We start from the raw sequence: 41,424 nt of genomic DNA, 5'->3' as shown, positions 1-41,424 counted from the left end.
GGCGGCGCCTGTGCGGGCGTCGTGGGCTGAGGCGCGGGATACGGAGCGGGGTAGGACGCAGCCGGCGCCTCAGGTCGCGGTGCGGCCGATTCTCGCGCGTGCGTGTCCTTCACATCGCGCAGGCGCAGTCGAAACGGCGGATGCCATTGCGCATCGCTCTGCACTTCGAGCCATTGCGATTGCGGCTTTTTGAACGCGATCGCGACGCGCGTGAGATTCGTGACGATCAAGCCCTTGTCATTGCGCAAAGGCTGATCGATGTGAAAGCCGTTCGGCTCGGTGGCGTCCGTGCCGTGAATCACGACGACGGGCCCGCGGAAGATCTCGGCCGCCTTGACGAGGCTGCGCTTCAGTTCGAGGAAGCCGTCGCGCGGCTGGTTCGCGCGCGAGAAGCGCAGCCACGAGAAGCGCTCGCGCCGCTCGTAGCGCGAAAAGTCCGGATCGCCCTGCAGCAGGACAACGAGGGCGCGCATCTCGGTGCGTCGCGCCGATTCCGCCGCGTGTTCGAGCCAGAAAGTCGTCGCGACGGCGCGATCCTCGAACTCGCCGTTGCGCCCGCCCGCGGTCAGATAGTGATTGTTCGGACTCGGCGCGTTCAGGCCGATGAATGCGATGCCCTGCGCTTGCCAGCGCACGATTTCCCGGAACGTGCGAAAGCGTGCGACATCGCTTTCGCGCGAAAGCGTGAGCGGGCTTTGTCCGAGCGAATTGGGATCGGCGAAGAAGAGCTGACGCACGAAGTCGAGCCGCTCGACCGGATCGTATGCACCCGCATGCGCGAGCCCGCAATCGGCCCAGTCGTGCTGGCCGAGCAGCAGCACGAGCGGCGTGCGCGACGCGTCCAGCAGATCGTGTCGCGACTGATAGATGCTGTCGCGGCACTGCTCGCCGCCGTCCTTGAAATTGCCGTCGTACACGATGAACGCGATGCTGCCGTCGCGCCCGATCGCGTCGAGCATGCGGCGCACGGGCGCTTCGTCGGCGGGGCGGGAGATGGCATCGGAAATGACGGCGAAGCCGAGCGGCGCGTTGCCTTCGGCGTGCGCCTGCGCGATCGCGCCGCACAGAAGCGCGACGACGATCGTCAGGGCGCTCGTCAGACGTGCCGCGGCGGCACCTTGGACGCGCGGAGCGTCACGCTCAATGCGAGGCATCCGGCGGGCGTTTCGCCAGTTCATGCAGTTCGTAGAGCAGATCGAGCGCTTCGCGCGGACGCAGATCGTTCGGATCGAGCGCGCGCAGCTTTTCCATCAGCGGATGTTCCGGCGCTTGCGCTTTTTCATCGGCGGGCGGTGCGTCGTGTTCATCGGGCGAATACGGCCGGCTCGCGAACAGGTCGAATTGCGCGGCCGGCTGGCTGATCGATTGCTGCTCCAGATGTACGAGATGCTTGCGCGCCGCGCGGATCACCGCGCCGGGCACGCCGGCCAGTTGCGCGACCTGCAAACCGTAGCTCTGATTGGCCGGACCTTCGCTCACCGCGTGCAGGAACACGATGCCGTGATCGTGCTCGACCGCCGACAGATGCACGTTCGCCGCCTGCGCGAATTCCGCGGGCAACTGCGTCAGCTCGAAGTAGTGCGTCGCAAAGAGCGTGTAGCAGGCGTTGTGCGTGAGCAGATGCCGCGCGATAGCCCACGCGAGCGCGAGGCCGTCGAAGGTCGAGGTACCGCGCCCGATTTCGTCCATCAGGACGAGGCTCGATGCGCTCGCGTCATTGAGAATCGCCGCTGCCTCGGTCATCTCGACCATGAAGGTCGAGCGCCCGCCCGCGAGATCGTCGGCCGCGCCGATGCGCGTGAAGATGCGATCGAGCGCGCCGAAACGCGCGCGCCTGGCGGGCACATAACTGCCGACATGGGCCATCAGCGCGATCAACGCGGTCTGACGCATGAAGGTCGATTTACCGCCCATGTTCGGGCCGGTGATGAGCAGAAGCTTGCGGTCCTGGCTGAGACAACAGTCGTTGGCGATGAATTGCTCGACCTGCGCCTCGACGACCGGATGCCGTCCCTGTTCGACATCGATGCCCGCATCGGCCGTGAATTCCGGCGCGACCCAGTCGAGCGCGCGGGCGCGTTCGGCGAAGGCGCACAGCAGATCGAGTTCCGCGAGCGCGCTTGCAACGCGCTGGCAATCTGCTATGAACGGCAAGAGGTTCTGCAGCAGCGCGTCGTACAACGCGCGTTCGCGGGCGAGCGCGCGCTCCTGCGCGGAGAGCGCCTTGTCTTCGAACGTCTTCAGCTCTGGCGTGATGTAGCGCTCGGCGTTCTTGAGCGTCTGACGGCGGCGATAGTCGTCGGGCACCTTGTCGGTCTGCCCGCGCGTGACCTCGATATAGAACCCGTGCACCTTGTTGTACTCGACACGCAGGTTCGCGATGCCGGTGCGCGTGCGTTCGCGCGCTTCGAGATCGATCAGGAACTGATCGCAGTTCTCCGAAATATCGCGCAACTCGTCGAGATCGGGATCGTAGCCGCGCGCGATCACGCCGCCGTCGCGAATCAGCGCGGCGGGCTCGGCAGCGATGGCGTTCGTCAGCAGATCGAGACACTCGTGCGGCGGCTCCAGTGCGGCGTCGATGCGCTCCAACGCTAGCGCATGCGCGGCCACGGCCGCGACGCGCGCGCGCAGATCGGGCAACGCGGCGAAGGTATCGCGCAGGCTCGACAGATCGCGCGGGCGCGCCGACAGCAACGCGAGACGGCCCGTGATGCGCTCGATGTCCGATATTGCGCGCAGCGCGCCGCGCAACGTGTCGAGGCCGCCGCTCGTGGGCGCGTCGAGCAATGCGCCGATCGCCTGCTGACGGGTCTGAGCGATCGATGCATCGCGCGGCGGATGATGCAGCCAGTGGCGCAACAGGCGGCTGCCCATCGTCGTGCAGCAGGTATCGAGCAGCGAAAAAAGCGTGGGCGATTCGGTGCCGCGCAGCGTCTCGGTGAGTTCCAGATTGCGCCGCGTGGCGGGATCGAGCCCGATGTATTCGGATTCGTACTCGACCTTGAGGCTGCGCACGTGGCGCAACTGCTGGCCCTGCGTGGCGGCGGCGTAGAGCAGCAGTGCACCGGCCGCGCCGCACGCGCAGGTGAGCGTCTGCGCGCCGAAACCGTCGAGGCTCGCGACATCGAGTTGCTCGCGCAGGCGCTGCGTGCCCGAGCCGACGTCGAAGTGCCACACCGGAACGCGCGTGGTCGCCCCGGGATTCGTCACGCCGAGCGATGCCTGCATGTCCGTGATCGAATCGGCGACGAGCGTTTCCGCCGGACGAATGCGTTCGAGCGCCGCGCCGACCTGGTTCGGCGCGACTTCCGCGAGGCGCAATGCGCCGCTCGCGAGATTGAGCCATGCGAGGCCGACGCTCGTCACCACGCCGCGGCGGTTGTGCGCGGGACAGAGCGCCAGCAGATAAACGTCGCTTTTGTCGGAGAGCAGGGCCGCGTCAGTGAGCGTGCCCGGCGTGACCACGCGCATGACCTTGCGCTCGACCGGCCCCTTCGATGTCGCCGGATCGCCGATCTGCTCGCAGATCGCAACCGACTCGCCCAGCTTCACGAGCTTCGCGAGGTACTGCTCGCAAGCGTGATGCGGAACGCCCGCCATCCTGATTGGATTGCCGCCCGATGCGCCGCGCTGCGTGAGCGTGAGATCGAGCAGACGCGCGGCTTTCTCGGCGTCGTCGAAGAAAAGCTCGTAGAAATCGCCCATGCGATAGAAAACGAGCGTGCCGGGATGCTCCGCCTTGATGCGCAGATACTGCTGCATCATCGGCGTGTGGTTTTCTATTCCCTTAACGGGCGCGTCTTTCGGTTCGGTCAAATCGTTCAAATCCATGCTGCTCAAGCCTTTAGGCGATCTCGTCAAGCTGGGCGGAGGTCGTTTCTCGACAACAGCCGCCAGTAGAAAGTATGTCGGGCGTATTCGTGTGTCATAGCTTACAAGCTACGGCTCTGAGCCGTGAATACAGCCGAAGTCGTCAATACTTGGGGCGCGACAACCCGTGAAAATGCTTATCACCGCGACCACGCGGCCGATTGCCACATCGGCGCTCTGCCGGACGAACGGGATCTGACGCTGAATCAGGTGCTAGACGCGTACAGGCACGAGCTCGTGCATCGAACGCGTCCGGCAAAGGGGTCTAGTTTACGGTCTTTCGACAAGGCCGTGCGAAAACTCGCTCAGATCCGCCCATCGTAGCGGATCAACGACCTGTTGGACGAGGAGGTGGTCCAGGCGTTCGAGACGATCAACGGGAAGGCGGCGGCCAGAAGAGAGGCAGCGCCGGAATCGGCGTGCTGTTATCGGGTGAATGACCCATCAACATATCTCGATGGTGGTTCTGGCATTCACATTGACTGGGCCTGAGAAGATCGCACAAACGTTCCGCCGCGCGGGTGGGGGAGTGTGCCCGAAAGCCGATCGGTATCAGGCTTCGCGTTTCTTCGGCCGGGCGATCGCAACCGCACCGGTGACTTCTCCCGTGTCGGTCTTGACGAGCGAGAACGCGACCTCCGCGTAGATGCGGGTTCCATCCTTGTGCGTCGCGCCGGTCATGACCGCGTGCCCGTGGTGTTTCGTCGCGCCTGACTCCATCGCCTGATTGAAGCCACGCCAGTGCGCAGCGCGAAGATGAGGCGGAATGATCAGGTCGAGACTCTGTCCCAGCGCTTCGTCGGCCCGATAGCCAAACAACGCTTCCGCTGCCGTGTTCCAGCGGATGATTGCGCCTTCCCGATCCGAACAGATCAGCGCATCGGGGGCCTGCCCGACGATCAACGTATCCAGTGCCGCGGTGTCCGCCATGATCGCTTCCTCATATTAAGTTTGGTTAAGGTCTGATGGCCTCATCGTGCCGGGCGTTCAATGGTCCGGAAACCGGATCAGATCGAACGAGACGAAAACCAGGATCAGCGCCGGAATGATGAGCGGTTGCGACACCAGGCCTGAAACGATGGCACCCACGGCGGCCGCGAGACTGTACGTCAACCACGCGAGGCCCGGCAGGAGCACGTCCGCCAGCGAAGGCCGCTTCGCTGCATTTTTGCCGCTCAAGTAACGACCGACGAAGGTGTCGGAAAACTTCACCATGTTGTTGGTCACGACCAAGGTCTGCAACGACACAGCGCCGAACCGGCTGATCGTCTCCCCCTGCATGCCGAGCGCGAGTGCCAGAAGCGGGAGTTCGACGGACACCCGCAGCGCTGGATCACCGCGAACGATTCCGGCCACGACGAGCAACACAGCCATGATGCAGAGTTCGAGTGGCGGCCGCTTGAGGTGACGCCTGATCAGGCTCGCGATCATGCAGCCGATGAAAAACGCGCCGATGGCAAAAGCAAGGAGCGCAAACCGGGACCATGCTCCCTGTGCCAGACTCCAGCCCAGTTGCACGGTGTTGCCTGTCATGATGGCCGGATAGATCCCGCCTACGTCCTTGTACCCGATCACCTCCACGAAACCGCAAACGGTGGTGAGCGCAACGACGCGCCGTACATTGACGCGCAGCGGGAGTGCGGCCGGGGGGGCGACTGCGACGTCCATCAGGATTCTCCCCGCGCGGATGAACTGCGGCCGTCTGTCTCAAACTCGGCGCGTAAGGCGGCCCCGTGCTGGTCCAGCGACGGCGCGCCGGGCCGTACCGCCGGATCGGCGTAATTGCTGATCTTGATCGGGTTGCCCGGCATTTTTACACCGCCGGCTTCGATCACCATGTTGCGCGCTGCCGTCTGCGGTAGCGCCGCCGCCTCGGCAATGTCGAGCAGCGGTCCCACAGGCACGCCCGCCTCATGGATCACCTTCAGCCAGTGAGCCGCGTCCTGTCCGCGCAACGTCACTTCGAGCGCTTCCTTGAGGTCGGCGACATGCTCCATGCGATGGTGGTTGTCGGAGAAGCGCGCATCGGTTAAGAGTTCCGGCCGACCGATCGCGTTGCAGAGTTTCACAAAAAGCGAATCGTTGCCCGCGCAGATCACGAACTGCCTGTCGCGCGCTTCGAAGATGTCAAAAGGCGCCATATAAGGGTGGCGGTTGCCGATGCGCCCTGGCGCCTTCCCTGTTGCCGAGTAGGACATGAATCCATGCTCCAGGAACGCAAGCGTCGCATCGAACATGGCAACGTCGATATGCGCACCCTTGCCCGTCTTCTCGCGATCGTAAAGAGCGCTTGCAATGCCGCTGAACATGAAGATGCCGCCGCACAGATCGGAAAGCGATGTGCCGACGCGGGTCGGCGGGCCGCCCGGAAAACCGGTTGCATCGATGATGCCGCTCATGGCCTGGACGATCGTGTCGTAAGCGGGGAAGGTGGCCATCGGCCCGGTCTGGCCGAAGCCCGAAGAGGACGCATAGATGAGTCGCGGGTTGATGCGCGAAAGCTCGTCGTAGGAGAACCCGAGGTGCTGCATCGTGCCGGGGCGATAGTTCTCCGCCAGAACGTCGGCCCGACGCACCATGTTCAGGAAAATCTCACGGTCGGCTTCGGCCTTCAGATCGAGGACGATGCTTTCTTTGCCCCGGTTCACGAAGCTGAAATAGAGCGACTGGTCGCCCACGAAAGGGCCGAGGAGTCGAGTGTCGTCGCCATGACCAGGCTGCTCGACCTTGATCACCCGTGCGCCAAGATCGGTCAGGATGTTCGTGCCGAACGGGCCGTTGAGCACGTGCGTCAGATCGACGACGAGCACATCGGAAAACGGGCCGTCCGGCCGCGTGGTTGCTGCTGAAGCGTTCATTGTTTTTCTCATCGTGATTTGAGGTGACTGGCGGGCGGCCACAGAAACATTGGCCGCCCCGGCAACATGACCTCCCGGCGTTCTACTTCGTCGCCGCCAGCCCGCTTTTCGGATTGAGGTTCTTCAGGTGACCGCTCTCCGTGCCCGCATGCGGATCGATGACGCAGTTGATCAGCGCCGGCGTCTTGGCTTCGAGTGCGGCGGACAGCGCCGCGCTTAGTTCCTCCGGCCGCGTCACGTTGTAGCCCTTGCCACCGAAGGCTTCGATCAACTTGTCGTATCGTGCCGAGGCCATCAGGACCGTCGGACCCGGGTCAGCGCCGCCGCTGCGATTGACATCGTCGCCGCGGTAAATGCCGCCGTTGTTGAACACCACGATGACCACCGGCAGACGGTAGCGACAGATGGTTTCGATCTCCATGCCGCTGAAGCCGAACGCACTGTCACCTTCGATCGCCACGACCGGATGACCGCTGGTTACCGCAGCCCCGATGGCGTACCCCATGCCGATACCCATCACGCCCCACGTTCCCGCATCGAGTCGCCGGCGCGGCAACTTCATGTCGATGATGTTTCGCGCGATGTCGAGCGTATTCGCGCCTTCGTTGACGAGATAGACATCGGGATGCGACGCGAGCGTATCGCGCACCGCACGCAGTCCGCTCTGGAACGTCATCGGGTCCGGATTGGCGCGCAGGTTCGCCGCCATCTTTTCTTCGTTATGGTTACGGCGTTCGCCGATCGCCTCCGTCCACGCCTTCGGCGCGTGCACTGGCGTAGCGGACAATCCGGTCCTGAACGCTGCCATCGCCGAAGCGATATCACCCGCCACGGGCGCGGCAATCGCGCGGTTGCTGTCGAACTCGGTGGACTCGATGTCGATCTGGATCAGCTTTACGTCAGGCGACCATTGCGGTGACTTCCCATGCCCGAGCAACCAGTTCAGCCGTGCGCCGACCAGCATCACGACGTCGGCCTGGCCGAGCGCGAGGGAACGCGCGGCCGCTGCGGACTGCGCATGGTCGTCCGGCAGCAGGCCCTTGGCCATGGACATCGGCAGGAAGGGGATACCCGTCTCTTCAAGAAACGCCCGGATGGCGTCGTCAGCCTGGGCATAGGCCGCGCCCTTGCCAAGGATCACGAGCGGACGCTGTGCGCTTGCGAGGAGCGATAGCGCGCGGGCCACCGACCCCTGAGACGGGATACGGGCAGGCGCCGCGTCAAGGACCTTGATGAGGGCGGCTTGCGCAGACGTTGCGTCGGTGGTTGCAGCCAGGGCCGCCGCCGTGAGATCCAGATAGACGCCGCCGGGCCGTCCCGAAACCGCCGCACGGATTGCACGGGCGACACCTATGCCGATATCCTCGGGACGGTTGATTCTGAACGCCGCCTTGGCAAAAGGCTTGGCTGCGTTCATCTGGTCAAGCTCTTCGTAGTCGCCCTGCTGAAGATCGATGATCGCGCGGTCGCTGGACCCGCTGATCTGGATCATCGGAAAGCCGTTCGTCGTGGCGTTGGCAAGAGCCACGAGGCCGTTGAGGAAGCCCGGCGCCGACACGGTCAGGCACACGCCGGGCCATTGCTCCAGATACCCGGTGATGGCCGCAGCGTTCCCGGCGGATTGTTCGTGACGGAAGCCGAGGTAACGGATTCCCTCGGCCTGTGCAAGGCGCGCCAGGTCCGTGATCGGGATGCCGGCCACGCCATAGATGGTGTCGATGCCGTTAAGCTTCAGCGCCTGAACGACCAGATGGAAGCCATCCGTTAGCTCTGCTTGCGAAATAGTATCTGCCATATTGAATCCCCGTTTCGGTGAGTAAGTAGCCCGCTGCGAAAGAAAATCAGATCACCTTCTTTTCACGAAGGCTCGCGATCTGATCTTTCGAGTAACCGAGTCCCAGCAGAACTTCCTCGTTGTGCTCGCCCAGGAGAGGCGAAGCCGTAATCGTCGGCGTGAAGGCCGAAAACTTCGGCGGGCATCCCACGGTGTAATAGGTTCCACGTTCCTTGTGCTCGACAGCCACGATCGAGCCGTTAGCGCGCAGCGATTCGTCGTGCAACAACTCTTTGGTCGTCAGCACCGGTCCGCAGGGGATCTCATACTTGCGCATGATTTCGACGACCTCATGCTTATCCTTGTCGATCGTCCATGCCTCGACGGCAGCGTAGACATCGAACAGATGCGGGATGCGTGCATCGGGCGTCGCGAACTTCGGATCGGTGATCCATTCCGGCTTGCCGATCACGTTGCAGACATTCTCCCAACCCCAAGGCTGGAAAATCACATAGACGTAATCGTTAGGATCGGTCTTCCAGTTCTTGCACTTCAGCATCCAGCCCGGGACGCCCGAGCCCGACGCATTCTCGCCGCGTGGCACCGTATCCCCGAACGGCTTGTGCGGATATTGCGGATATTCGGTCAGCTCGCCGTTACGCTCCAGGCGCTGCTGGTCGCGCAACTTCATGCGGCACAGGTTCATAACCGCATCCTGCATCGACATGTAGACCTTCTGGCCTTCGCCGGTCTTCTCGCGATGGAGCAACGCAGCGAGCAGACCGATCAGAAGATGCATGCCGGTGTTGGAGTCGCCAAGCGCGGCGCCCGACATAAGTGGCGAGCCTTCAACGAGGCCTGTCGTCGAGGCTGCGCCCCCGGCCGACTGCGCAATATCCTCGTAGGTCTTCAGATCGCCATAGGGGGAGTTTTCGGGAAAGCCTTTGACGGTTCCGTAGATCAGCCGCGGATTGATCTTGTGTACGTGATCCCAGTCAAAGCCCATGCGCTCAAGCGCACCAGGCGCGAAGTTTTCGACGAGCATGTCGGACTGCTCCAGGAGCTTGGTCAGGATTTCCTTGCCTTCGGGCGTCTTGGTGTTCAACTCCAGCGAACGCTTGTTCGAGTTGAGCATCGTGAAATACAGGCCATCCTTACCCGGGATGTCGCGCAGTTGCTGGCGCGTCACGTCCCCCTTTCCTGGAAGTTCGATTTTCAACACATCGGCTCCGAACCAGGCCAGCATTTGAGTGCAGGACGGGCCCGCCTGTACGCCTGTGAAGTCGATGACCTTGATGCCGCTGAGCGGAAGTACCATTCTGATTTGCTCCTTTGTAGGAAAGGATTAAATCATTGCATCGATGTACTAATCGATGGGTGATGACGGTCAACAGTTCCGGATTGGAGACCGATGTTTGGTCAAAGGAGACGCGTTTTCCTGTTGAGCTTCGCGGTTTGGATGGCAAAGCGTTTGGTGATAATTTGTAGTGCTTAGTTTCGTTTGAAATGGCTAACGGAGCTTGGCGCTGCGTTCGATGATGGAAGTCGCAGCGTTTACATCATCGCTGGCTGTACAGGCCGGATCACTCGCTCTAGAGCTTTAGAGGACATATGCCAATCTCGCTCCGGTTCCGTGTTGGAATCGTTTCGACGGGTGGATGACTTCGTTGGCGCATGCGAGGAGCCTTACAAGCGTTCTTCGCTGCAAGTGACGAAGAAGCGCACGCTAACGCTATTTTGGCTAACCTCCGTGTCGCGGCGGAGGGTGCTCGCCTTCTCGGTGCGGTTTCGACGGAGCCGATACGGATCTCGACCGGCTGTCGGCGATTCATGCCTGCGGTGGAGTTGTGTTGCAGCAGACTTGCCGTCGCCCGTGAAGTCTTCGTTACTTTCGATTGATGCGGTCGACGCTCTGACCACGACAAGGCATACATTAGCGAAGCTCGGAGAGCACGGCTCTTTCTCTTGAGACGAATGGGAGAAAGAGGCTCGCTCGGCTTCAGGTCGTGATCGCAGGATGGTTTTACTGCGTTCGCCACGGCCTTAAAAAAATAGCCGAATAAGCGCTCTGAGATGGCCGGCATCACGCGCAACGTGAGGCGGCGAATGTAGAGTCGAGGACTCTATTTCTCGCCACCAGCAGCCAGGGGAAAGTATTGAAAGCAAGCCGCCGGCACGAACGCACTGCCGTGCCAGCGGCGATTTTCGAGAACGACGGATCGCGTTACGCGCGCCCGGCGAGATAACCGACGAGCAATGCGAGACCCGCCACCGCGCCGAGCGTGTGCCACGGCTTGTCATGGACGAAGTCGTCGGCATAACCGGCTGCGTCGTTCAGCCTGCCGGACACCGCGCTGCTCGCGCCGTTCATCTGCGAACGCGCGGTCTTCAAACGCGATTGCAGTTCTTTGCGGAGTTTGTCCGCATCGATGTCCTTCGCTCCGGAAATCGAGCTTTCCAGATCATCGAGCAGGCTGCGCAACTGGCTGCTCGCCGAATCGACCGCGTCGCTCGCGCCGCGCACCGCGCGCTGGCCGAGGTCGGCTGCGCCGTCGATTTTGCTGTCGAGCGTCGAACGTGTGAACAATCCCATTTTCATGCTCCTTTATTGACGTTTGCCGAAGGATTAATTTGCCGGGTCCGGACCGCGATACGCCATGCAACTCGGCGCGATCGGCCGCGGCGCGCCGCTTATAACGTTACGACCCAACCCCGCCGCCCGCGTTCCCTCCCTTCCTTCCGTGAGCCGGCGCGGGTTCGACCCAGAATACACCGTTGAGCAAAGTTCATTCCTCGGCGAACGCAACGAGATCGGCTTCGCGCTCGTTTTGCGTGTGGCGACGCATCGCGAGCGCCATCATCAAACACACGAAAACGCCGAACACGACGATGATCCATTGCACCGGCACCTTGGTCGTTAAAAGCAGGGCGTAGGCGCCGAGCATGGCGAGCACGGCGAGATTCTGGTTGAAGTTCTGCACCGCGATGGAATGTCCGGCGGACAACAGCGTCGCGCCGCGATGCTGCAGGATCGCGTTCATCGGCACGATGAAAAATCCCGACAGACTGCCGAGCGCGATCATCAGCGGATACGCCATCAGGATGTACGCCGGCGCAAACAGGGGGCCGATATGCACGCCCGAGTCGGCCGGAAACAGGTCCTTGTTGTAGAACGCCATCGCGACGGCCACCGCGCCGATCAGCACGCCCACCGGCAACACCTTGAGCGACTGGCGCAACACGATCCACGCGGACGCCGCCGCAGCGCCGAGCGCAATCCCCAGGCCCGTCACGCCCTGCAGCACGGCGGCTTTCGAGAGCGACAGGCCGAGGTTCGCGTCGGCCCATTTCAGCACGAGCAACTGCAGCGTGACGGCCGCGCCCCAGAGCAGCGTCGTGACCCACAGTGCAATCTGCGCGAGTTTGTCCTTCCACAGCACCATGAAGCAGTGGGAGAAATCGTGGACGAGCTTCGTCGGTTCGTTCAGGACGTTGGGATAGCGCGCGCCGGTGTCGGGGATGAACACGTTGATGACGGCCGCCGATGCGTAGATCACCATCACGGCGAAGAGCGCGGCGTGCGCGGCGGTGCTCACGAACGGCAGATGCGCATGCACGACCCAGCGCCCGACCACCTGGCTCACGAGCGCGCCGCCGATCACGGTGCCGAGAATCGTCGAGCCGACGGTCGCGGATTCGAGCCACGCGTTCGCCGCGATCAGCTTCTGCGGCGGCAAAAGCTCGGTGAGAATACCGTATTTCGCGGGCGAATAAGCCGCCGCGCCCAGTCCGACGACGCCATACGCGAGCATCGGATGCACGCCCGCGATCATCATCGCGCAGCCGGCCGCCTTGAGCGCGTTCGACGTGAACATGACGTGGCGCTTCTGGATCGCATCGGCGAATGCGCCGACGAATGGCGCGAGCAGAACATACGAAACCGTAAAGAAGATCTGCAGCAGCGGCGTGACCCACGGTGCCGAATGCACGACGGCGAGCATGGCGATCGCGGCGATCAGAAGCGCATTGTCGGCGAGCGACGAAACGAACTGCGCGGCGATGATCGTATAGAAGCCTTTCTTCATGAGCGTGCGTGACGTGTGGCGCGTATGGCGCGTGTGGCGCGCGGCGTGAGATCGGGGCAGGCGGGAGAAAGCGCGCATCGCCCTTGCCGGTACGAGGGCAAAGCTTGCACTGTAACGGAGCCCTGCATTCGTTGCAGAGCAGGCGGCGCGCCCGGGGCGCGGGAGGAAGGAAAACAGCGGGGCGCAAGACGCGCCCCGTCGATGCGGCTTATTCGCCGGTCAGACGCGTGCGCGAGTACATGTCGAGGATCTTGATCATCTGCGCGTACACCTTCGGATTGGCGGCGAGGATTTCGTTCTTGAACAGGAAGTCCGATTCGCCGGTGTAGTTGCCGACGAGGCCGCCCGCTTCGGCCACGAGGAGGCTGCCCGCCGCCACGTCCCACGGATGAATGCCTTGCTCGAAGAAGCCGTCGAGACGCCCGGCCGCGACGTTCGCGAGATCGAGCGCCGCCGCGCCCGGACGACGCAGGCCCGCGCACGACAGCGTCATCTCGCTGAAAAGGCGCATGTAGCCGTTCAGTCCCTGGCCGTCGCGAAACGGAAAGCCCGTGCCGATCAGCGCATCCGCCAGACGATCGAGCTTGCCGACGCGGATGCGTCGCTCGTTCAGATACGCGCCGCGGCCGCGCGATGCGGTGAAGAGGTCGTTGCGCGTCGGATCGTAAATGACCGCCTGTTGCACGATGCCTTTGTGCGCGAGCGCGATCGACACGCAATAGTACGGAAAGCCGTGGATGAAGTTGGTGGTGCCGTCGAGCGGATCGATGATCCACTGAAACTCCGATTCGCGATCCGTGGCGCCGGATTCTTCGGCGAGGATCGAGTGATCGGGATAGGCGGTGTGCAGCGTCTCGATGATCGCGGCTTCGGACGCCTTGTCGACTTCCGTCACGAAGTCGTTGTGCTGTTTCTTGGTGATCTGGATGCGGTCCAGATCGAGCGACGCGCGGTTGATGATCTGTCCGGCGCGGCGCGCGGCCTTGACAGCGATATTGAGCATCGGATGCATGAGCGAAATCCTCTGATCGCCGGACGCGCTCGCGAAACACGAACGCGCGCAGGCGAAAAAAATGGCGACAACGACTATGTCGACGAAAGACGAATTGAATAAGAGCGAGGCGTTCGCGCGAAGGTTCGACTGGATGCAAAAACCGTTCGCGGCGCGCGAAGGCGACATTTTACCCGAAAGTGCCCGCGCGGTTTCGACGCCTGGGCAAAGCGCGTTAACATAGCGGGTTGGCACCTTTTTCAACTTTTGCACGAACCGCGCCTTGGAACTCAACGAACTTTCCGCGCCCGCCGGCGGCTTCACGTCCACGCGCTTTATCCTCGTCGAGCCGAGTCATCCGGGCAACGTCGGCGCGGCCGCGCGCGCGCTCAAAACCATGGGCTTCGCGCGCCTCGTGCTCGTCGCGCCGCGCTCGGCCAACGTCAAGAACGAGCCCGAAGCTATCGCGATGGCCTCGGGCGCCGACGACGTGCTCGCGTCCGCGCACATCGTCGACACGCTCGCCGATGCGCTCGTCGGCGTGCGCTGGTCCGTCGCGATGACCGCGCGCATGCGCGAGTTCGGACCGCCGCAAATGCCGCCGCGAGCGCTCGCCGAACGCGCGCACGAATTCGTGCGCCACGGTGACATCGCGCTCGTGTTCGGCAACGAGCGCACCGGCCTTGCCAACGCCGATGTCGAACGCTGCAGCGCGCTCGCGCATATTCCGGCCAATCCCGCCTACAGCTCGCTCAATCTCGCGCAGGCCGTCCAGGTGCTCGCCTACGAGTTGAGAGTCGCTTTCCAGACGCAGACGCCCGCGAGCCCGCTCGCCGTGGTGGACTCGGCGGAGCAGAGCGCGGCGAGCGATGAAATCGAAGGGATGTACGCGCATCTCGAAGAGGCGCTCGTCGCGCTCGAATTCCTCGATCCGGCCAATCCGAAGAAACTGATGTCGCGCGTTCGGCGAATGTTCGCGCGTTCAGGGCTCGAGCGCGAAGAAGTGAACATCCTGCGCGGCATCGCCAAGCACATTCTGCTTCGATCCGGAAAAGACTGAACGCGCGTGCTTGCTCGCAGCGACCGCGCTGCCAACGGGGGCATCGGGGCAGAGTGTCCGCGCTCGTCCTACAATCGGCGAAAAACGGCGACCGCCGATATAAGCTTTGCGCGATTCGTGCAAAGCGCCTGTTCCCCCTTCAGAGACATCGCCATGTTCGACCGACTTCGCGAAGACATCGCCGCCATCCGCGAGCGCGATCCTGCCGCCCGCAGCGCCTGGGAAGTCATCACCTGCTATCCCGGGCTGCACGCGATCGTCCTGCATCGCGTGGCGAACGCGTGCTGGCGCGGGCAGTGGCGCTGGCTCGCGCGCTTCGTGTCGCAGTTCGCGCGTTTTCTCACCGGCATCGAAATTCATCCGGGCGCGACGCTCGGACGGCGCGTGTTCATCGATCACGGCATGGGCGTCGTGATCGGCGAGACGGCCGAAATCGGCGACGACTGCACGATCTATCAGGGCGTGACGCTTGGCGGCACTTCGCTCACGCGCGGCGCGAAGCGCCATCCGACGCTTGGGCGCGGCGTGATCGTCGGCGCGGGCGCGAAGGTGCTCGGCGGCTTCACTGTCGGCGCGGACGCGAAGATCGGCTCGAATGCGGTGGTCGTGAAGCCGGTGCCGGCGGGCGGCACGGCGGTCGGCAATCCGGCGCGCATCGTGATGCCCGCCGTCGAAAAGAAGAAATCCGATGAACCCGCGAAGAGCGGTTTCTGCGCTTACGGCATCACGCCGAACGCGGACGATCCCGTTTCGCTCGCGATCCACGGCCTGATCGATCACGCGTCGACGCAGACGCAGCGCGTCGATGAGATCGTCGCGGCGCTCGAACGGCTCGGTGCGCGCGTGGAAGCGCTCAATCCAGTCGACGGCGCCGCGCTCGTCGATCTCAAACGTCTGTGCACGTCGATGGACGGCAAGCTGGCGGAGGAGCGCGCCGCGCCCCTCGAACGCTAGAGCGGCAGCGCGCGCACGCCTTCTTCGTCGACGCGCAGATAGCCGCCGCGCGGCGTGTGGGCGTCCAGTTCCCAGTCGGGCAAGACCCAGCGCACGCCTTCGACTTCCCGATGCATCGCGGGGCGATGCGTGTGGCCGTGAATCAGCGTATTCGCGCGGCTATTGATGAAGAGCTGGGTGACGGCTTTCTTCGTGACGTCGTATTTCGCCATCACGCCGGTCACACGCGCGCCCTCGCTTTTCGTACGCATCCGCTGGCCGATTCCGAGGCGCGTCTCGAACGGCAATGCCAGAAAGAGCCGTTGCGCGAACGTGTTGCGCGCGACGGCGCGAAAACGCTGATAGGCGTGATCGGCCGTGCAAAGGCCGTCGCCGTGCGCGAGCGCGATGCGTCTGCCGAACGCGGTGATCACGAACGGATCGGGCAGCGGCAGCGCGCCCGCATCTTTCATGAAGCGCCTGCCCAGCAGGAAATCGCGATTGCCGTGCATCACGTAAAGGCCGATGCCGCGCTCCGAGAGCGTATGCATGAGGCGCGTCATGCGGCGCGCGAAATTGGCGCGCGCGTCGGTCGCGGGGCCGTCGAGAATGTCGTCGCCGATCCAGAACTCGAACAGGTCGCCGAGAATGAAGATCGAATCGGCGTCGTTCGCCGTGACCTCGATGAAATGCTCGAAGGCGGCGACCGTTCTCGGAATCTCTTCGGAGAGATGCAGGTCGCCAATGAAAAACAGCGGGCGCGCGTTTTTCGCTGCGCCCGCTGCTTCGCGATCGAATGAAGTCTTCGTATCGATCATGCAATGGCCGGGGATCAGACCACCACGGCCTTCTCGATCACCACGTCGTCGACCGGTACGTCCTGGTGAAAGCCCTTCGAGCCGGTCTTGACCTTCTTGATCTTCTCGACCACGTCCATGCCTTCGACGACACGGCCGAACACGGTATAGCCCCAGCCTTGCGGCGTCGGCGACGAATGGTTCAGGAACTCGTTGTCCTTCACGTTGATGAAGAACTGCGCGGTCGCCGAATGCGGATCGTTCGTGCGCGCCATCGCGATCGTGCCGTTGTCGTTCTTGAGGCCGTTGTTGGCTTCGTTGTTGACCGGCGCATCCGTAGGCTTCTGGTTCATGCCCGGCTCGAAGCCGCCGCCCTGGATCATGAAGCCATCGATCACGCGGTGGAACACGGTGTTGTCGTAATGACCCTTCTTCACGTAGTTCAGGAAATTCTCGACGGACTTCGGCGCCTTCTCAGCGTCCAGTTCGAGCTTGATGACGCCGTGGTTCGTATGCAGTTCGACCATGATGATGTTTCTCTCCATTGTGTTTGATTGAGCCCCGGCGCAGCGCGCGCCGGGCCAGCGACAGGCGCTTCGGGTTACTGCAGGACCACGGTGGCCGACTCGATCACGGTCGGCTTTTGCGGCACGTCCTGCATCGGGCCGCGCGTGGTGGTCGGGCTGCCTTCGATCTTCTTCACGACGTCCATGCCCGCGACGACCTTGCCGAACACGGCATAGCCGTTGCCGTCCGGGCTCGGATAGTCGAGACCCGCATTATCGACCGTATTGATGAAGAACTGCGCGGTGGCGGAGTTCGGGTCGCTCGTGCGCGCCATCGCGAGCGTGCCCGTGGCGTTCTTCAGACCGTTCTTGCTCTCCAGCGGAATCGGCGCGCGCGTCGGCTTCTCGGCGAATGCCGTGCTGAAGCCGCCGCCCTGGATCATGAAGCCCGGAATCACGCGATGAAAGATCGTGCCGCTGTACTGACCGGACTTCACGTAATCAAGAAAGTTCGCGACCGTCTTCGGCGCCTTCTCGGGATACAGCTCGACCTTGATGTCGCCTTGCGTGGTCTTGAAGAGCACGGTGGGATGCGCGGCCTGCGCATTCGGCTGGGCGAACGCCGGTGCGCTTGCGATCAGGGCGGCGCTCGACAGCGCCAACATCAGGAATTTCATGAAGGATCGATCCTCGTGTGGTGAATGCAAACAGTCGACTGCGAAGCGCGCGTGCTTACGGCTGCGCTGGCGGCGCGACGTAAGGCGTGGTCGGCAGCGGGCTGGTCGGGCCGCCGAACGGCGCGTACTCGTCGGGGCCGGGCATGGTCGGCGAGGCGGCGCCGGACGCGGGCGCCCATTCGTCCGCGGCCGGGTGCGGCGCGGTGGCCGCGCCTGTGCCCGACGCAGCGTTCGCCGCGCCCGCGCGCTTCTTCGGCGGCGTGTAGATGTTCTGGATCGCCGCGATGCGCTGGCTCGTGAGCGGGCTCTTCGAGCCGAGCGATTGCGCGCGCTTGTACGACTCGCTCGCGAGACGAAGATAAAGATCGCCCAGGTTGTCGTAGGCGAGCGCATAGCCGGGATTCGCCTTGACCGCGGTTTCGAGCGCGGCGCGCGCCTCCTCGTAGTGGCCTTTCTTCGCGTAGAGCGCGGCGAGGTTGTTATACGGCTCCGGCAGTTCGGGATAGGCCTGCGTGAGCTCGGTGAAAGCGGCGATGGCATCGTCGTCGCGATTCAGCCGTGCGAGCACGGTGGCACGCTTGAACTTCGCCTGCACATCGCGCGGATTGCTCGCGATGCGCGCGTCGAGTTGCGTGAGCGCGGCGTTCCAGTCCTTGGTCGCGATGGCCGAATCGATCTGCGGCGTGTCGTCGCGCGTGGCGGTCGAGATCTGCGCGAGCGCGGCCCCGGACATGCCGACGCATGCGGCGAAGCCGAGCGCCGCGATGGCGAGCGTCCGGGAAACGAGCCGGCAAGAGAGTTGCAGAGGCCTGCGCACTATGCGATGAGTCACTTGGAATCGAGTCAATGAATGATGCAGCGAAAGAAGCCACGAAAGCGGCGAAAGGGACGGCGAGCGCCTGAGCACGTGAATGCGTGCGAGCACGGGAGAACGAGCAGAAACGCCCGATGCGGCATGGTGTCCGGCAAGGCTTTCAGCCCGGCCCGGAGCGCGGCTTGCAATGCCCGCCGCGCGGCCGCTTCGAGATTTCATAGGCTCAGGCCCCGGTGTTATACTCCGACCCATTCTAACAAAAGGTCTGCACGTCCCGCGCACGTGTCTCGCGCCTGGTTATCCAGGCGAGCATCTCGCGCCGACTCCAGACTGTCTTTCGCCACTCGTGGCCGTCTCCGTCCTGGTCGCATGACCGTCGTGTTCGCGCTCGCGTGTGGGTCCTTTCGCTCCCGCACGCATCGCGCACGCCGCTTGCTGCCCGGCACACGGTTGATTCCGGCCCATGCCTCGCCTTCTATGAACTCGCTGCGCATCTACAACACGCTCGCGCGTGACAAGCAAACCTTCACGCCGCTTCGCGCCGGAGAGGTGCGCATGTATGTCTGCGGAATCACGGTGTACGACTATTGTCACGTGGGGCACGCGCGCATGTTCGTGGTATTCGATCTCGTGCAGCGATGGTTGCGCGAGATCGGCTATAAGGTGACCTATGTCCGCAACATCACGGACATCGACGACAAGATCATTCGTCGCGCGGTCGAGAACAACGAACCCATCAAGTCGCTCACACATCGCTTCATCGCGGCGATGCATGAGGACATGGACGCGCTCGGCGTGGCGCGCGCGGACATCGAGCCGCGCGCGACCGAGTTCGTGCCGCAGATGCTCGGCATGATCGATGCGTTGCACGCCAACGGTTACGCGTATCAGGCCAAAGACGGCGACGTGAATTACTCGGTGCGCAAGTTCGCCGACTACGGCAAGCTTTCGGGCAAGTCGATCGAAGACTTGCGCGCGGGCGAGCGCGTCGCGGCCAACGACGCCAAGGAAGACCCGCTCGACTTCGTGCTGTGGAAGCAGTCGAAAGCGGGCGAGCCGGACGACACGGGCTGGGACTCGAAGTGGGGCCGCGGGCGTCCGGGCTGGCACATCGAATGTTCCGCAATGGGCTGCACCTTGCTCGGCGATCAGTTCGACATTCACGGCGGCGGCATGGATCTCCAGTTCCCGCATCACGAGAACGAGATCGCGCAGAGCGAAGGCGCAACCGGCAAGCAGTTCGTGAACTACTGGATGCACAACGGCTTCGTGCAGATCGACAGTGAAAAGATGTCGAAGTCGCTCGGCAACTTTTTCACGATCCGCGAAGTTCTTGAAAAATTTGATGCGGAAGTCGTGCGCTTCTTTATTGCGCGGGCACACTATCGGTCGCCGCTGAATTACAGCGATGTGCATATCGACGACGCGAAGAACGCGTTGACGCGCCTATATACGGCGTTGAAGGATGTCGAGCCGGACAATCAGCAACTTGACTGGAGCGAAGCGAACGCGCAGCGTTTCCAGTCTGCGATGAACGACGACTTCAACACGCCGGTAGCCGTGTCGGTGCTGTTCGATCTCGCGAGCGAAGTGAACCGTACGCGCGATGCCGCGCTCGCTCGCCAGCTCAAGGGTCTCGCGGGCGTGCTCGGTCTGCTCGGGCGCGAGCCGCGTGGATTCCTGCAGCAAGCAAGCGGTACGGGTTCCGGGCAGGGACTTTTGCCGCAAGAGATCGACGCGAAGATCGCCGAGCGCATCGCCGCGAAGCAGGCGAAGAACTATGCCGAAGCAGACCGGATTCGCGCTGAACTGCTCGAAGCCGGTATTGCGCTTGAAGACAAACCGGGTGGGTCGACCGAATGGCGCCGCGTTTGAACGCGGCCATTCGAACCCTCTGATCGACTCACCAGGCAGGAGGCAAGATGGCAACGGCCAGGAAGACGCCGGTCAAGCGACCCGCGTCTGTCAGCGATGTGTCGGGCGCAACGAAGCGCACGCGCAGCGCACAAACGAAAGCGGACACGCAGCAGATCGATGGCGCAGGTGCAACGGGCAAGGCCGCGGCGACGCGTGCCGGCGTCGGCGCGAAGCTCGGCCGAAGCGCCGCGCTCAAGGCGACGAAGCCCGAGACGGCGGCGCGCCTGAACGGGGCTGCGCGCGCATCGAAGGCGGGCACGGAAGAAGCCGAAGCGTCGCCCGCGAAGGGCAACGGCCGCGCGATCGCCGGCGACGGTGCGAGTGCGCAGGCGCTCGTCGCGGAACGTGGCGAGGTGGTGCGCAAGTCGCGCGTCGTCACGTCCGACGCCGCGGTGCCGGTGCAGATCGGCGGACTCACGCGCGAGGTCGTTCGTCCCGACTACTGGGATCGAGCGTGCGCGGATCTCATGAGGCGCGACCGCATACTCAAGAAGCTGATCCCGAAGTTCGGCGAGATTCATCTCGTCAATCTCGGCGATCCATTCTCCACACTCGCGCGCTCGGTCGCCGGTCAGCAGATTTCCGTGAAGGCGGCGCAGGCGATCTGGGAACGCGTGAAGGGCGCATGCCCCGAGGTTCACCCGGCGCATTTCATCAAGCTCGGCCATGACAAGCTGCAGGCGTGCGGCTTGTCCAAACGCAAGGCCGAGTACATTCTCGATCTCGCGCAGCATTTCGAATCCGGCGCGCTGCATGTCGATGCATGGACGTCGATGGACGACGAAGCCGTGATCGCCGAACTCACGCAGATTCGCGGCATCGGCCGATGGACGGCGGAGATGTTCCTCATCTTCAATCTGTCGCGCCCGGACGTTTTGCCGCTCGACGATCTCGGCCTGATTCAGGCGATCAGCGTCAACTACTTCAGCGGAGAACCGGTGACGCGCAGCGAGGCGCGCGAAGTGGCGGCGAACTGGGAACCGTGGCGCACGGTCGCGACCTGGTATATGTGGCGCAGCCTCAATCCGATTCCCGCAGATCACTAAAATACACACGCGCGAAGACGCGAGAAGTCGACGCGACAAGCGCGACCTATCGTTGCTTTATAATCGATAGTTCGCGCGCGAATTTTTGAGGGACGGACGCGGTTAGAATACGCGCTGCCCGATGTTCCTAGGACTCGAACATATGAAGACCACGTTTCTGGATTTCGAGCAGCCGATAGCTGAACTCGAAGCGAAGATCGAAGAACTCCGCTTCGTTCAGGACGATTCCGCTGTCGATATTTCGGAAGAAATCGAGCGGCTGTCGAAGAAGAGCCAGCAGCTCACAAAAGATCTCTACGCGAACCTGTCGCCGTGGCAGGTTTCGCAGATTGCGCGTCACCCGCAGCGTCCGTACACGCTCGACTACGTGAGCGAGCTTTTCACCGATTTCCACGAAATGCATGGCGACCGATCCTTCGCGGACGACCTCGCGATCGTCGGCGGTTTGGCGCGCTTCAATGGTCAGCCGTGCATGGTGATCGGTCATCAGAAGGGCCGCGACACGAAGGAGCGCGCGCTGCGTAACTTCGGCATGCCGCGTCCTGAAGGCTATCGCAAGGCCGAACGCCTGATGCGCACCGCCGAGAAATTCAGCTTGCCCATTTTCACGTTCGTCGATACGCCGGGCGCGTATCCGGGCATCGGCGCGGAAGAGCGCGGGCAGTCGGAAGCCATCGGCCGCAACCTGTATGTGATGGCGGAACTCAAGACGCCGATCATCACGACGATCATCGGTGAAGGCGGCTCGGGCGGCGCGCTCGCGATCGCGGTCGCCGATACCGTGATGATGCTGCAATTCTCCACGTACTCGGTCATCTCGCCGGAAGGCTGCGCGTCGATCCTGTGGAAGAGCGCGGCGAAGGCGCCGGAAGCGGCCGAGGCGCTCGGTCTCACGGCGCATCGCCTGAAGGCGCTCGGCCTCATCGACAAGATCGTGAACGAGCCGCTCGGCGGCGCGCATCGCGACGCGAAGGGCATGGCCGCGTTCCTGCGCCGCGCGCTCGCCGACTCGCTGCGCCAGTTCCAGGGCATGAGCGTCAACGACTTGCGCGAACGCCGCTTTGAAAAGCTGATGGCTTACGGCAAGTTCAAGGAATCGCTGCCGGGCGCGTAGTCCCGTCATCTCCGTCATCTCATCCATCACGAACTCTCGTGACATCCGATAACGAAACCCCAGCCGGCCGCCTCGTGTTCGAGGCGGTGCGCGCGGCGGTTTCGGATGCGGATCTTCCCCCGGATTCACTTCTCGCTGTCGCATTGAGCGGCGGGCTCGACTCGACCGTGCTGCTCGACGCGGCCGTGCGCTGCTTCGGCGCGCGGCGCGTGATCGCGCTGCATGTTCATCACGGTCTGAGCCCGAACGCCAACGCGTGGGCCGCGCATTGCGAGCGCTTCGCGGCGTCGCTCGACGTGCGGTACGCCGCGCGGCACGTCGATGTTGCGCGCGCCGGCGGCGAAAGTCTCGAAGCGGCGGCGCGCGACGCGCGTTACCGGGCACTCGACGATCTCTGCGACGAGCACGGCGCGGCGGCGCTGCTGATTGCGCATCACGCCGACGATCAGGCCGAAACCGTGCTGCTGCAACTGCTGCGCGGCGCGGGCGTTGCGGGCCTCGCGGCGATGGCGCCGCAGCGTTCGGACGGCGCGGCGCCGCGCCTGCGTCCGCTTTTGCGCTTGCTGCGCGCGCAACTGGAGCAGTACGCGCACGAGCGCGACCTGAGCTGGATCGATGACGAATCCAACGCCGACACGCGCTATTCGCGCAACGCGCTGCGCCATGACGTGCTGCCCATTCTCGCGGTGCATTTTCCCGGCTTTCGCGATGCGCTCGCGCGCACCGCATCGCATGCCGCGTCGGCGCAGCGCTTATTGGATCAACTCGCGCGCATCGATCTCGCGCACGTGCAGAGCGCGGACGAGGAGGGCGCGCTCATGCTGGACGCGCTGCTCGCACTCGACGACGAACGTGCGATCAATCTCATGCGTTTCTGGATCCGCTCGCGCGGTTTGATCGCAGCATCGACGGCGCGCATCGCCGACATGCTCCGTCAGATGCGTGATGCCGCCGTCGCGCGCGATGGCCACGCGCTGCGTGTCGATCACGCGGGGCACTGCCTGCGCGTGTATCGCAATCTGTTGTTTTGGGAAGCGGGCGATAGCAGCGATGCGCCCGATCTCGACGAACACGCGCCCGCGCTCAAAGCCCCGGCGGAACTGCAGTGGCGCGGCGAGGAGGTGTGGCGTCTGCCGCAATGGCGCGGCTCGTTCGTGTTCGAGCTCGTCGATTCTTCCGCTGACGACGTTGTCGGCGAGGGCGTATTGCGCGCCGCGCCGCTCGTCGCGCGCTCGCGTGCGGGTGGCGAGCGCATGCGCGTCGCGGCCGAGGCGCCGAGCCGCACGCTGAAGAACCTGTTCCAGGAGCGCGGCGTGCCGGCGTGGAAGCGCGATGTGCCGCTGCTTTTCATCGGCGAGGCGCTGCTGTTCGTGCCGCACGTGGGCGTGAACCGCGAAGCCGCGCCGAGCGCCGCGCACGGACCGCTGCGCCGCATTTCGTGGCGGCCGGATCTGCTGCTCGCGTAGGGGCTTCCGGTCAAGCGTTGCGCGCAAGCCGGTAAAATTGCCGTCACGGGCGCTCCATCTTGTAATTTCAGCCTCGATCGGGTACGGTAACTCGTTTCGCCCAAGCGCGTTTTTGCGCGGCATCTCCGTTCAAAAGACTCGATTTCGCCCGCAACGACGCATCCGTGCGCGTCGCTTATCAATTCGTGCGAGCGCGCGACGGGCGTGCGGCAGCGCCCGCGTATCGTAGCCGGCTTCGACATCCCCTGAAGCGATCGAGCACGAGTCTCGAGCGCTTTCGCGTTGAGCGCGTGAAGCGCGGTTTTCCCTCCAGTTCAAAACGACAATGGCACTCATCGTACACAAATACGGCGGCACTTCGATGGGCTCGGTCGAGCGCATCAAGAACGTCGCCAAGCGCGTCGCCAAATGGCACAAGGCCGGCCACAAGATGGTCGTCGTGCCTTCGGCGATGTCCGGCGAAACCAATCGCCTGCTCGGTCTCGCGAGAGACATCAAGGCCGATCCGGACCCGCGCGAACTCGACATGATTGCCTCCACCGGCGAGCAGGTCAGCGTGGGCTTGCTGGCCATCGCGCTGCACGCCGAAGGCCTCGACGCCGTGAGTTATGCCGGCTGGCAAGTGCCGATCAAGACAGACAGCGCGTTCACGAAGGCGCGCATCAGCGAGATCGACGGCGAGCGCGTGCTGAAGGATCTCGACGCGGGCAAGGTCGTGGTCATCACGGGCTTCCAGGGCGTCGATCCGGAAGGCCATATCGCCACGCTCGGACGCGGCGGCTCGGACACCTCGGCGGTCGCGATCGCGGCGGCGATGAAGGCGGACGAGTGCCTGATCTATACCGACGTCGACGGTGTCTACACGACCGATCCGCGCGTCGTGGAAGAAGCGCGGCGGCTCGACCGCGTGACCTTCGAGGAAATGCTGGAAATGGCGAGCCTCGGCTCGAAGGTGCTGCAGATCCGCTCGGTGGAATTCGCCGGCAAGTATCAGGTGAAGACGCGCGTGCTCTCCAGCCTGACCGATCCGCTGATTCCGCTCGCCGACGAGATGCACTCCGGCACCCTGATTACTTTTGAAGAAGACGAGAACATGGAAAAAGCAGTCATTTCTGGCATCGCGTTCCAGCGCGACGAAGCGCGCATCGCGGTCATGGGCGTGCCTGACAAGCCGGGCGTCGCGTATCAGATTCTCGGTCCGGTCGCCGATGCGAACATCGACATCGACATGATCATTCAGAACCAGAGCGTGAACGGCAAGACCGACTTCACGTTCACGGTCGGCCGCGGCGACTATCATCGCGCGCTCGAAATCCTGAACAACCAGGTGAAGGGCCACGTCCAGGCGGAAACCGTGCTGGGCGACCCGAAGGTGTCGAAAGTGTCGGTGGTGGGCGTCGGCATGCGCTCGCACGTGGGCATCGCGAGCACGATGTTCCGCACGCTGTCGGAAGAGGGCATCAACATCCAGATGATCTCGACTTCCGAAATCAAGATCTCGGTGCTGATCGACGAGAAGTACACGGAACTCGCCGTGCGCGCGCTGCACAAGGCGTTCGAGCTGGATCGCGCGTAAGTTTGGTCGGTTCGAAATGACGCGTGGGTGAAGGCTCGCGGGCGGGTTTGAGTGCTTCGCGGCTTTGCGGTTCGCGACGCCGGACGATTCGATATCGACCGTTTTCGAAAAAAATCTTCATGCGAATTTGACCCGCGCCTGCGAACACGCTATTATTTCGATCTCGTTGCACTGCACTCCCGGTGCGACGAAAAGTTTGGGAGACGTGGCCGAGAGGTCGAAGGCACTCCCCTGCTAAGGGAGCATCTGGCTAAAAACTGGATCGAGGGTTCGAATCCCTCCGTCTCCGCCAGTTGTCGTAGAAAGGCCCCGCAAGGTTAAAAACTTGCGGGGCTTTTTCTTTTTGCGGCGCGGCTGGCGCGAGCATTTGCGCATTGATTCGGCATCCTGCGCGACTCGGCCGCGACGAAAAGCAACCCTGCTTTCGGATAATTCCGCTTTCGATACTGAGCATACACAACTAATCTCGCAGGTTGCTTGTCGTTAGTAAGCAAAATGCAACGCAACGTACGCGTTCGTTATCCTAATTGACGGTTGTTGCACGGATGCGCCGACGCCGTCAGGCAACAACTTTATCGAGGTTGAGGTTCAGTCATGGCAGGTATCAGAAAGCTCATTGCGCCAGCGCTCTTGTCGCTGCTTTGCGCGACACAGGCGTATTCCGAAGGCCTCGATCCGACGCTGCTCAAGTTGATGGGCGTGTACGGGCCGCATAGCCAGTTCGCCGGTCCTTTTGTCGGCGCCAAGTTCGGTGTCAACTGGTCGGACATCACGGGCCAGAATCCGAAGTCCACGCATACGACGTATTTCCCCGGTATCGTGGCCGGCGTCAATTACGACGTCGAGCGTTTCGTGGTCGGTTTCGAAGGATTCATGGATTTCCACGGCGGCTCGACGACGTACAAGGACGGCGGCATCGACCTGAAGCTCGGCATGCCTGTCCATGGAAACATCATGCCGTATGGGCGCGTCGGCTTTACGGGCACGTGGCCCGACACGCGTTTGCATTACGGCGGCGGCGTCGAATACAAATTCGCGAAGAACTGGAGCGTGGCAGCCGAATACACCCGCGATTCGGCGAGCTATGATAACGGTCATCGCCACAACGACAGCGTGACCATGGGCGTGCATTACTACTTCTTCTGATTGTCTCATCGCCGATGCGCGCGCCTCTGGCCGCGCGCATCGTGCTCATGTCGGCGTTACTTCCCCGACGCGATCCGGTCTTCGATATGCTTCGCGCGCGCCGGCGACGACGGATGCGAACTCAGCATGCTCGACTTGCCGCCATCGACGGTCGAGAGCTTCTGAAACGCCGTGACGAGCCCCTTCGGGTCGTAGCCCTTTTTCTTCTGCGCATCAAACGAATAGTCGTCGGCGGCCGATTCCTGCGATTGCGAGAACTGCGCGTTGACGAACTTCTCCGACAGATCGCCGATCTGCGATGCCGACAAGGTTCCCACCATGCCGCCTGCCGAAGACGCCACCGAGCGCGCCGCCGAAGTCCCATACGCCACCTGCATCGCCTTTTTCGTATGGCCGAGCGCGACGTGGCCCATTTCATGGCCGACGACGCCGCGCACTTCGTCATCGTTCATCAGGTCCATGAGGCCGCTATAGACGCGCACGCAGCCGTTCGCCATGGCCCACGCGTTGACGTCCTTCGTCAGATAGACCTTGTAATTGACCGGCACGCCATTGATGTTGTCGCCGAGTTGCTTCGAAATCTTGTTCAGGCGCTTGGTGTACGGGCTGTTGGCGTCCGCGATCTTGTTTTCCTTGTCGAGCTCGACGCAGGATTTGTCGGACAGCGTGCGGACATCGGCGTCGCTGAGCGACAGCGCCTGAGCCGCCATTTGGCCGGATTGCATCAGTTGCGTCGGATCCATGCTGCTCATGCTGCTGCACGACGCGAGCGTGAACACGGCGGATGCCGCCAATGCGATGCGGAAAATCGTCATAGTTTTTGCCTTTAACTTGTCATTGTGGTCGTTACGGCGCGAAGGTGCGCCGGCGCACAGAAATGCTAATGAAAGTTTAGACGTAAGCTATTCGAAACTTCTGAATTTGTTGTCAAATTCGATAAAACGCCAGCGCGAAGCGCGAATCAGTCGCGCACGGCATGCGAATCAATCAGTCCTTCGCTCGCCGGCACGCGGCGCGCACGCGCACGGCGACGGATGCGACGGACGATGCGTCCATCGCGATCGACGCCGCGTCCGGCAGGACCTCGGCGGCGAGTTGCGTGAGTGTCTGTCCCGGCGGCATTTCGACGAAGACCTTCGCGCCGAGTTCGGAGAGCGCAATGGTCGAATCGTGCCAGCGCATCGGATAGCAGATTGGTGGCGAGGCCTTCGCGGATGGCGTCGGCGCGCCGCAGCACGCGCGCGCCGCGATTGCCGACATACGCGATGCGCGGCGCATCGACGCGCGCCTTGCTCGCCGCCTCGATCACCCGTTCGGCGGCGCTTTCGAGCAGTACGCAGTGCGAAGGCACGCTCACGCATAGTCGTTCTGCACGGCGCACGGCGCGCGACAGCACGATGTCGCGGACTTGCGCGAGTGCGGCATCGCTGCCCGAGACGATTGCCGATGCAGGCATCGGCGCCGCTGTCGGCAATCGCGCGCGCGATCTCGCTTTCGTTGAGCCCGAGCACCGCGAGCATGCCGTAGCCGCGCGGATAAGCGTCTTCCATCAGCCTGGCGCGCAGGCGCACGAGTTTGAGCGCATCGAGTGTCGCCGCGAGCAGATCGGCGGCGCCGCCGGGCGATGCGTTCAACGCCAGCGATTCGGCGTCGAGCCGCACGAGCGCGGCGCGTCCTTGCTGCGTACCCGCGCCGCCGCTATGCATCACGCGCTTCGCGCCGCGTTGGGCCGCGTGAAGCGCGTCCGCGCATGGCGTCGATCGCGACCGGGCTGCTTTCGATCGGCACGATCGTCGGCTGTCTCGCGCTGCGCCGATGGCCGAAAAGATCGGCCGCAGAAAGACGCTCGCGGTGTGTTTCGTCGGCATGGCCGCGTCGATCGCGCGCGCGTTCGGCGGGGCGTTCTATCTGCCGAACGGGCTCGTGTCGTTCATCGCGCTGCTCGTCGTGCTGGTTTTTTTTCGGTGGCAACTTCGCACGCTTTTCGCTGTGGCTGCCCGAGCAGTTCGAAACCCGCGTGCGTGCGACGGCCTTTGCGTTCTGCACGTCGGTCGGGCGCTTCTTCGGCGCGATCGTGAACTTCGGCATGGACGCGATGGTGCTCAACATGAAGAACGCTCGGCGTGCCGATCGCGCTCACCGCGATTGCGTTTCTCATTGGTCTCGCGGTGATTCCGCTCGCCCCCGAAACCAAGGGACAGGAACTGCCGAACTGACGAACACCGCTTTTGCAGACGGCGGCCTTCATGATCCGAAGGTCGCCGTTTTTTAAGCGCGAAAGCTTACTTTTCGTAAGTTTTTCCTCGGTAATAGCAGGTTACGAAGTCGAACAGCAGGTGCCGCGTTCGTCCGATATAGTCCGGTCAACACAACAAACAACCCATCGGGGTGGGGCTTCACATGAACAAGGTATCGAAGGCTTCCGTGCTGGCTGGCGTCGTGATGATCGGCGGTCTGATGGCGTCGGGTGCGGCCAGTGCGGGTGGTGTGTCCGTGGGCATCAACCTCGGGGCGCCCGTGTACGTTGCGCCGCAGCCGGTCTATGCGCCGCCGCCGCCGCCCGTCATGTACGCGCCGCCTCCGCCGGTGGTCTATGCGCAACCGGCCATCGTGGTCGGCTGGCACGGCGATCGTTACTGGGATGGTCGCCGCTACTGGAATCACGACGATTACTACCGTCATTACGATCATGGTCATGGCTACGACCACGGCCACGGTCACGACGACCACGACCACGGCCATCACAACGGACACTGATCGTTCCGCACCATCGGCGCCTGGCGCCGTAGGCCACCCGTTTACCGCGGGTGGCTTTTTTATTGCCGCCTGATTTTCGACGAGCGGATTCGCCGGTAAGCAACACAGGCGCGCATGGCTCGCCCGTGCGATGTAACAAAAGGTAAGGTTTCTCCAGACGTTAAGCTCGATCGCGCAATAACTTACAGAACTGAAATATTGCGCCGAAAGCTTTCCGTTATATTTTGTCCCGAACGAACAAGCAGAAAGCGAGGTCCGATTGCATATGAAAAAGAAGTTTCCGGGACGCGTCGTGGCGTACGCGCTGGCGATGGCCGCGCTGAGCGCGACGAGCATCGCGCACGCGCAGGTGCATGTCGGCGTGAATATCGGCATTCCCGCGCCGGTGTACGTCGTGCCGACGCCGGTCTATGCGCCGCCTCCGCCGCCCGTCGTCTACCAGCCGATGCCCATGTATGCGCCGCCCGTCGTCATCGGCTGGCATGGCAGTCGATATTGGGACGGGGGCCGCTACTGGAACCGCAACGACTACTATCGCCATTACGGGCATGGCCGTCCGCCGCCGCCGCGTCCGCACGGTCCGCCGCCGGGACACGGCAATGGATACGGCAACGGACATGGCAATGGACACGGTGGTTCGCACGGCCATCGTTGAGGGCAGCGCGCGATCATCGCGGTACATGAAAAAGCGCCGCTCACGTGAAGTGAGCGGCGCTTTGCTTTGGCGCTGCGAACGAGCGCTTATTCCGCCTCGCCGCCCATTCCGCCGACGACCGCATGGAATCCGGCGTCGACATGGACGACTTCCGCGCTCACGCCGCCCGCGAGATCCGACAGCAGGAAAGCCGCGACATTGCCCACTTGCTCGATCGTGACGTTGCGCTTGAGCGGCGCGTTTTCTTCGACGAAGTTCAGGATCTTGCCGAAGCTCTTGATGCCGCTCGCCGCGAGCGTCTTGATCGGGCCGGCCGAAATGGCGTTCACGCGCACGCCGTTGCCGCCGAGCGACTGCGACGCGGCCATGTAGCGCACGCTCGCTTCGAGCGACGCCTTCGCGAGTCCCATCGTGTTGTAGTTCGGCAGCGCGCGCTCGGCGCCGAGATAGGAGAGCGTGAGCAGCGACGAGCCGTCTTTCAGCAGCGGCCGCGCGGCTTTCGCGAGCGCGGGGAAGCTGTACGCGGAGATGTCGTGCGCGACGCGGAAGTTCTCGCGCGTCATGCCGTCGAGGAAGTCGCCCCCGATCGCTTCGCGCGGCGCGAAGCCGATGGAATGCACGAGGCCGTCGAGCGAGTCCCAGCGTTCTTTCAGCGACGCGAAGAGCGCGTCGATTTGCGCGTCGTCGGCGACGTCGCAGGGATAGACCATATCGCTGCCGAACTCGGTCGCGAACTCGGTGATGCGCTCCTTGAAGCGCTCGCCGACATACGTGAACGCCAGTTCCGCGCCTTCGCGTTTGCAGGCTTGGGCGATGCCGTAAGCAATCGAGCGGTTCGACAGCAGGCCCGTCAGCAGAATTCGTTTTCCAGCGAGAAAGCCCATGAATGCTCCTTCTTTGATGTCAGTGTCGCGGGGCGCACGGATGTCCAATGCCGCGCGGAGTCGTACGTTGCGCGATCGGCTTAGTCGAAAACCCTTAGATGGGAAGCCGAACGGTGCGTGATTTTGGGTAGAATTCTCTCACATCGCAATGCCTTGCCGAGGTTTCTCGCGGCATTGGCAGCGGGCTTTTGCCCGAGCCACGCAACCGCGTCACCCGTTCACATCGCGCCAAGAGGCCCATGACGACTCGCACGACGATCCGCTCATCCAGCGCCTCACGCATGTTCATCGCCCTTGCGCTCGGCGGATCGATTGCATGGCTCGCGAGCCCGGCTTACGCGGTTCACGCCATCGCGCAATACGGCGAGCCGAAATATCCGGCGGGTTTCAAGCACTTCGACTACGTGAATCCCGACGCGCCGCGCGACGGCACGCTCGTCCTTGCGAACCCAAACCGGCTGACGAGCTTCGACAAGTTCAATCCGTTCACGCTGCGCGGCAATCCCGCGCCCGGTCTTTCGCTGATGTTCGAGAGCCTGACGACAGGCAGCTCCGACGAGGTAGCGACCGCTTACGGTCTGCTCGCCGACGACATTTCGGTCGCGCCCGACGGCATGTCGACCACGTTCCATATCAATCCGAAAGCGCGTTTTTCCAACGGCGATCCGGTCACGGCGGAAGACGTGAAGTTCTCGTTCGAGACGCTCAAGAGTCCGCTCGCCGCGCCGCAGTTCTCGGTCTACTTCGGGCAGATCGCGCGTGCGGTGATCGTGGATCCGCTCACGATCCGCTTCGAGTTCAAGATCGCGACGCGCGAGATGCCGCTTCTCGCGGGCGGCATTCCGGTGTTCTCGCGCAAGTGGGGCATGAAGCCGGACGGCACGCGCATTGCCTTCGATCAGCTCGCGTTTCAGAAGCCCGTCGGCAGCGGGCCGTATCTGATCGATCGATACGACAACGGCCGCACGATCTCGTACCGGCGCAATCCGCAGTACTGGGGCGCGGCGCTGCCGGTGCGCATCGGCACGTTCAATTTCGCGCACATCGACTACAAGCTCTACGGCGATCCGACCGCGCGCCTCGAAGCGTTCAAGGCGGGCGAGTACGACGTGCTCGTCGAGTATGTTGCCCGAAGCTGGGTGCGGCGCGATATCGGCAAGCGCTTCGACAGCGGCGAGCTCATCAAGCGCGAGTTCCCGCAGCACAACGGCACCGGCATGCAGGGCTTCTTCATGAACACGCGCAAGCCGCTCTTCAAGGACGCGCGCGTGCGTCGGGCGCTCGATCTCGCGCTCGATTTCGAGTGGCTCAATCGGCAACTGTTCTTCAATCAGTACAAGCGCATCGACAGCTTTTTCGTCAACACCGATCTGCAAGCAAGGGCCGCGCCGAGCCCAGGCGAACTGGCGATACTGAACCCGCTGAAGCAGGAACTCGATCCGGCCGTGTTCGGCGAGATGCCGCGTCAGCCGGACACCGATCCGCCCGGCTCGCTGCGCGCCAATCTCATCAAGGCGCGCGAATTGCTCGCGCAAGCCGGCTGGACCTATCGCGACGGCGCGCTGCGCAACGCGAAGGGCGAGCCCTTCGTCTTCGAGATACTGGACGACACCGGCGGCGGCGCGTCGATGGAGCCGGTCGCGGCCGCGTTCGGGCGCAATCTGCAGAAGCTCGGCATCACGATGAACTTTCGCACCGTCGATTACGCGCTGATCCAGAAGCGACTCGACGCGTTCGATTTCGACATGACGAGCGTGCGCATGCCCGACGTGCAGGTGCCCGGTACCGAGCAGGTTTCGCGTTTCGGCAGCAAGTCCGCGGACGAGCAGGGCTCGGACAATCTCGCGGGCGTGAAGTCGCCCGCCATCGATGCGATCCTGCAGAAAGTCATCTCCGCGCAGACGCGCGAGCAACTCGTCGACGCGACGCACGCGCTCGATCGCGTGCTGATGAACGGCTACTATGTGGTGCCGCACTGGTACTCGGCGACGCATCGCGTGGCGTATCGCAATACGCTTGGCGTTCCGTCGACATTGCCGCTGTATTACGGCGCCGAGGAGTGGGTCATATCGACGTGGTGGGCGAAGCCCGCGCACGCGGCGAAGTAACGAGGACGCGCCATGTGGAGCTACATCCTTAAACGCATTCTGCTGATGGTCCCGACGCTCATCGGCGTGTTGACGCTCACGTTCGTCGTGATCCAGTTCGTGCCGGGCGGTCCGGTCGAGCAGGCCGTGCATGACTTGCGGCGCGGTCAGACAGAAGGCGGCGGCGGTTTCGGCTTGCGCACGCATTCGGGTGTCGATGCGCAGCAGGTCGAGCAGTTGAAGAAGCTTTACGGTTTCGATAAACCGCCGCTGCAACGCTACTTCCTCATGCTCGGAAAATTCGCGCGCTTCGATCTCGGCGAGAGCTACTTCAGGCATCAGAGCGTGTGGTCGCTCATCGTGTCCAAGTTGCCGGTGTCGATCAGCATCGGCTTGTGGACCTTCTTCATCACGTATCTGATATCGGTGCCGCTCGGCATCGCCAAAGCCGTGCAGAACGGCTCGAAGTTCGATGTCGCGACGAGTCTCATCGTGCTCGTCGGCTTCGCGATTCCGGGCTTCGTGCTCGGCGTGCTGCTGCTCGTGCTCTTCGGCGGCGGAACGTTCTGGCAACTGTTTCCGCTGCGCAATCTCACCTCCGACAACTGGGCGACGCTCTCGGCCGGCGGCAAGATTCTCGATTATCTGTGGCACATCACCTTGCCGGTGGTGGCGTCGGTGGTCGGCAGCTTCGCCATCATCACGATGCTCACGAAGAACGCCTTCCTCGACGAAATCCGCAAGCAATATGTGCTGACCGCGCGCGCCAAAGGCCTGAGCGAGCGGCGCGTGCTGTGGAAGCACGTGTTCCGCAACGCGCTGCTGCCGCTGATCGTCGGCTTTCCGGCTGCGTTCATCGGCGCGTTCTTCACGGGCAGTCTGCTAATCGAGACGCTGTTCTCGCTCGACGGCCTCGGGCTGCTCTCGTATGAATCCGTCGTGCGGCGCGATTATCCGGTCGTGCTCGGCACGCTTTATCTCTTCACGCTTATCGGCCTCGCGACGAAGCTCATCTCGGACCTCTGCTACGTCTGGGTCGATCCGCGCATTCAATTCGAACAACTGGAGCGCTGATTTGAATCGAGCCGCTTCATCGGAATCGTCACGGCGCGCCGCCAACGGCAGCGATGCCCAACCGTTACGCGGCGCGGCGCCGGTGCCGCCCGGGCGGCGCGTGTGGCTGCGCTTCAAGCGCAATCGGCTGGGGTACTGGAGCCTCATCGTGTTCATCGCGGCGTTCGTCATCAGCCTCGCGGGGCCGCTGTGGTCGAACGACAAGCCGCTCGTCGTGCGCTATCAGGGACACGTGTACTTCCCGCTCGTGAAGACCTATGCGGAGACGACCTTCGGCGGCGACTTCCCGACGCCCGCCGATTATCTCGATCCGTTCGTGCGCGACCGCTTCAGCGCGCCCGGCAATTTCGCGATCTATCCGCCGAATCACTACTACTACGACACGCTCAACTATTTCTCGAAGGGCTCGAACCCGGCGCCGCCTTCGCGCGAGAACTGGCTCGGCACCGACGATCGCGGCCGCGACGTGTTCGCGCGGCTCGTATACGGCTTTCGCGTGTCGGTGCTGTTCGCGCTCGTGCTGACGCTTATCGGCACGGTGCTCGGCGTCGTCGCGGGCGCGGTGCAGGGTTATTTCGGCGGGCGGATCGACATCACCGGGCAGCGTCTGATCGAAATATGGAGCGCGTTGCCGGAGCTTTATCTGCTCATTATCTTCGCGTCGATTTTCGAGCCTAGCCTGATTTTGCTGATCATCCTGCTGTCGCTGTTCGGATGGATCGGCTTGTCGGATTATGTGCGCGCGGAATTTCTGCGCAATCGCACGCAAGACTATGTGCGCGCCGCGCGCGCGATGGGCCTGTCGAACTGGCAGATCATCTGGCGGCACGTGCTGCCCAATAGCCTGACGCCCGTCATCACATTCCTGCCGTTTCGCATGAGCGGGGCGATTCTCGCGCTGACGAGCCTCGATTTTCTCGGCCTGGGCGTGCCGTCGCCGACGCCCTCGCTCGGCGAACTGCTCGCGCAGGGCAAGGCCAATCTCGATGCGTGGTGGATCTCGCTCTCGACGTTCGGCGTGCTCGTCGCGACGCTGCTTTTGCTGACCTTCATGGGCGATGCATTGCGCAACGCGCTCGATACGCGTATTGCGGATGCCGTGAAAGCCGGAGGCGGCCAGTGAGCGAGCCGCTGCTTTCGATCGAAGACCTGCGCGTGCGCTTCGGCGACACGCTCGCCGTCGATGGCGTCAATCTCGACATTCGCGCGGGCGAGCGTGTGGCGCTCGTCGGCGAGTCCGGCTCGGGCAAGAGCGTGACGGCGCTGGCGGTCCTGCGCCTCGTGCGCGAAGCAGAAGTGAGCGGATCGATCCGCTTCGCCGGCGACGAATTGCTGTCGAAGAGCGAGCACGCGATGCGCGGCCTGCGCGGTTCCGACATCGCGATGATCTTCCAGGAGCCGATGACCGCGCTCAATCCGCTCTACACGGTCGGCGACCAGATCGGCGAGACGATTCAACTGCACGACGGCACGAGCCCGCGCGAGGCGAGAAAGCGCGCGATCGCGCTGCTTGCGCGCACCGGTATTACCGAACCTGAAAGGCGCGTGGACAGCTATCCGCATCAGTTGTCGGGCGGGCAGCGTCAGCGCGTGATGATCGCGATGGCGCTCGCGTGCCGTCCGCGGCTTCTGCTCGCCGACGAGCCGACCACCGCGCTCGACGTGACGATCCGCGCGCAGATCGTCGAATTACTGCTTGAACTTCAGCGCGACGAAGCTGAAAAGCGCGGCATGGCCGTGCTGCTCATCACGCACGATTTGAATCTCGTGCGGCGCTTTGCCGAGCGCGTTGCGGTGATGGAGAAGGGCGTGCTGGTCGAAACCGCCGCCGTGGAGGAGATTTTCACGTCGCCGCAGCATCCGTACACCAGGCGGCTGATAGCGAGCAAGCCGAAGCGCACCGTGCTGCCGGTGCTGCCGATCGCCCCCGTGCTGCTCGACGCGAAGGGTGTCTCCGTCGATTATCCGATGCGCCTGCCGGGTTTTGCCGGCTGGTTCCGGCGCGGGCGTTTCAAGGCCGTCGACGACGTCACGCTGACCGTGCGCCAGGGCGAGACGCTCGGCATCGTCGGCGAATCGGGTTCGGGCAAATCCACGCTCGCGATGGCGCTGCTCGGCCTGCAGCGCGTCTCGACCGGCACGGTGCAGTTTCAGGGACGCGCGATCGGCGATTTTCGCGGACGCGAAAAAACCGTGCTGCGCTCGAATCTGCAAGTGGTGTTTCAGGACCCGTTCAGTTCGCTGTCGCCGCGGCAGACGGTGGAGCGGATCGTCGGGGAAGGGCTCGCGCTGCATCGCCCGGAACTCGATGCCGCCGCGCGGCGCGCGAAAGTGGTCGCCGTGTTGCGCGAGGTCGGCATGGAGCGCGCGGCGCTCGATCGCTATCCGCACGAATTTTCCGGCGGGCAGCGCCAGCGCATTGCGATCGCGCGGGCACTCGTGCTGGAGCCGAGCATCCTGATTCTCGACGAACCGACCAGCGCACTCGATGTTTCCATTCAAACTCAAGTACTTGCGCTACTCGCCGACATTCAGAAGAAGCACAATCTCGGTTACGTTTTCATTAGCCACGATCTGCAGGTGATCGGCGCGATGGCGCACCGCGTCGCAGTCATGCGGAATGGTTTTGTCGTGGAGTCGGGGGAAGTGGAGAAGATTTTTGCGAACCCTTCTGACGAATACACAAGAAAGCTTCTGAAAGCAGCACCAGATTCCTAAAAATCTTTCTTTTTCACCAATTGGGTGCCCATCTCGATTGTATTTTTCTATTTCTTTTGACAGTTAAATACTTTGTGGCTAGTATCCCTCCAAACTTTCACGTATCTCCCTGATTTAGCAGCCTTTAATTGTAAAACCTACCGACCGATGCAGCCACTAACGTTGACTCAAACATGCGCGCGCGCCGCCGCGGGCATGTTAATCGGCCTTCTGATGACAGCAACTTCCGGCGCGATCGCCGACGAAGTCAACAGTAGCAGCCAAAATGCCCACAAAGGCATGTTTTCGTCCAGCAGATCTTCCGATGCAAACGCAGACGCCGCTAGCAGCCCGAGCGGCGCGAAGTCGTTTCTGTCTGGCGTAGCGAGCAAAGCGGGCGACGTCGTCGTCGGCGCGCTCAACATGATCGGCGTGCGCTATCGCTGGGGTGGCAACACGCCGGATTCCGGCCTCGATTGCAGCGGCTTCGTGCGCTACGTTTTCCAGGACACGCTCGGCATGACCTTGCCGCGCCGCGCCGAGGAAATGAGCCGCGTCGGCGAGAAGGTGACTGTCGCCGATCTAAAACCGGGCGATCTCGTATTCTTCAACACGATGCGTCGCTCGTTCTCGCACGTCGGCATCTATATCGGCGACAACAAGTTCGTGCATTCGCCGTCCACCGGCAGCACGATCCGTGTCGACGACATGGAAGACGGCTATTGGGAAAAGCGCTTTCAGGGCGCGCGCCGCATCGATAACGCGCAGCTCGGCGACGGCGCGGAACTGCGTCAGCGCGTGAGCGCGTCGATCGGCGGTTACTGATCGTCGGTCCGGCGCCAAGAAAAGCCTGCCTCCTTCGGGACGCAGGCTTTTTTGTTTTCCGCCGGAGCACGACGCACGAAGCGTCGATTGGAGCGATCGGAAAGCCTCATTGCACGCGCCTCCAAAAGCCGTTATAGTTTTTGAATGGACTTTTTCTCGTTCCCCTTCTCGCTTTTTCCGGCTGGTGCGTCGCTACGCGCACTATCGCTGCTAGCGCGCCTACCGCGCTAATTCTTCACGCCTCCCGTCTGCTCGTCCATTCAGGTTTTCGACGCCAGCGGTGGCGCGAACACCCGAACTCCCTTTTGAGTTTCATCTCGACATCTCCAACAATCGATAAATCTCCCCACAGGAGTCCAACATGGCAGCAGACAAGTTGATCATTTTCGACACGACCTTGCGCGATGGCGAGCAGTCGCCCGGCGCTTCGATGACGAAGGAAGAGAAGATCCGCATCGCGAAGCAGCTGGAGCGCATGAAGGTCGACGTGATCGAGGCGGGCTTCGCCGCCAGCTCGAACGGCGATTTCGACGCGATCAACACTATCGCGTCGCTCGTGAAGGACAGCACGGTCTGCTCGCTCGCCCGCGCGAACGACAAGGACATCCAGCGCGCCGCCGACGCGCTGAAGCCGGCCAGCCAGTTCCGCATCCACACGTTCATCGCCACGTCGGCGCTGCACATGGAAAAGAAGCTGCGCATGACGCCGGAGCAGGTGTACGACCAGGCGCGCCTCGCGGTGCGTTTCGCGCGCAAATTCACCGATGACGTCGAGTTCTCGCCGGAAGACGGCAGCCGATCGGACATCGATTACCTCTGCCGCGTGATCGAAGCGGTGATCGACGAAGGCGCGCGCACCATCAACATCGCGGATACGGTCGGCTACGGCGTGCCCGAACTCTACGGCAATCTCGTCAAGACGCTGCGCGAGCGCGTGCCGAATTCCGACAAGGCGATCTGGTCGGTGCATTGTCACGACGACCTCGGCATGGCGGTGGCCAATTCGCTCGCGGGCGTGCAGATCGGCGGCGCGCGTCAGGTCGAATGCACGATCAACGGTCTGGGCGAGCGCGCGGGCAATACGTCGCTCGAAGAAATCGTGATGGCGGTGAGGACGCGCAAGGATTACTTCGGCCTCGATCTGGGCATCGACACGACGCAGATCGTGCCGACCTCGAAGCTCGTCTCGCAGATCACCGGTTTCGTGGTGCAGCCGAACAAGGCGGTCGTCGGCGCGAATGCGTTCGCGCACGCGTCGGGCATCCATCAGGACGGCGTGCTGAAGGCGCGCGACACCTACGAAATCATGCGCGCGGAAGACGTGGGCTGGGCCGCGAACAAGATCGTGCTCGGCAAGTTGTCCGGCCGTAACGCGTTCAAGCAGCGTCTCCAAGAACTGGGCGTGACGCTCGAATCCGAAGCCGATGTGAACGCAGCGTTCGCGCGCTTCAAGGAGCTCGCCGACCGCAAGGCCGAAATCTTCGACGAAGACATCATGCAGATCGTCTCCGAGGAATCCGCCGAAGCGCAGGCGAAGGAGCACTTCCGCTTCGTGTCGATGAAGCAGCATTCGGAAACCGGCGAGCAGCCGCAAGCGAAGGTCGTGTTCGCGGTGGAAGGCGCCGAAGTCACGGGCGAAGCACAAGGCAACGGTCCGGTCGATGCGACGCTGCACGCGATCGAGTCGAAGGTCGAGAGCGGCGCGGAACTTGTGCTGTATTCGGTCAATGCAATCACGACCGGCACGCAGGCGCAGGGTGAAGTGACCGTGCGTCTGTCGAAGAGCGGACGCATCGTGAACGGCGTGGGCACCGATCCGGACATCGTCGCGGCATCGGCTAAGGCGTATATCGCCGCGTTGAACAAGCTGCATTCGAAGGTCGAGAAGCTCAATCCGCAGCTTTGATTTTGAGGGTGCGGTTTCGCCTGACATGCAAAAGCCCTCGTAAGAGGGCTTTTTCGATGGCGCGGCGCGAATGCGATCAGAACGTATTGCGCCGGTCCGGATCGTGCAGCGGATCGGGCGTTTTCTGCGTCATGCGCAAGATGCCCTGATCGTCGAAGTAGAAGTTGTACATCAGATACCAGATGTTCGCCTCCATGTAGCGATAGGTCCAGACCTCGCGCTTCATCAGCGGAAAGTACGACGTCTCCACGGGCCGTCCGAAGTTCACGAGCACGTCCTTTCTCGTCCACGTGCCGATCTGCGCCTTGTAGAACTCGTTCTCGTCGAGCACTTGCCTCACGTTCACGATCTTGCCGGAGGCGTCGATGTCGGCGGCGGTGGTGAATTCGCCGAGCGGCTGCGTCGGCCACATCAGGCGCTTGCCGCCGTCGGGTAAATCGTAGACTTCGCGCGGCGGGCCGAGGCGCGCGGTGATCGTCGAGGCATCGGCGCCGGCCTGATAGTTCTGCCACGGCTGCGCGCAGGCGCACAGAAGTAGTGCGACGCTCGCGCATGCGAGCGACGCGCGCATGCGGTTGAATTTGTGCAGCATTGAAGCCTCCACGTGCTTGCTCCTCGCGGTCGCGAGAAGCGTTCGTTCGATGTGTCCCGTGATTTTGACACGCACGCGCGGCAAAGCATTCTCCGAAACGCTGCGGCATTCGGGCAGATGTGTCGGCAATGGCGGACTTGCGCGGCGCGCCCGGTGCGGCCTATGATCCGCGCTTTCGGCGGATTGGCGGGAACCCATGAGTAACGGAATCAGCGCACGCGCGATGCGATGGCTGCGCATCGCGGCAGCGGCGTGGCTTGTCTTGTCCACGGCGGCGAATGCGGGCGATGTGCCGCCGGTCAAGCTAGCGCTGATCGAAGGCATGTCCGGCCCGTTCGCCAACGCCGGCGCGATGGTCGAGCGCAATCTGCGCTTCGGCGTCGATCTGGTGAACGCGCGCGGCGGCGTGACGCTCGCCGACGGCGCGCATCCGCTGCAACTCGTCGTACTCGACGGCAAGGGCAGCAGCGAGGCGAGTCTCGTGCAACTGCGCGCGGCGCTCGACGAGAAGATCGGCTTCGTCATGCAGGGCAACAGCTCGGCGGTGGCGGCGGCGCTCGTCGCGGCAATCGACAAGCAGAACGCGCGCGAACCCGATCGTCGCGTGCTGTTTCTCAACTATTCCGCTGACGACCCCGCGCTCACCAACGACGCGTGCAGCTTCTGGCATTTCCGCTTCGACGCGCACGCCGGCATGCGCATGGACGCGCTCGCCGACGCGCTGAAAGCCGATCGCGCGGTGAAGAAGGTCTATCTGCTCAATCAGGATTACAGCTTCGGCCACGACGTGAGCCGCGAGGCGCAGCGCGCGCTCAGGGAACGGCGCCCGGATATCGCGATCGCGGGCGACGAGTTTCATCCGATCGGCCGCGTGAAGGATTTTGCGCCGTACATCGCCAAGATTCGGGCGAGCGGGGCGGATGCCGTGATCACCGGCAACTGGGGCAACGATCTGACGCTCCTCGTGAAAGCGGCGCGCGAGCAGGGGCTCGACACGAAATTCTTCACGTTCTACGGCAACAGTCTGGGCGCGCCGGCCGCCTTGGGCGATGCCGGCGTCGCGCGCGTGATCGCCGTGGCGGACTGGCATCCGAACGCGGGCGGCTCGGCATCGGACGCGTACTACCGCGCGTTTCGTGCCCGCTATCCCGCCGCCGCGGACGATTATCTGGTTGCGCGCATGCCGCTGATGGTCGAAATGCTCGCCGCCGCGATGACGCGCGCGAAAAGCGCGGACCCGCTCGCGGTGGCGCGGACGCTGGAAGGCATGAAATTCGATGGCGAAGGCTTCCACCCGATGACCCTGCGCGCCGA

At 63.1% G+C, this 41,424-nt stretch carries 35 protein-coding genes, 1 tRNA gene and 2 pseudogenes; 19 read left to right on the top strand and 19 right to left on the bottom strand.

Annotated elements, in window-relative coordinates; translation table 11 throughout:
• From AWB82_RS30355 to AWB82_RS30310, 10 genes are all read right to left on the bottom strand, one after another.
• On the bottom strand, nt 1–1,154 hold a 1,154-nt coding region (locus AWB82_RS30355; RefSeq protein WP_200818231.1), incomplete at its 3' end, for a hypothetical protein.
• A complete protein-coding gene (gene mutS / locus AWB82_RS30350; RefSeq protein ID WP_086973005.1) occupies nt 1,141–3,834 on the bottom strand; it encodes a DNA mismatch repair protein MutS in 2,694 nt (897 codons plus the stop codon). The genes mutS and AWB82_RS30355, both read right to left, overlap by 14 nt.
• Before the next feature lie 591 nt (nt 3,835–4,425).
• Nucleotides 4,426–4,803: a PAS domain S-box protein gene (locus AWB82_RS30345; RefSeq protein ID WP_086973004.1), complete on the bottom strand. Its 378-nt coding sequence runs from the start codon at nt 4,801–4,803 to the stop codon at nt 4,426–4,428.
• Between the two features lie 57 nt (nt 4,804–4,860).
• Nucleotides 4,861–5,541, bottom strand: a complete 681-nt coding sequence (locus tag AWB82_RS30340; protein ID WP_086973003.1) for a YoaK family protein — start codon at nt 5,539–5,541, stop codon at nt 4,861–4,863.
• Nucleotides 5,541–6,731, bottom strand: a complete 1,191-nt coding sequence (yfdE, locus tag AWB82_RS30335) for a CoA:oxalate CoA-transferase (protein ID WP_086973002.1) — start codon at nt 6,729–6,731, stop codon at nt 5,541–5,543. Before yfdE ends, AWB82_RS30340 begins: the two co-directional genes overlap by 1 nt.
• 82 nt (nt 6,732–6,813) lie before the next feature.
• Nucleotides 6,814–8,526 (bottom strand): oxalyl-CoA decarboxylase, encoded by a 1,713-nt coding sequence (gene oxc / locus AWB82_RS30330; RefSeq protein WP_086973001.1) that lies wholly within the window; start codon nt 8,524–8,526, stop codon nt 6,814–6,816.
• 46 nt (nt 8,527–8,572) lie between these two features.
• Nucleotides 8,573–9,823, bottom strand: coding sequence for a formyl-CoA transferase (gene frc, locus AWB82_RS30325; protein WP_086973000.1), 1,251 nt, complete (start codon nt 9,821–9,823; stop codon nt 8,573–8,575).
• A gap of 906 nt (nt 9,824–10,729) precedes the next feature.
• Nucleotides 10,730–11,098 (bottom strand): DUF883 family protein, encoded by a 369-nt coding sequence (locus AWB82_RS30320; RefSeq protein WP_086972999.1) that lies wholly within the window; start codon nt 11,096–11,098, stop codon nt 10,730–10,732.
• A 193-nt stretch (nt 11,099–11,291) separates the two neighbouring features.
• Nucleotides 11,292–12,590 carry a lysophospholipid transporter LplT gene (gene lplT / locus AWB82_RS30315; RefSeq protein WP_086972998.1) on the bottom strand — a complete coding sequence of 433 codons (1,299 nt, stop codon included), beginning with the start codon at nt 12,588–12,590 and terminating at the stop codon, nt 11,292–11,294.
• Nucleotides 12,591–12,798: 208 nt separating this feature from the next.
• Entirely contained in the window at nt 12,799–13,602 is an 804-nt protein-coding gene (locus AWB82_RS30310; protein WP_086973009.1) for an inositol monophosphatase family protein, read from the bottom strand.
• 262 nt (nt 13,603–13,864) lie between these two features.
• On the opposite strand from AWB82_RS30310, the gene AWB82_RS30305 reads away from it, so the two are divergent.
• Entirely contained in the window at nt 13,865–14,641 is a 777-nt protein-coding gene (locus tag AWB82_RS30305; RefSeq protein WP_086972997.1) for an RNA methyltransferase, read from the top strand.
• Between the two features lie 153 nt (nt 14,642–14,794).
• Entirely contained in the window at nt 14,795–15,595 is an 801-nt protein-coding gene (gene cysE / locus AWB82_RS30300; protein ID WP_086972996.1) for a serine O-acetyltransferase, read from the top strand.
• Here the strand turns inward: cysE and AWB82_RS30295 are convergent.
• The 4 genes from AWB82_RS30295 to AWB82_RS30280 all read right to left on the bottom strand — a co-directional run bounded on the left by AWB82_RS30295 (nt 15,592) and on the right by AWB82_RS30280 (nt 18,386).
• Nucleotides 15,592–16,392, bottom strand: a complete 801-nt coding sequence (locus tag AWB82_RS30295) for a UDP-2,3-diacylglucosamine diphosphatase (RefSeq protein ID WP_086972995.1) — start codon at nt 16,390–16,392, stop codon at nt 15,592–15,594. The genes cysE and AWB82_RS30295 overlap by 4 nt on opposite strands.
• Before the next feature lie 14 nt (nt 16,393–16,406).
• Nucleotides 16,407–16,898, bottom strand: coding sequence for a peptidylprolyl isomerase (locus tag AWB82_RS30290; RefSeq protein WP_086972994.1), 492 nt, complete (start codon nt 16,896–16,898; stop codon nt 16,407–16,409).
• A gap of 74 nt (nt 16,899–16,972) precedes the next feature.
• Nucleotides 16,973–17,554: a peptidylprolyl isomerase gene (locus AWB82_RS30285; RefSeq protein WP_086972993.1), complete on the bottom strand. Its 582-nt coding sequence runs from the start codon at nt 17,552–17,554 to the stop codon at nt 16,973–16,975.
• A 55-nt stretch (nt 17,555–17,609) separates the two neighbouring features.
• Complete coding sequence (locus AWB82_RS30280) at nt 17,610–18,386, bottom strand: tetratricopeptide repeat protein (protein WP_086973008.1); 777 nt, start codon at nt 18,384–18,386, stop codon at nt 17,610–17,612.
• 459 nt (nt 18,387–18,845) lie between these two features.
• Here AWB82_RS30280 and cysS point away from each other — a divergent pair, with 459 nt between their 5' ends.
• From cysS to AWB82_RS30245, 7 genes are all read left to right on the top strand, one after another.
• Complete coding sequence (cysS, locus tag AWB82_RS30275) at nt 18,846–20,243, top strand: cysteine--tRNA ligase (protein ID WP_086972992.1); 1,398 nt, start codon at nt 18,846–18,848, stop codon at nt 20,241–20,243.
• A 47-nt stretch (nt 20,244–20,290) separates the two neighbouring features.
• Nucleotides 20,291–21,331: a DNA-3-methyladenine glycosylase family protein gene (locus AWB82_RS30270; RefSeq protein ID WP_086972991.1), complete on the top strand. Its 1,041-nt coding sequence runs from the start codon at nt 20,291–20,293 to the stop codon at nt 21,329–21,331.
• A gap of 142 nt (nt 21,332–21,473) precedes the next feature.
• Nucleotides 21,474–22,445: an acetyl-CoA carboxylase carboxyltransferase subunit alpha gene (locus tag AWB82_RS30265; RefSeq protein ID WP_086972990.1), complete on the top strand. Its 972-nt coding sequence runs from the start codon at nt 21,474–21,476 to the stop codon at nt 22,443–22,445.
• A 38-nt stretch (nt 22,446–22,483) separates the two neighbouring features.
• Nucleotides 22,484–23,911, top strand: a complete 1,428-nt coding sequence (gene tilS / locus AWB82_RS30260) for a tRNA lysidine(34) synthetase TilS (protein WP_086972989.1) — start codon at nt 22,484–22,486, stop codon at nt 23,909–23,911.
• 325 nt (nt 23,912–24,236) lie between these two features.
• On the top strand, nt 24,237–25,487 hold the full coding sequence (locus tag AWB82_RS30255) for an aspartate kinase (protein WP_086972988.1): 1,251 nt from the start codon (nt 24,237–24,239) through the stop codon (nt 25,485–25,487).
• 199 nt (nt 25,488–25,686) lie between these two features.
• A tRNA-Ser gene (locus tag AWB82_RS30250) sits at nt 25,687–25,779 on the top strand.
• Nucleotides 25,780–26,081: 302 nt separating this feature from the next.
• Entirely contained in the window at nt 26,082–26,633 is a 552-nt protein-coding gene (locus tag AWB82_RS30245) for an outer membrane protein (RefSeq protein ID WP_086972987.1), read from the top strand.
• A 56-nt stretch (nt 26,634–26,689) separates the two neighbouring features.
• Here the strand turns inward: AWB82_RS30245 and loiP are convergent, their stop codons facing one another.
• From loiP to AWB82_RS39040, 3 genes and pseudogenes are all read right to left on the bottom strand, one after another.
• Nucleotides 26,690–27,448: a metalloprotease LoiP gene (loiP, locus tag AWB82_RS30240; protein WP_086972986.1), complete on the bottom strand. Its 759-nt coding sequence runs from the start codon at nt 27,446–27,448 to the stop codon at nt 26,690–26,692.
• 172 nt (nt 27,449–27,620) lie between these two features.
• Nucleotides 27,621–27,911, bottom strand: a complete 291-nt coding sequence (locus tag AWB82_RS38600; protein ID WP_235023500.1) for a hypothetical protein — start codon at nt 27,909–27,911, stop codon at nt 27,621–27,623.
• A gap of 368 nt (nt 27,912–28,279) precedes the next feature.
• Nucleotides 28,280–28,339, bottom strand: a pseudogene (locus AWB82_RS39040) (hypothetical protein); the annotation flags it as partial.
• A 41-nt stretch (nt 28,340–28,380) separates the two neighbouring features.
• Here AWB82_RS39040 and AWB82_RS38100 point away from each other — a divergent pair.
• The 3 genes and pseudogenes from AWB82_RS38100 to AWB82_RS30225 form a co-directional block, all read left to right on the top strand.
• Nucleotides 28,381–28,849 (top strand): annotated as a pseudogene (locus tag AWB82_RS38100) (MFS transporter); the annotation flags it as partial.
• A 184-nt stretch (nt 28,850–29,033) separates the two neighbouring features.
• Nucleotides 29,034–29,390, top strand: a complete 357-nt coding sequence (locus AWB82_RS30230; protein WP_086972985.1) for a hypothetical protein — start codon at nt 29,034–29,036, stop codon at nt 29,388–29,390.
• Between the two features lie 265 nt (nt 29,391–29,655).
• The gene (locus AWB82_RS30225; RefSeq protein ID WP_086972984.1) at nt 29,656–30,045 is read left to right on the top strand and encodes a hypothetical protein; all 390 of its coding nucleotides are present in this window, start codon (nt 29,656–29,658) and stop codon (nt 30,043–30,045) included.
• Between the two features lie 86 nt (nt 30,046–30,131).
• On the opposite strand, the gene fabI is transcribed toward AWB82_RS30225, so the two are convergent.
• Nucleotides 30,132–30,929, bottom strand: coding sequence for an enoyl-ACP reductase FabI (gene fabI, locus AWB82_RS30220; RefSeq protein ID WP_086972983.1), 798 nt, complete (start codon nt 30,927–30,929; stop codon nt 30,132–30,134).
• Nucleotides 30,930–31,210: 281 nt separating this feature from the next.
• On the opposite strand from fabI, the gene AWB82_RS30215 reads away from it, so the two are divergent.
• From AWB82_RS30215 to AWB82_RS30190, 6 genes are all read left to right on the top strand, one after another.
• Nucleotides 31,211–33,037: an extracellular solute-binding protein gene (locus AWB82_RS30215; RefSeq protein WP_086972982.1), complete on the top strand. Its 1,827-nt coding sequence runs from the start codon at nt 31,211–31,213 to the stop codon at nt 33,035–33,037.
• Between the two features lie 12 nt (nt 33,038–33,049).
• Nucleotides 33,050–34,090: a microcin C ABC transporter permease YejB gene (locus AWB82_RS30210; RefSeq protein ID WP_086972981.1), complete on the top strand. Its 1,041-nt coding sequence runs from the start codon at nt 33,050–33,052 to the stop codon at nt 34,088–34,090.
• A 1-nt stretch (nt 34,091) separates the two neighbouring features.
• The gene (locus AWB82_RS30205) at nt 34,092–35,213 is read left to right on the top strand and encodes an ABC transporter permease (protein WP_086972980.1); all 1,122 of its coding nucleotides are present in this window, start codon (nt 34,092–34,094) and stop codon (nt 35,211–35,213) included.
• Nucleotides 35,210–36,808 (top strand): ABC transporter ATP-binding protein, encoded by a 1,599-nt coding sequence (locus AWB82_RS30200; RefSeq protein ID WP_086972979.1) that lies wholly within the window; start codon nt 35,210–35,212, stop codon nt 36,806–36,808. The genes AWB82_RS30205 and AWB82_RS30200 overlap by 4 nt, the downstream gene beginning before the upstream one ends.
• Before the next feature lie 147 nt (nt 36,809–36,955).
• The gene (locus AWB82_RS30195) at nt 36,956–37,612 is read left to right on the top strand and encodes a C40 family peptidase (RefSeq protein ID WP_086972978.1); all 657 of its coding nucleotides are present in this window, start codon (nt 36,956–36,958) and stop codon (nt 37,610–37,612) included.
• 361 nt (nt 37,613–37,973) lie between these two features.
• Nucleotides 37,974–39,518, top strand: coding sequence for a 2-isopropylmalate synthase (locus AWB82_RS30190; protein ID WP_086972977.1), 1,545 nt, complete (start codon nt 37,974–37,976; stop codon nt 39,516–39,518).
• 76 nt (nt 39,519–39,594) lie between these two features.
• Here AWB82_RS30190 and AWB82_RS30185 read toward each other — a convergent pair whose 3' ends face one another.
• Nucleotides 39,595–40,110, bottom strand: coding sequence for a hypothetical protein (locus AWB82_RS30185; protein ID WP_086973007.1), 516 nt, complete (start codon nt 40,108–40,110; stop codon nt 39,595–39,597).
• A 196-nt stretch (nt 40,111–40,306) separates the two neighbouring features.
• Here AWB82_RS30185 and AWB82_RS30180 point away from each other — a divergent pair.
• Nucleotides 40,307–41,424, top strand: a 1,118-nt coding sequence (locus tag AWB82_RS30180; RefSeq protein WP_096031472.1) for a branched-chain amino acid ABC transporter substrate-binding protein, incomplete at its 3' end; no start/stop codon positions are given.

The sequence above is a fragment of the Caballeronia glebae genome (genome assembly GCF_001545035.1).
Taxonomy (GTDB): domain Bacteria; phylum Pseudomonadota; class Gammaproteobacteria; order Burkholderiales; family Burkholderiaceae; genus Caballeronia; species Caballeronia glebae.
Note: the sequence above shows the minus strand (reverse complement) of the source record. Positions and strands in the feature narration are given on the sequence as shown.

Bases quoted from the DNA above. Each gene is read 5' to 3' on its own strand.
- mutS (WP_086973005.1), bottom strand. From the start codon at position 3,834: ATGGATTTGAACGATTTGACCGAACCGAAAGACGCGCCCGTTAAGGGA.
- AWB82_RS30345 (WP_086973004.1), bottom strand. From the start codon at position 4,803: ATGGCGGACACCGCGGCACTGGATACGTTGATCGTCGGGCAGGCCCCC.
- AWB82_RS30340 (WP_086973003.1), bottom strand. From the start codon at position 5,541: ATGGACGTCGCAGTCGCCCCCCCGGCCGCACTCCCGCTGCGCGTCAAT.
- yfdE (WP_086973002.1), bottom strand. From the start codon at position 6,731: ATGAACGCTTCAGCAGCAACCACGCGGCCGGACGGCCCGTTTTCCGAT.
- oxc (WP_086973001.1), bottom strand. From the start codon at position 8,526: ATGGCAGATACTATTTCGCAAGCAGAGCTAACGGATGGCTTCCATCTG.
- frc (WP_086973000.1), bottom strand. From the start codon at position 9,823: ATGGTACTTCCGCTCAGCGGCATCAAGGTCATCGACTTCACAGGCGTA.
- AWB82_RS30320 (WP_086972999.1), bottom strand. From the start codon at position 11,098: ATGGGATTGTTCACACGTTCGACGCTCGACAGCAAAATCGACGGCGCA.
- lplT (WP_086972998.1), bottom strand. From the start codon at position 12,590: ATGAAGAAAGGCTTCTATACGATCATCGCCGCGCAGTTCGTTTCGTCG.
- AWB82_RS30310 (WP_086973009.1), bottom strand. From the start codon at position 13,602: ATGCATCCGATGCTCAATATCGCTGTCAAGGCCGCGCGCCGCGCCGGA.
- cysE (WP_086972996.1), top strand. From the start codon at position 14,795: ATGTTCGACCGACTTCGCGAAGACATCGCCGCCATCCGCGAGCGCGAT.
- AWB82_RS30295 (WP_086972995.1), bottom strand. From the start codon at position 16,392: ATGATCGATACGAAGACTTCATTCGATCGCGAAGCAGCGGGCGCAGCG.
- AWB82_RS30290 (WP_086972994.1), bottom strand. From the start codon at position 16,898: ATGGTCGAACTGCATACGAACCACGGCGTCATCAAGCTCGAACTGGAC.
- AWB82_RS30285 (WP_086972993.1), bottom strand. From the start codon at position 17,554: ATGAAATTCCTGATGTTGGCGCTGTCGAGCGCCGCCCTGATCGCAAGC.
- cysS (WP_086972992.1), top strand. From the start codon at position 18,846: ATGAACTCGCTGCGCATCTACAACACGCTCGCGCGTGACAAGCAAACC.
- AWB82_RS30270 (WP_086972991.1), top strand. From the start codon at position 20,291: ATGGCAACGGCCAGGAAGACGCCGGTCAAGCGACCCGCGTCTGTCAGC.
- AWB82_RS30265 (WP_086972990.1), top strand. From the start codon at position 21,474: ATGAAGACCACGTTTCTGGATTTCGAGCAGCCGATAGCTGAACTCGAA.
- AWB82_RS30255 (WP_086972988.1), top strand. From the start codon at position 24,237: ATGGCACTCATCGTACACAAATACGGCGGCACTTCGATGGGCTCGGTC.
- AWB82_RS30245 (WP_086972987.1), top strand. From the start codon at position 26,082: ATGGCAGGTATCAGAAAGCTCATTGCGCCAGCGCTCTTGTCGCTGCTT.
- loiP (WP_086972986.1), bottom strand. From the start codon at position 27,448: ATGACGATTTTCCGCATCGCATTGGCGGCATCCGCCGTGTTCACGCTC.
- AWB82_RS38600 (WP_235023500.1), bottom strand. From the start codon at position 27,911: ATGCGCCGCGCATCGCGTATGTCGGCAATCGCGGCGCGCGCGTGCTGC.
- AWB82_RS30230 (WP_086972985.1), top strand. From the start codon at position 29,034: ATGAACAAGGTATCGAAGGCTTCCGTGCTGGCTGGCGTCGTGATGATC.
- AWB82_RS30225 (WP_086972984.1), top strand. From the start codon at position 29,656: ATGAAAAAGAAGTTTCCGGGACGCGTCGTGGCGTACGCGCTGGCGATG.
- fabI (WP_086972983.1), bottom strand. From the start codon at position 30,929: ATGGGCTTTCTCGCTGGAAAACGAATTCTGCTGACGGGCCTGCTGTCG.
- AWB82_RS30215 (WP_086972982.1), top strand. From the start codon at position 31,211: ATGTTCATCGCCCTTGCGCTCGGCGGATCGATTGCATGGCTCGCGAGC.
- AWB82_RS30210 (WP_086972981.1), top strand. From the start codon at position 33,050: ATGTGGAGCTACATCCTTAAACGCATTCTGCTGATGGTCCCGACGCTC.
- AWB82_RS30195 (WP_086972978.1), top strand. From the start codon at position 36,956: ATGCAGCCACTAACGTTGACTCAAACATGCGCGCGCGCCGCCGCGGGC.
- AWB82_RS30190 (WP_086972977.1), top strand. From the start codon at position 37,974: ATGGCAGCAGACAAGTTGATCATTTTCGACACGACCTTGCGCGATGGC.
- AWB82_RS30185 (WP_086973007.1), bottom strand. From the start codon at position 40,110: ATGCTGCACAAATTCAACCGCATGCGCGCGTCGCTCGCATGCGCGAGC.